Here is a 57,671-nt window from a genome sequence, read left to right as displayed (position 1 = left end):
AATGGACAATTGCGAACCGATAAACCGCCCTTACATTACTTTTTCATGGTGCTGGGCTATAAAATCTTTGGAGTAAACGCGTTTGGTGCACGGTTTTTTTCAGGATGCTTTGGTGCGCTTACCCTGCTTATGACCTATTGGAGTGTGAAAAGATGGTTCCACCCACTGGTAGCCAAGATTACGGTAGCGGTTTTAATGTCGTCCTTATTCTTTGTACAGGAATTTCATTTGGCGGTACCCGATCCCTATCTCATCTTTTTTGTTACCCTATCCCTTTTTTCCTTTTATGGTTTCTACAAAACACAAAGAATAAGTTGGTTGCTTCCATTTTATGGAGGAATGGCCTTGGGTATATTGACCAAGGGTCCCATTGCGATCGTACTACCAGGGCTGGTCATACCTATTTTTCTGTGGATGCAAAAGGAATTCAATCTTAGGAACGTTCTGAAATTAAAACCATTCCTTGGCCTGTTGCTCATCATCTTGATTGCTGGTCCTTGGTATTATCTCGTGCATCTTAACACTGAAGGGGCGTGGACCAAAGGCTTTTTCTTGGACCATAACCTATCCAGATTTGGTTCGGAAAAGGAAGGACATGGAGGTCTTTTCCTCATAACACCATTGTATGTACTGTTGGGAATGCTGCCCTTCTCAGTGTTCCTTGTTCAAGGGTTTGTAAGGGCATGGAAGGTGAGAAAAACAAACGATTTTGTACTGTTCTCTTTTTTGGTCTCGGCCATTACCATAGTTTTTTTTAGTATTTCCAGCACCAAGCTTCCCAATTACCCGATGCCCAGCTATCCGTTCGTAGCCATCTTGATCGCCTTTTATCTTTACCAGACCTATCTGGAGGGCAAAAGAACACTGGCGCTCGGGTTAAGTCTATTGTTTTTGATGTTGATAGGTATTTTATTGCCCATTGGAGGATGGATTGGCCTGTCCATGGAAAAATCATTGTTCAACTTGAGATATGTCAGCTTATTTTTGATTTTGGCCAGTATCACTAGTTTGGCATCTTCCTACTTTTATCTATCGGGAAGGTTTAAAACTACTTTCAGGTTGATTGCGGGAGGATGGATTATGATGGGATTGTTCCTTTTTGGGTTTATTTATCCTTCATTGACCCAGCACAGTCCGGTTTCCAAAGCTTTGGAACAATTGCCTTCAAATGCTGATATGGTTGCCTTTAAAAGATTCGATAGTGCATTTCCTATCAATTTTCAAAGAACCTTTCCTGTGCTGGATTCTTTGGAAGAAATCCATGCTTATTTGAAAGAGCATCCAGATGCTTTCATCATAACCAATACCAGAAAGAGGGAAGACCTACAACAATTGGAAAGCTTGCACCTTGTTATGGAGCAAAAGGCCCTTTTTGAGAACCATATCACCAGGATCTATACCAAATAGGCAATCCCCACACCTAAAATGATGACCAGTAGCTTTCTCAGGTTGAAGGCATGTCCCTGGGAACTTTCAAATAGAATAATGGTAGAAATGTGGAAAAACACCCCAATGGCCAAGGCAGTCAAAAATTGGCCATAATTGGCAATCAAAGGTGAAGTGGACAGATAACTTCCCAAAGGTGTCATCAAGGAAAAAGCGGCTACGAACAACAATATGGAACCCAATTTCATCTTGGAGTTGACAAAAAAGATACTCAGGATGATGGCAATAGGAATTTTGTGGATGACGATTCCGTACAAAATGGAATTGTTTCCGTGAATGGGAACACCCTCCACCAATGCATGTATGGAAAGGCTTAGGAACAACAAGGTCGGAAATTTATTCTCCTTTAAATGGATGTGCATGTGTCCGTGCTCCGCTCCCTTGGAAAAGAATTCCAAAAAAATCTGCAATAAAATCCCACCCAGAATGAATAGGGCAATGGTCTTTGGGTCGTTGCCTTCATAAACTTCCGGCAATAGCTCAAAAAAGGTCAGGGACAACAAAAAGGCACCACTAAAGGCCAATAAAAGTTTAATGTTGCCTGTATTTTCTGGCTTAATGAACCATACAAAGGCAAACCCGGTCCAAACGGCCAAAATGGGAATCAGGTAAACGAGAATTGAAGGAAAATCCATAGGCAGACTTGAAGGAGTAAAAATAGCCTATTTTTGCCGAAAGATGTATTGACGGTATGGCAGGAAATTTTAAAATGATGGCGAAGACCCTTTATGGTTTCGAACCTATTTTGGCAAAGGAACTTAGGGATCTAGGTGCCGGACATGTTGAAGAGGGGGTAAGGAACGTAACTTTTGAAGGAGATACGGGATTTATGTACAAGGCCAATTTGTGTTTGCGCACGGCGTTAAAAGTGTACAAGCCACTCAAAACATTCAAGGTTTTTAATGAAAAAGACCTTTATAACCATATCTACAGTTTGGATTGGCCGGCTCTGTTCGATGCGGAAAAGACCTTTGCCATTGATTCCACGGTAACGTCGGATGTGTTCAACAATTCCATGTTCGTGTCCTTAAAGGCCAAAGATGCCATTGTGGACAAGTTCCGAGCGGTGGTGAGGCAACGTCCCAATGTCAGCACACAAGATCCGGATGTCCGGATCAATATCCATATTTTTAAGAATATCTGTACCGTTTCCTTGGACAGTTCTGGGAATTCCCTGCATCAACGGGGATACCGTATTTTGACCAATATTGCCCCGATCAATGAAGTCTTGGCCGCTGGATTGCTTCTGAAGAGTAGTTGGGATGGCCAGACCGATTTTTTGGATCCTATGTGCGGTAGCGGTACTTTTTTGATCGAAGCGGCCATGATAGCGTGCAATGTTCCGGCCAACATCAACAGGGAATCCTATGCCTTTATGCATTGGAAGGATTATGATTCGGAATTACACCAAAAAATTGTAGAGGCCAGTTTAAAAAAGACCAGAGAATTCCATCATAAAATCTTGGGGTATGACAAGGCACCTTCAGCAGTGAGAAAATCTCAAGAAAATGTGGAAAATGCCAATTTATCCGATTATATCACCGTGGAACGCAAGGATTTCTTTTATACGGAAAAGCCTGTGGAAGGAAAACTCCAAATGGTGTTCAATCCGCCATACGGGGAGCGTTTACCCATTGAGGTGGAGGAGTTTTACGCCAAAATAGGGGATACCTTAAAGCAGAGTTATCCGGGAACAAACGCATGGATGATTACTTCCAACCTTGAGGCCCTTAAATTTGTAGGGTTGAAACCATCCCAAAAAATCAAGGCTTTCAATGGTAAACTGGAAGCCAAATTTGTACAGTACGAAATCTACGAGGGAAGCCGTAAAGCCAAACATCATAACAATCCAAGTTAAGAATGTAACAATGGGTTAAAAAATTTGGTCAAGTGAATTATTTCATTAGCTTTGGTAAGTTTTTAAAAGCAAAAACTAACTAACTCAATCTAACTACAAAGAAAAAGAGCCTGATCGATCAGGCTCTTTTTTATTTATCCGACCAAATGGCAAGTTCGTTGCCCGAAGGGTCCGTAAAATGGAACCTTCTTCCGCCTGGAAACGAAAAGATTTCCTTGACAATGGTCCCTCCCGATTTCAATACTTTTTCTTGAATCGCCTCCAAGTTTTCATGGTATAGGACAACGAGTACCCCATTGGAGATTTCCTTCTCTGTATGCTCAAAACCACCATCCAGTCCGCTATCGGAAAAAGCAATATAATCAGGCCCATAATAGGTAAAGGTCCATCCAAAGGCTTGACCATAGAACTCCTTGATCTTGGCAAGATTAGTTGCCCTAAATTCGATGTAGTTAATGTGGCTGTTTTCCATGCTTACTGTTGATTGGGTTCTTTCTTCTTTTTGGATTTTTTGTAGAAGGGAATCAAGTAGCTGATGGAATAATTGTAGTTCACCCCAAAATTGCTGCCATCGGTAACCTTGTTGAATCCAGGGATCCAAAGATTGGGAAAGTTGTCGTCCTCTTTATTGGTGACCAAAAAGCCCAGTCGTGCACTCATACCCACGTAGATATTTGCAAAAAGCTCTGCTTTAATACCAACAATAAACTCCAGCCAGGAAGCCGTCAGTCCAGTGAACTCGCGACCTGGTTCGGCACCGGCCAAAAATTCTTGGTTGTAGTATTGATTGCTATCGTAAATAGTGTAATCGTTCAAGGTTTGGCTAAAGCTCGCCACTGCATACCGTCCCCCAAGAATGATGGAATTGTTCATCCCAAACCAATTTTCATAGGTGTTCATATCTACTCCCGCCTTTATGTAACTTCCCGATGTTTCAAAATTGTACAAAAGGGTCTGTGCCAAGTTTTCGGATTGTGTTTTGGTTTCATTGCCTATTTCGGCGGCCAAATACAACTTGTGGGTAAGACGGTAGTCCCCGACCAGCTCAAGGCCAGTATAATCCTCATCAACAAAAGAAAGGACCAATTTGCTGATATCCGCACCCACTCGAAGACCATACTGCTCCTTGTACTCCACGGTATCCTTTTTTTGAAGGTCGATGGGTTCGCTTTGCCCCAATAGCATCAAGGGCATTAAGGCTAAGGTGAGGCTAATAATATATCTTGACATGGACATTGTTGGAGTTTTCTATGGATTCTTGGACCACTTTAATGTCCTGGATCCAGTTATTGGCACTTGCGGGCAAGGTTACGCTCAGGTTGTCAAAATTCATCACGAAACCGCAGGCCCTTGATAAAAAAGCTTCCCTTGTGGTATATGAAAATGTGAGGGTATCAATGTTTCCCGTTTCCTCGCCGGTATCCGCATCATCAGCAGAATTGGTGATGAACGCAAAGGAAGTGGCCGTGGCATCCGAACGAAGTGGAATCCCTATGGAATCCAAACTGCTAGAACGGTCGGTAATGGTATTGATGGTACTGTCCAAGATTATCTCTTTGATCCGTAATGATGGTACATCCTTGCTGGCCGTAGTATCGTCAATATCATAAAAACCGATTACCAGCAACGGGGTATCCCCGTCTACGCAGATATCATCCTTTTCACAGGATGAAACATAAATGACCAATGAGAGAATAAGTAGGATGGGGATAATTTTCTTCATTCCGGTTTCTTGTCCTTATTAATTAAAGTGTAGCCCGTTTTTCCAAAAGTACAACATTTTCAACGTGATGGGTCTGTGGAAACATATCCACGGGCTGCACCTTGGTGACTTCATAAAATTCTTTCATAAGAGCCAAATCCCTGGCCTGGGTTGCGCTGTTACAACTCACGTAAACGATTTTCGGTGGGGCCACTTGCAATAATTGCTCCACCACATTTTTGTGCATGCCATCCCTTGGGGGGTCGGTAATGATCACATCGGGTTGCCCATGTTGTGCAATAAATTGCTCGTTGAAGACACTTTTCATATCCCCAACAAAGAATTCAACGTTGCTAATGTTATTGTGTTGGGCATTCGCCTTGGCATCTTCAATGGCTTCAGGCACGGATTCTACCCCAATCACTTTTTTGGCTTTTTTTGACACGAACTGCGCAATGGTTCCGGTTCCGGTATATAGGTCATAAACCAGTTCATCGCCAGTTAGACCTGCAAAGTCACGGGTCACTTTGTAGAGTTCAAAGGCCTGCTCCGAATTGGTTTGGTAGAACGACTTGGCGTTGATCTTGAACTGCAGTCCCTCCATTTGTTCAAAAATATGGTCCCGTCCCAAAAAGCAAATTACTTCCTGATCGTAAATGGTGTCATTTTGTTTGGAATTGATGACGTACAGTAAGGATGTGATTTCTGGAAAGGTTTGGGCTAAATGGTTCAATAGCAGCTCCCGTTGTTCCTTTTTATCTTCAAAAAATTGAATGAGCAACATGATTTCCCCTGTGGAAGCGGTGCGTATCATCATGGTGCGCAAAAGCCCCTCTTGTTTTCGTGGGTCAAAGAAGGACAATCCATTTTCGGAGGCAAAGCGTTTGGTTTCCAATCGGATGGCATTGGAAGGGTCTTGTTGTAAGTGACATTTTTTAATGTCCAAAATCTTGTCCCACATTCCCGGGATATGGAATCCCAATGCCTTGCGGTCATCAATATCCTTCTCAGAGTTGATTTCCGATTCGGTCAACCACCGACTATTGGAAAAAGAAAATTCCATTTTGTTCCGATAAAAATATTGCTTCTTGGAACCCAATATGGGATTGATTTCCGGAAGCTCCAGATGACCGATGCGTTTTAAATTGTTCACGACCTCGTTTTGTTTGAAATGAAGTTGGTGCTCGTAGGCCATGTTTTGCCATTTACAACCTCCACAAACGCCAAAATGTTGACATTCGGGCTGGGTCCTTTTATCCGAAAGGACATGGAAATGGGTCGCGACGCCTTCAAAATAGGCACTTCTTTTTTTGGTGGTCATAACATCCACTATATCACCCGGGACGGCATTGGACAGAAAAATGACCCTACCATCTGGTGCTTTACCTACTGATTTTCCCTTGGCCCCGGCATCAACAACCGTTACATTTTCAAAAGTCTGTCGCTTGTTCTTTCTACGCATGGCGCAAAAGTAATTTCTTTTTGGTATTTGGTGGCCCCCAGCTTCTTAAATTGAACCTAAACTTTACGCGTATCACGTTCTAGAATCAAGCACCACAAAGCCATGCTTTTGAACAATAATTTGTAATTTGCGGGCACTTCTAGGGATGATTTCTCTCCCACGCTGCTTTTTCGAGTCCTCGAAAGAATAAAGGTATTGTAGGAATGGTTATTTTATGAATTTTAAAAATTATTGAAATGGCTGTTTTAGAGCATTTAACATCGCAGCAAGCGATTGATTTGGAAAACAAGTACGGAGCCCATAACTATCACCCATTGCCTGTGGTTTTGAGCAAAGGCGAAGGTGTTTATGTGTGGGATGTGGAAGGCAAGAGATATTATGATTTTCTCTCCGCTTATTCCGCAGTGAACCAAGGGCATTGCCACCCAAAGATTGTGGGTGCCATGGTGGAGCAGGCCCAAACCTTGACCTTGACTTCGCGGGCTTTTTACAATGATATGTTGGGGCAGTACGAACAGTATGCTACGTCTACCTTTGGATTCGACAAATTATTGCCCATGAATACGGGGGCAGAAGCTGTGGAAACCGCTTTGAAGATTTGTAGACGATGGGCCTACCAGAAAAAGGGAATTCCTGAAAATCAGGCACAGGTGATTGTTTGTGAAAATAATTTTCATGGGAGGACCACGACCATCATTTCGTTCTCCAATGATCCAGTAGCAAGAACTGACTATGGACCTTTTACGGAAGGGTTCATCAAAATAGCATATGATAATTTGAGGGCTCTTGAAAAGGCTTTACAGAACAATCCCAATGTGGCCGGTTTCTTGGTGGAACCCATCCAAGGTGAAGCTGGAGTGTATGTCCCATCTGAGGGATATTTGTCTGCGGCCAAGGCCCTATGCGAAAAATACAACGTGCTATTTATTGCTGATGAAGTACAAACGGGAATCGCCAGAACGGGTAAAATGCTTGCGGTGGACCATGAAAACGTAAAACCAGATATTTTGATCTTGGGGAAGGCCCTTTCAGGAGGAGTTTACCCTGTTTCAGCAGTTTTGGCCAATAATGAAATCATGGACGTGATAACACCGGGTAGTCATGGCAGCACGTTTGGTGGAAACCCAGTGGCGGCGGCAGTGGCCATTGCGGCACTCGAAGTAATCAAGGAGGAACAATTGGCGGAAAATGCCATGGAGTTGGGAGAAGTGTTCCGAGAAGAATTGAACAAGTTCATCCCATCTTGCGATTTGGTGATCCAGGTTAGGGGAAAGGGATTGTTGAATGCCATTGTGATCAACGATACCGAGGATAGCTCCACGGCTTGGGATATTTGTATGGCACTGAAGGAAAATGGTCTCCTGGCCAAACCTACGCATGGAAACATTATCCGTTTTGCCCCACCTTTGGTGATGAATCACGAACAGTTATTGGATTGTGTGGATATTATCATCAAGACCCTGAAAGAGTTTGATAAATAAAAAGTTCATCAGGATACAGCCGCTTCTAAGAGTTCCAAACTCATTTCATCGGCATTGAAAGCTGCTTGGACTCCCACTGGAAGTGTAAAATTATTGGGAACATGCCCAAAGCTCATACCATAGGCTGCGGGCATGCCCAAAGAAGCTATCCGGTCTATGATGACTTCTTTCAGAGTGAAATTATCCTCTTTTTTTCCGCGATTACATCCTTTACATACACCGAATACCACACCCCTCGCATTTTTGAAAGTTGGACCTTCAATCAATTGGGTGAGCATTCGGTCAATGCGGTAGGGTGCTTCTTCCACATCTTCCAAAAAAACAAGCTTGTCCGTAAAATCGATTTCATGTGGCGTACCGATCAAAGCGTTGACCAAGGTTAAACTACCACCTGCCAATTCTCCTTCACAGGAGCCTGGGGTGATGGTGTATCTATCATATTCGGGATTCTCCAAAAACTCAGGGTCAGTCAGCTTTGCGTTTTTAATCTTTTGTGAATCTTTGCCCTTCATCAACACTTTTTTAAAGTATTTCTGGCTGTAGGCATCATCTATTGTACTGCCTACGGGACCATGGAAACACACAAGTCCTGTTTCTTTATATACGGCTTGGATCAAAGCGGTGATATCACTAAAACCGATCAAAACTTTTGGATTCTTCTTGATACTCTTATAATCCAATTGATCTAAAATCCGAGTACAGCCATATCCACCACGGGCACATAGGATACCATCGATATGGGGGTTGGCAAACATTTCGTTTACATCTTTGGCCCGCTCCTTGTCAGTATTGCTGAAATAGCCATAATTCCCGATCAAGCGTTCGGTATGATAGGTCTTGAACCCCATTTCCTTTAAAGTTGCCAGTGCCTTTTCCAATACCTCTGGTTTTATGGCGTAACCTGGCGCCACCAAACCGATGGTATCTCCCTTTTTCAACTTTTTGGGTTTTATTCTTGAAAGGGTGGATGGTGTAAGCTCGTTTCCCCATCCGGTATTAGGAAATAATGTGGCCGCTCCGAGCACCGTGGCGGATTTAAGAAAAGTTCTTCGCTTGGACATGTACTTTTGATTGCTTTAGATTATACGCTGGCAACTAGGCCAAGGTAAATATCCATAAAATATGTAGAACGGCCCAATCAGTCACTATTACGTTCGGCCCTACGCAATTGGCGTTGGATTTTCTTGATGGCGGACTCGATGGATTTCTCTGGTTCAATGATATTATATTCTCCCCAAAAGTCAGGGTCGGAAAAACCGGTGGCCTCATCACTCATGATAATGGATTTTTTGATGCGCTCCCTATTTCGGGGTAGCTCTCCTGTGCTGTTGTTTTCCCAATCAGTGATAGCCATTTCAGCGTTCATACTGTACACGGAATTGAACCATTTGTCTTCCCAGTCCACTTTGAACTCCATGGTAACGCTGCTGTACCCATAATACCATTTGCCGTTCTTTTCCCGATAGTCTACCCGATAGGAAACTTCTGTGGGCCACACATCAACCCTGGCGGGTTTTCTGCGGACAAATAGCTCTGCTGCTTTTTTCCGATCGGTAATGTTCAATGAAAAGATGGCGCCGGTCAGGATCTTGTTTTCCACATCAATGTAAAGTTCCCCTTGGTATAAGGGTTCCAAGATATTTTCGTGCTGGTTAAACTTGACTACATAAATCAATTTGTCATTGATTCGCGTGGAGCGGTCGAACCAAAATCTATAGTTGGCCATGGCTTCCTTGGAGAAGATATATTCGGGATATTTCATGATATCCACATATAGCGTATTGTATGGCCCTCCTTGCAGTTTTAGGGCCACCGTATCCAATTTGCTATAATCGGTACTTTTACGGGATTTGTACAACTCTACGGCATCATCCCGATTGGAATCATAAGGTGATTTGTAAATATTGACCACTGCTTCTGACAAGGATACATTCTTTCTTCTTTTTTTGATGGTTTCCCGATAAAAGGCCGTCATCAAGGTAGAATTGTCGAAATAATTCTCATCCCTGTGGGCCATGGTTTCCCTCACCAATGCCATGGCATCCTTTGGGGCATTGATGTTGATTTCCGATAATTGAGTGACGGAAATCTCCAATGAAATTTTGTTTTTCTCCTCCTTAAGTTCGGACAAGGGTACCGTTTTTGTTTTATAGCCCAAAAAGGACACAACCACATTTTCACTGGTTATGTCCTTGGGAATTTTCAATAGAAAATTTCCCTCAGTGTTGGATATGGTACTGATGTTGGTTCCTTCCACAGTCAATGTGGCAAAAACCAAGGGCTTGTTGGTGGATGCATCAACAACTTCACCACTGTATTGGTTGTAATCGTTTGTCTCTTCTTGAAAGGCAAAAGTTTGGGCAGGGCCCATTAATAAAACGACTATTATTGCCCAAAGCAACGATGTCGATACACTTCCCAAATTAGGAAGCAATTTGTTTAGTTGTGAATCCATAATCTTTACCCAAAATCCTACTTAAAGATACAAAATTTTGGATATCGAATACCATCAAAAGACCTTAGTAAATAGTTAAAAATCAGTCAAAAGGATTTTATTCCACCATAAATAGGGCATTGGCGAAGAACAGCTTGCCGTTTTCCCAAAAACCTCTGAACAAAGGATTGTCCACCATATAGATCACTTGACCTCTGCCAACGCCTTCGGTACCAAAGACCAAGGACCCTGAAATTTGTTTTTGGGCCTCACTGCCTGCAAATCCAGAAAACGGTTTAGCATCTTTTTCTAGATAAACTGCACTGCCCCCTTGTAAATAATCATAACTGGAGCTTCCCAATTTTAAGGTGAAATAGTCCTTTCCATAACCATAGGCCAATGGGTTGGTATTGTCCACCTTTGTTTTGAAAATGGCCCCAGTGATAGCACTTTTGATACCTTCTCGTTCCCAATCTTCATAGGGCTTAGGTTGGGTTTCCCCTGAATCCTTCTCCATTTCCTTTTTCTTGATACCGAAGCCTTTGTCCCCGTCAATGGCATCGATAGCGCCGCCCATTGCAATGATTTTGCCTCCCTGGCGTACCCAATCCTTTAAATCGGCAAGTTGGCTTTCGTTGAAATAGCTCCCGTATCTGCCATCGGGAAGGATCAGAATATTGTATTCCCCAAGGTCTACTCTTTTGGCGTAATCACCATCCAAAACCGTAATGGGATAATGGAGTTGCTGTTCAAAAAAGTGCCAGATTTCTCCAAAACGTAGGGTAGAGGTCGGTTCACCTGATAAGACAGCAATCTTAGGTTTGGTAATCATCTGCACATAGGAAGAACCAAAGTCTTTTCCAGCATCTACAAAACCTGTGCTTACTGGGGTCAGGTTCTTTTGGAATTTTTGAGCGGTTGTATGAAGAATTTCAACATAATCCGCTTTATGCTCATTGTCCGATTTAGTGATGATGAGGGTTCCTCTGTCAAAGGATTTTCCTTCCATCTTGAAGGGGAGATTGGCCTTACGCACGCGAACCCCTTCTTTGATCAGAGTGGCCAAGAACTTGGCGTCCTCTATACTGTTCCAGTCTGTTAAATAGGCATAGGTTCCCTTTTCCACCGATGTTGAAACCATATTTTCCTTGGCACTTTGTGGTGCAACCAATGTAGATGAGGCTATTGCATCAAGACCATAGGCATAGGGTAGGGACCAAGCTGTGATATCATAGGTCAAGGAATCCGAGAGTTTGGCATTGGGTTCGAACAAAACTGTAACCAAAGTTCCCTTGGGTTGATTGGTGGAAACCACCATACCATTGCCATTAACGGACATACTTCCGCTTTTTCCCGTGGCATACTCATGGCCTTTGTAGGAACCGCTCGCTAGATCTCCGTATTGGATCTGGTGTTTTTCCAAAAGGGATTTCAAGGATTTCAATTTGTCCTCATCTCCCTTCAACACATAGCTTTTGTATTTGAAATTTTGGTTTTTGTAGAACTTTTTGAATTCTTCGTTCAATTTTTCCGCGTTCTTGGATGATACCTCCACTGTGGAAATGCCAGTGGTATAGTGGTGCGCAATCCTATCCTTAAGAGTCAGGGTATCCCCATTTGCAGTGATGATGCCCAGACCGGCCCTTCCGCCACCCCCTTGTTCATACGTCATCCCAATGGCGCCATTGTAAATGGGGTAGGTGTCCCCATAACTTGGGTATAACAAGTCAAAGACTTCTTTGGTAAAATAAAACCACCCATTGGCATCAAAATATTTGGCATGGTTGCGGCCCAAGGTCACTTGAAAGTCACGCTGGAAATCGGTAATAACCTCATGATAAGGCTCTGCTGCTGGGGCAAAGTAGTAGGGATTGTTCACCCCTTGCTCATGGAAATCAACATGTACGTGGGGCATCCATTGGTTGTACATTTTTAACCGTTGTTGACTTTCCACCTGTGTCAACCACGCCCAATCACGGTTCAGGTCGAACATGTAGTGGTTGCTTCGGCCACCCCACCAGCCCTCATGGTGTTCCTTACTATTGGGATCCACTTGGTTGGGTGTGTTCTTGTATTGATTGTACCAGTTGCTGTACCGGTCTCGTCCATCAGGATTGATACAGGGATCCATGATAACCACGGTATTTTCAAGATAGGAACTTTTGCTGGTCAACAATTCATAGATTGTCTTCATGGAAGCTTCGGTGCTCACACTTTCGTTCCCGTGCACATTATAGCTCAACCAAACTATAGCTTTATCGGAAGTTCCTTCTCCTTTAGTCTCCTTTAAATGTTCCAACCGAATGCCTTCCAAATTGGAAATGTTTTCCGCGGAGCTTACATAAGCCAGGATCAAAGGCCTACGTTCGTTGGTCTGTCCGTAAACGGTAAGCTTAACCCGATCAGGAGCGGCTTTGGCCAAATACTCGTAATAGTCTACCACTTCGTGGTGACGGGTAAATTCGGTTCCCAACTCATACCCCAAAAATTCGGAAGGGGATTTTAACTGTTGTGCGGAAAGGGTAAGGGAAAAAAGAAGAATGAGGGAAAATAAAAAACGGGTCATGTTTGGTTGAATTAGTTGAATTCCAAATCTACTAATAAATTGGTCGTGACACCTAATTTTTATATGGGGGGAACGGTAGAAATGCAAAAAATGCAATTAACGTATTTTTAGGACGACTAAAAGAGAAGTACGTTATCTTTGAACACCTCATTACAGTTTGAATGGATATAGATTGTATACCCTTTAAGGAAACAGGTTATTTTTCCAAACTTATTTGCGATTATCTAGACCAACACGAAGACCTAAGACCATTCTTCAACAGGTATCCGAAATTGGAGAATTTTGCGGGACAGATTCAAGAAAAACAGGCAAGTTTCCCCAAAAACCATAGGAAAGTTTTGGTTGATGCCCTGCAGAAACAATATCAGGACACCATAATTTCCGAAGCTACTTCTGAACATATTACCCGTCTGGCTGATAGTAAAACCTTTACAGTGGTCACGGGCCACCAGTTGAACCTGTTCACCGGACCTCTATATTTTCTGTACAAGATTGTTTCCACCATCAATTTGGCCCAAAAGCTGAAAGAGGCGTACCCGGAATACCATTTTGTTCCCGTGTATTGGATGGCCACCGAGGACCATGATTTTGATGAGATCAATTATTTCAACCTGCATGGCAAGAAAATCCAATGGAACAAAAAGGCCAAGGGTGCGGTGGGGCGTTTGTCCACAGACGGGTTAGATCAGGTGTTTGACACCTTTGCTGCCGAAATTGGCCAGTTTGGGCAATCGGAAGTATTGAAAAAACTGTTTCAACAAGCCTATTTGCAGCATAATACCCTTGCCGAGGCTACTCGGTTTTTGGCCAATGTCCTTTTTGGGGAACAAGGTTTGGTCATCGTGGACGGTGATGATGCCCAATTGAAAAAATTATTGGTGCCCTATGCCAAGAAAGATATTTTTGAGCAGATTCCTTTTACCAAAGTATCGGAAAGCATAGCCGAACTGAGTAAAATATCCTCAGATTATACCATACAGGTGAACCCGCGGGAAATCAATTATTTCTACCTGAAAGATAACCTTCGCGAGCGTATTGTGGAGAAACAGGGCAAGTACCACGTCATCAACACGCATATCGATTTTACCCCTGAAGCTTTGGAGGAGGAATTGGAAAGCCACCCCGAACGCTTTTCTCCCAACGTGGTGGCAAGGCCCTTGTACCAAGAAGTGATATTGCCCAACCTCTGCTATATTGGTGGGGGAGGTGAGTTGGCCTATTGGTTGGAACTTAAATCCTATTTTGAGGCACTTGGGGTACCCTATCCCATGTTGATGCTCAGAAACTCGGCATTGGTCATCACGGAAAAGCAGTCCCAAAAAGTGGAGAAACTTGGTCTGAAGATTTCCCATTTGTTTTTGAAACAGCATTCCCTGATCAACAAAAAAATCCGGGACATTTCCAACATCGATATTGATTTCTCTCCCCAGAAAAAGCTGTTGGAGGAGCAATTCAAGCATTTGTATGAATTGGCCGAGCAGACCGATGAAAGTTTTTTGGGAGCGGTGAAAGCGCAGGAAGTCAAGCAGAAAAAAGGTTTGGATGCCTTGGAGAAGCGATTGTTGAAAGCCCAAAAAAGGAAATTGAAGGACCATGTGGTACGGTTGACCGAACTTCAGAATGAGTTGTTCCCCAACAAATCCCTTCAAGAACGTCAATGGAACTTTTCCGAATTCTATCTTGAAATGGGAGACAGCTTTATCCCCATATTGTTTGAAACACTAGATCCTTTCTGTGAGAAATTCATTATTTTGAAACACTAGTTAATTCCTTTAAAAACAGGTTCTTAGGAATAAAATCAAAATAATTTGAAAATTTTTGAAAAACTAGGTAGGGTATTTCCCTACTTGGTTGTTCCATTAATGAAAATTGCTATGAAAAAGTAAATATTTTGAGTTGGTTAACTCATATGTTTAGGTTGGTTTTGATTTTATTTAAAAGCCCCGGAGTGGTTCCCGGGGCTTTTTTTATGCTAACTCAATCTTTGTGCTATCTAATGACCCAGGGTCCTTCAAAGCGGTCCTCACCTGTCGTTGCCGATGAGAACCATTCCATGATTTCATCCCCTTCTTTGTTCACAAAAAGGAACCTAACACTGGAACCACCAATATTGAACTGGGTGGCTGCACCTACCTCATCAAACAGGGCGCCATGGTTTTCAATGCTCAAGGGGTCTCCGAACCATTCATTGGAGGCTTTGGAGGAGCCCCAACTGCCACCGCTAGCGGAACTGTAGACTTGGTATTCATCCCCATCCTGTCCAAAAAAGGCCATGGAGGAAACCCCAACTTTTACCGCTGCACCAATTCCCTGGGTAGCGAGGTTGAAATTTCCACTATCACCAAAAGTTTCGTTTACCAAGATAGGATTGTCCGCCGTTCCAATCGGTTCCGTTGGTAATTGGTTGTTGGCCGTATAATTGGTCAATCTGAATATTTGTAATTGGAACCCATCACCGCTGAAGACGTATAATCGCGGGGCAAGGTTGTCTGCAAATAGGACTGCAGCCCCAACCGTGGAAAGTTGAAGTGCTCCCAAGGGTGCATCGGGGTCTGTGATGTCAAAAATTCTTCTGCCCCCATCACTCAGGATACCAGGTGTGTTCCCATTGAACCAAGCATATTGTGTCCCCGCTTTGTTGAAAATGAGCACATCACTGTTTCCCAATTGTGCCATGGCACCGATGCCATCCTCAAAAAGATCTAAAAGGCTACTGTAGAGTCCTGGTGGCAAAACACCCTTCAATTCACAATTCTTTACGGTGTATTTGGTAGCCAAATTAGTACTCACCACTACGCTGGGATCTTCCAGGCTATTCACTACATAGGAGAGGGGCAATCCCCCAGAAATGTCACTGGAGGCGGCAAGACGGTCCACGATGTCCTTTAAATTGTCCACAGCATCTTCCCCACCAAAGGTGGCACCCACGGCGTTCAAGGTGCCTTCGGAATCCCCACCGTAGGCAATCACTTTAACGGATAAGTTGTTGAACTCCCTCAGCGATTCAATATCCACACTTCCACTAACTTTTCCAGCTACGGCATTGTAAGAGCCTTTCAGGGCAAACTCCATATCTTCTGCCGATGCGGTCGACTCATAAAGCATGTAAAAAATACGTCCGTAGGTCACTGATGAAACAAAGGTTGCCGGATTATCCGATTGAATATATTTGGCGAGTTGTTCCCCCGTTACACTTGCATCGAAGACTTCATCCAAACTGGTGGGCTTTACGTAACTCATGGTGTAATAGGCCTGGGTCAATTTTACCAAAACACTGCTATATTCGGAACTGGTGTTGTATGAAAAACTGGAACTTACTTTGGTGGTCAAGGTAGATGCCTTCAAGCCCATTTCCAAGGCCAATTGCTCTTTCGAGTTGATGGCCACAACGTCCAAGGTGAAATTAGCTGGGGTGATGTCCCCATTCTGTGCAATGACATCGTTCATGGCCTGTTGTACGGTACCTTGATCCACAACATCCACGGTGACCGTAGCTTTTGGGTTGCCGGTCACCAAATTATAGGTGATTTTTCCGCCAGCACGTTTCACAACAATGTCCGATGGTGTTGCGTTGTCCAAGGTTTTGCCCTGTAAAAGATTCCCGGGCCATATAACAGATGCGTTGGTATTGTAGAGGGGAAAGGTATAGGTACCACCTGTAATGTCCACTTCCTTTTCGGTGCACACCCAGCGTTGTTCCACATTTTCACCGCTCTCCTTTTTATCATAATCCTCGTTCGTTGATTGCTCTGTGCCCTCAACTTCCGTTTCTGTGGTAGTGGGTGGAAATTCTTCGAACCCATCACCACTGGCCACCACCTCGGCAACGGTCATCGGTTTATCTGGATCAGGGTTCGGGTCGGTAGCACCATCACTCTCCTTGCTGCATCCCAGAAAGAGGATGATTAAGGTCAGGGTCAAAAATCTGCTGTACAATTTCATGGTTGTTTTCATGATTCTGATGTTTTGTGGTTAAACTTGATTGTTGTTTTGTGCGACTCGCCCGGTAACGGTCTGCAGCCCTTAGCCGAGCAAGACCACAAAACTGTTGTGTCAAAATCAATGACGGAACAAACATAAAATGCTGATTTTGAGGAAGGAAATAATGATGGTGGACAAAAGGTGGACACCCCTATTTTAGCAAAGGGACATCAAGTGGACACCCAGAAGAGTTATTAGAGGCTTAAAACCAGGTCTTGGAGAGAATCTTCGGTGGCGATGTTCAATTTTTTGCGAAGTCTGTATCGTGCCTTTTTGATGCCTTCTTGTGAAATGTTCAGGATATTGGCAATCTCTTTGGAAGAAAGGTTCATCTTGAGCAGTGCCAACAAGCGCAGTTCATTGGCCGTGATATCCGGAAACTTGGCCTTTACATTGCTATTAAAATCTTTGTGGACCTCTTCAAAATATCGGGAAAAGTTTTTCCAATTGTTGTCGTCCTGTAGGTCAAAATCAATGGTGCGGATAAGTTGTTGGTAGCCGTTTTTGGAAGCATCGGTTTGCTTCAATGCTTCGGCTTTCTGTTTTAAATCTTCCAAAACCTCGTTCTTTTTGGCCAAATGCAAAGCATGTGTGGTGAGTTCCTTCTTTTTAAAAGCCAGCTCAGCATCTACCTTTTCCTTTTCCAATTTGTTCCGTTTTAATTTCTGGCGAATACCATAAAAACCGAACCCAAAGACCAATACTGATAATCCAAGTCCAACGCCCAAGAGTAGTTTTTGTAAATTGCTGACTTTGGCTTCTTGCTCCAATAATGCGATCTGCTGTTCCTTCTTCTCGGTCTCGTAAATGGTTTTGAGCTCTTCCGTGGCCTTGGTGCGCTTCAAGGTAAAAATGGAATCACTGATGGATTTGTTCAACTTGAAATTGGTCAAGGCTGCATCATAATCTTTCAAACTTTCAAGGGTTTCGGCTTTGGTCAAATACACCTTGGCCAAAATTTCGGGATCTTGTAGCTGTTTTCCAATCTCCAAGCTTTTGTCAATGTTGGCCAGGGCCTTTTTTAATTCCCCCTGTTTATGGTAAGTCCTACCCAAATATAACAGCGATGTGGCCTCATTGTAAGGGGAACCTATGTCTTTCCAAGTGGTCAGACTTGATTCAAAATCCACAATGGCGTCAGGATAGGCTTCCCGGGTAAATTCCAACAGACCTTTATTGAAATAGGCCCTTGCAATGTTGGAGTTATATTCCAGTTTCCGGGAAAGCTCCAAAGCAAGGTCCAGATCTTTTTCCGCAGAGTCCAATTGATGTAATTTGATTTTTGAGTCCGCCAAATAATTTAGGACTTGTGCCCGGCTTTGATCGTTTTCCACTTTTTGGTAGTGGGCTATGCTTTCTTCAAAAATGGCAATGGCCTTTTCGTGATCTTCTGTGGTCTGGTATATGGTTCCAATTTGAAACAGATCTTCCGCCATTCTAAAATCGTCGTGCAAAGCCTCATGGATTTTCAAAGCCTTTTGGGTTTCCAAAAGCGCGATATTAAAAAAACCGTTGGTCATGCCTATTTTTCCTTTTAGTAGGTAGGCATTGCCCAAATGAAGGGAGTCGTTGAATTTTTTAAAAACGGGAATGTTCTGGTCCATAATGGTATTTGCACTCTCCGTATTGCCTTGGTAATGGTCCAGAATCCCAATGTTGTGCCGAATCACCGAAGCCCGCAATGTATCGCCGAGTTCTAGAGATTGGTCTACCGAATAGTTGAGGTATTGTCGGGCAGAGTCAATTTTACCGAGTCGGTAATAGTAATTAGCCTTTTGGGCGTATAATTTGGCCACACCCTTGTCATTTTTATTTTTCTGGTACAGCGCTTGGGCCTTTTCCAAGTATTCTAGAGTTTTGTTGGGATCGTTGTACATGGTAAGGTCGGACAGTTCCAGAAAATTTCGCGCCGCAACGGTGTCGATCTTCGTCTGTCTGATGACCTGGAGGATGCTATCGATTTTTTTTTGATTTTCCTGACCCCAAACATTGGCAAATAGACCAATAAAAAAGAGCCAAGCTAGACTGGTGCGGGGTTTCATGGAGGTTGAATTATCCTCCTAAAATAGCAATTTACTACAACTTTTTGAACAAGAAGCGATTACACTTGACAGGATATGCTTTTTAGAAAAACTCCGAAAAGAACGACTTGACCTCGAAAAAAGTGGCCTCTTTCATGGAATCGAACCTGACCTCCGCGTGGCCCACTCTTTCTGCCGGACCGATGCCCACACTATGAAAACCACCTGCTATGGCTGCATCGATGCCTTTTTCGGCATCCTCGAATACCACACAGTTATTAGGCTGCAATTTCAATTTTTCGGAAGCATACAAAAAGATATCAGGTGCGGGTTTGCTCTTGGCAACACTATTGCCATCGCCAATGACATCAAAAAAATGGGTGGCATTGAGTTGTTGGAGCACTTTGGCGGCATTTTTACTGGCACTACCCAAGGCTACCAAAAATCCTTCTTGGCGTAAATGCGTCAATAGTTCCTTGGCACCCGGTAGGTAATCGTTTGGAGTCATGGTGTCCAAACTGGCCACATAGATATCGTTTTTCTTTGTGGAGAGGGCAACTACGGCATCATCGGTAAGGGAAACACGGTTGTGGTCCATGATTACTTTTATGGAATCCATTCGGGAAATCCCTCTAAGTTTTTCATTGAGCTCGCGGTCAAAATGCCAGCCCATTTCGTCCGACAGTTTTTTCCATGCTTCATAATGGAGCTCCGCCGTATCGGTGATCACTCCATCCAAATCAAAAATGAATCCCTTGATCATGGTCTGTTTATTTCAGTTTGCAAAGAAATGACGAAAAATGTTAAGAAAAAAACTACATTAGGTTATGTTCTTTAAAGTTTATACCGATACGCTCCAAAAGAAGTATCGCTTTAAGGTGTTCCCCCTTTCTTACGTTGAAAAAGTTGTCATAAATATCCATTAAAAGATACTTTTCCAACTAAACCAAATTGCTATTTTTGCCCATGCATAACAACGTACTTATTCTAGACTTTGGTTCCCAGTACACCCAATTGATCGCCAGACGCGTGAGGGAACTCAACATTTACTCTGAAATAAAACCCTTTAACAAACTACCCAAAGACCTGTCCGATTACAAGGCCGTGATTTTATCAGGGTCACCTTCATCGGTGCGGTCGGAGCAAGCTCCGCACCCAGATCTTTCGGAAATAAAAGGCAAGAAACCCTTGTTGGGCATTTGCTATGGAGCACAATATCTGTCCCATTTCAACGGGGGTAATGTGGCACCATCCGCTACCCGCGAGTATGGTAGGGCCAATTTATCCTTCGTGAAAAATGATGAAGAATTTTTAAAAGGGTTGAACCAAGGAAGCCAAGTTTGGATGAGCCATAGCGATACCATCAAGGAACTTCCCAAGGGCGGTGTTCGCTTGGCCAGTACACATGATGTGGAAAATGCAGCTTTCAAGATCGATGGCGAAACTACTTATGGGATACAGTTTCACCCCGAGGTGTACCACACCACCGACGGGAAAAAATTATTGGAAAACTTTTTGGTGAACATTGCCGGATTAAAGCAGGACTGGACACCTGATGCCTTCGTGGAAACCACGGTAGAGGAATTGAAAAAGGAAATCGGGGACGATAAAGTGATTCTTGGTCTATCCGGCGGTGTGGATTCCAGTGTGGCGGCCATGTTATTGCACAAGGCCATAGGGGACCACCTCCATTGTATTTTTGTGAACAACGGTCTTTTACGCAAGAATGAGTTTGAAAGTGTTCTGGATCAGTACAAGCATATGGGGCTCAATGTAAAGGGCGTGGATGCTTCGGCACGTTTTTTGGATGCACTGAAGGGTGAATCGGATCCTGAAGGGAAAAGAAAGATCATTGGAAGGGTGTTTATAGAAGTTTTTGATGATGAGGCACATAAAGTGGAAAATGCCAAATGGCTGGCCCAAGGAACCATTTATCCCGATAGGATCGAATCCGTCTCGGCAAGTGGAGGACCTTCAGCAGTGATCAAAAGCCATCATAATGTGGGTGGGTTGCCAGATTATATGAAATTGAAAGTGGTGGAGCCCTTAAAAATGTTGTTCAAGGATGAGGTGAGAAGAGTGGGAGCCAGTATGGGGATGTCCCCAGAAATTTTGGGCCGACACCCATTTCCAGGCCCTGGTTTGGGAATCCGTATCTTGGGCGATATTACTGCCGAAAAAGTGGCTATTTTGCAAGAAGTGGATGCTATTTTTATTGAAGGTTTAAAAAAATGGGGACTTTATGACAAGGTTTGGCAGGCCGGAGCCATGCTTTTACCCGTAGATAGTGTAGGGGTCATGGGAGATGAGCGTACTTATGAGAAATGTGTGGCGCTCCGAGCCGTGGAAAGTACCGATGGTATGACGGCCGATTGGGTAAATTTACCCTACGAGTTCCTGCAAAAGACCTCGAATGATATAATAAACAAGGTTAAGGGCGTTAATAGAGTAGTGTACGACATTAGCTCAAAACCACCTGCAACTATAGAATGGGAATGAAAAAAACAATTTTACGACTGGTTTTGGCGGTTCTTTTTTTGGCCGCAATTCCAGTTTCCGCACAAAACTATACCACGCATGCCGTAAAGGAAGGGGAGACGCTACAGAGCATCTCGCAGAAATATAGGGTTACCCCATATTCCATCCTTCAGGCCAACAAAGAGATCAAGAGTGCCTCAGATGTTAAGGTGAACACCATCTTGGTCATTCCAATCAATGGCAATGCCACCATTGAGAAAAAGGAGGAGAAGGTTGAGCAGGAAGAAATAAAACCTATCGGCTTTACCCGGCACAGGGTGCGCAAAAAAGAAACTCTTTTTGGGCTGACCCAGAAGTACAAAATCACGGAGGAACAGTTGAAGCGCTACAACCGCGAATTGTACTCCGAATCCCTTAAAAAGGGTATGGTACTTCAAATCCCCAAATTTCCTGAAGTGGATCCGAACGAAGATAAGGAACTGGATTTTGAAACCTATGTGGTGCAACCCAAAGAAACCCGATGGAGTATTGCCCACAAATACGGGATTACAGTGGATAGCCTTCTACTTTTGAATCCGGAGTTGGTCAAGAACACGGATTATTTGGCGGCCGGTCAAGAACTGAAATTGCCAAGACCCAAGGGTGATAGCCTTAAGGAACAGAAAGTGGAATTGTTCACTTCTTATACCGTTCCTTCAAAAATGACATTATATAGTTTAGGTAGGGAATATGGCATTCCTTCTGATTCCATCGTGAAGCTGAACCCTGAGATTATGAAAGAGGGTGGGCTTAAGGAAGGAATGGTCATCCGTCTGCCCAAAAAACGAAGCGATGCAGGAGTGGTCAACACAGAAAACTACATCTTTTACGAAGTCAAGCCCAAGCAGAATATATTTAGGATTACCCAGAACCTGAAAATATCCAGGGAAGAATTGTTTCGTCTGAACCCTGATTTGGAAAATGGCCTTAAAGCTGGGATGGTACTTAAACTTCCCAAAGAAAAGGCTGCGGGACTGGAGGTGAAAAATGCCTTGGTGCTGGACAAGGTAAACCTTGTGGACAGTATTGATGTGGCTAACAGGCCCAAGCTGGTGTTTATGCTTCCTTTTAGATTGGACAAAGTAGACCTGAACGATAGGGAAAAAACAGAAGGCCTGATAAAGACGCGTAGAGATATTAACCTAAGTCTTGGTTTTTATACAGGTGCTCTAATGGCCTTGGATTCCATCAAAAAGTTGGGTGTTTCGGTCGATGTGAAAACCTATGATACAGAATTGAGTCAAACCAAGGTCAAAGAAATCTTGTTTAGGGACAACCTTGCAGGTGTAAGTGCCATTATTGGTCCGTTTGCCTCGGGTGCATTGGATGAAGTGGCCGTCCATGCAGCTACCAAAAACATTCCGGTAATCGCACCGATTACTTCCGATAGTCAATTGAGCCATGGTAATGTGTTCTTTTCGGTGCCAAGGGATGCGATTTTGCGCGATAAGATGCTTTCTTATATGAAGAAGATATATAAGAATGAAAATGTGATTATCATTGCAGACTCCACACATCAGGTATCGCATGATTCCATTTTAGGCAAGTTTCCAGCAGCACAAATAGCCAAAATAATCGATAACAGATCTCTACACTTGGATGAGTTTCTGATTAAACTATCGGAAGACAGGGAGAATTGGGTTTTCTTGGAAACGGACCAACCCAATATGGTCTCCAGTGTTACCTCTATTCTCAACTCTGCCAATACAGGCGATATAAAAGTACGCATGTTCACCACAAGTTATAGCGGCGCTTTTGAGGACGAAGCGGTATCCAAGACACATTTGTCTAATTTAAGATTTACTTATCCTTCCCTTTATAGGGAAGTGGGTTCGGATAGCTTTACCAAAGCCTATGCAAAACGGTTCAATGGGAATCAGCCAGATCGCTATGCCATCCGAGGTTTTGACGTTACGTTCGATGTGTTGTTAAAATTGGCGCACAAGAACAACCTTTTTGAAACTTCCAAGATTATAGGGCTTACCGAGTATACAGGCAATAGTTTTGATTATTTCAATGACTGGACCTCGGGTTATTTTAATAAGGCCTGTTACATCATGGAGTATGAGGATTTGCAAATCAAAGAAGTAAAGTTGGATGACCTCAAAAGTAACCTATAACGGAAACCTGAGAACTACATGTGTACACGTGAGGTCTGGAAATGAATATATTACGGATGCTCCCATTGACAACAACGGCAAGGGAGAAGCCTTTTCCCCAACCGATACGGTGGCCACCGGCCTTGCCAATTGTATGATGACCATGATGGGGATCAAGGCCCGTGACCTTGGAGTGGACCTTACCGGTTCCACTGCAGAAGTGACCAAACATATGGCCGCCAATCCAAGGCGGATTTCCAAAATTGAAGTCAAATTGGAGATGCCTGCCGATGTTTCTGAAAAGAACAGGAAAATATTGTTGCACACCGCCCAAACCTGCCCTGTCCATTATAGTTTGCATCCAGATATAGAAAGAGTAATCGAATTCCATTGGGTAAAATAATTTCCATAGGATGTATTTTGTTCCTCGGCTTTTTGGGATTTGCACAAGAAATTGAGGAAGGAATCCTTTGGGATGAAAACAAGCGACTCAGTTGGTCGGATTTTAAGGGCAAAGTGCCTCCTGCGGCCGTTCCTGCTGCCACAACGGCAAGCGGTATCAGCTATACCTACACTGCCAATTTACTGCATCACGAGGTAAAGCTGGACTTTAAGGTAAATGCCTATTTTTATTCCAATGAATCGTGGTACAAACCTTCGGTATGCACCGATAATACCCTGGCGCACGAGCAACTCCATTTCGACATCGCTGAACTCTTCGCCCGTAAAATGCGTAATCGGTTACGCCGTACCTCTTTTTCAGATGATGTTAAGGAAGAAGTGCGAAAAATCTATAAGGATATCTTAAGAGCTTTAAAGGATTACCAAGATCAATATGATTGGGAAACCAATTTTTCCAGAAACCCGGAAAAACAGGTGGAATGGAACCAAAAAATTGAAGAAGCATTACAAGAAGAAAGCTAAATTCTAGTCTCTGGAAATCCTGAATTCTACTTCGTTAAATCGTCCTCAAAAAGTCAATACTTTTCTTTAAGGCCAATCTAGGGTTGTCCACTAAATCTTGTTCCACAAAAAAGTGTTTTACACCAGACTGTTGTGCCTGATGAACGATGGCAGGAATATCCATGGCGCCATCGCCCACGGTGGTCATTAGGGGCCAGAGGTCGGTCCATTGATCTGCAGTACCCCCATCCCCTTTAAAATGGGTAATTTCCTTCATGTCCTTCAAGTGCAGGGCAATATATCGGCCGGGATTGGATTTTAGGAGTTCAACAGGGTCCATACCACCGGCAGTGGTCCAATAAATATCCATTTCAAAAACCACAAGGTCTGGATCTGTGTTCTCCAGTAGAAGGTTCAACGGAATTTGACCCTCCATTTCGTGTAACCCATAGCCGTGGTTGTGGTATAAAAATTTAAAACCTTCCTTTTTGGCATTTCCCCCAATTTTATTGAATCGGTCGGCCATGCGTTTATAGTCGTCCAAGGTTTGTCTCAAATCATTCGGAATAGCGGACATGCCCAAACATTCCATGCCCAAGGTGCGAACCGCTTCACCAACTTGGGGCATGTTGGTTTCCAGGGTCACGATATCAATATGGCCCGAGGTAGCCTTCAGCCTATATTCATCTAACAAGACCTTGAATTCCTTAGCGGTTTTTCCGAAGAACCCACTTCCACTGAAACCCAAACTAGGGGTTATCTGTTTCCACCGCTCCTGTGCTGCAGATGAGCTAAAAGGGTATGGCCCATAAATTTCGATTTCCTTGTATCCCATTTGATACAACATGGCCAAACTGCCTTCAAGATCTTGTTCTAGCATTTTGGGTAGGGAAAATAGTTGGATTCCAATGCTGTCCAATCCTTTTTCGGTAGGGGTGGCACAGGCACCAAGCCCCATAAACATTGTGGCACTGGAGGCCAGAGCGGTACGTTGGATGAATTGTCGCCGTTTCATAAATGTAGTTGTTTAGTTGGTTTTTGTGCAATTCCTCAATTGGGGCCATGGCCCCAACCATTTACTAATGTACTATTTCTATGGTAGCAATCCTATTTGGAAATGATCAGGATGTTGTGGAAGGTATTTGGTTGATGATTTTCGAAATCCACCTTTGCCTTTGTGTTTCGTTCAGGTATTTCATCCTTGAAATTCTTGTGACCTTCACAGGGGATATCCCACAGAATTGCATGGTGGCGCGTTTCACGGATTTTAGGTCGCTGTTTCCGTACATCCATCGAATCCAGTATTTTGGGGCGTCGCACGTAGTGATGATTTCCCCTGACCTACCTTTTAGAAGTTTGTCCCAAAGCGGGTCCTTTTCATGATATTTATAGGCAAAGCCAGAATATAATGTTCTATCAAAGAATCCTTTGAGAAGGGCGGGAACAGCACCCCACCAGATAGGGTAGACCACAACCCATTTGTTGCACCACACTATATTTTCCTGTGCCTTTTTTAGGTCGGGCTCCAAATCCTGTACAACTTTGTATCCTTTCCACAGTATAGAATCAAACTGCATTTCCCCCAGTTTTTGGATCCTTACTTCGTGACCTTTTTTCTGTGCATTGGTACTGTATGCGTCAACTATTTGACCATTAAAACTACTGGAATCTGGATGGCCCAACAAGACAAAGATTTTCATGGCACATTTTCTTTTCGAGTAAAATTATACTCAAATCAAATCCTGTGTCATGATAAATATCACAACATCAAAAGGATAGGATTAAATGGACCTTTGTTGATGGAAGAAGAAGCAAATTGAATCAGTTGGCTGAAAGTCAAACATCACACCTCATAAACCCATCCTTCAGGGCAGCAATGGGATCTTCCCAAGTAGTGATGTATTCTTGTGCCACATAACCTTTAAACCCAGTGGCCATAATAGCCTTGATAATGGCAGGATAATACAATTCCTGGGTTTCATCGATTTCATGGCGACCTGGAACACCTGCGGTATGATAGTGCCCAAAATAAGGATGATAATTTTGGATGCTTCGGATAATATCGCCTTCTTGGATCTGCATGTGGTAGATATCGAACAAGAGTTTGAAATTATCGCTGCCCAAATGTTTGCATAGCTCCACGCCCCACAGACTTTTATCGCACATATAATCGGGATGGTTTATTTGGTTGAAAAGTTCCATTTGGATTACAACCCCATGTTTTTCGGCCAAGGGAATGATCTGAGAAAGTCCGTCCACACAATTTTGAAGGCCCACATAATCATTCATCCCATTGCGGTTTCCGCTAAAGCAGATGAGGTTGGTGTATCCGTTTTCTGCCACTTGGGGAATGATTTCCGTATAATTTTTAATGAGTTGTTCATGGTATTTGGGGTTGTTCCATCCTTCGGTAAGACTGATCTCCGCCCCGTTGCACATGGAGCAATGGATGTCATATTTCTTCAACAAGGGCCAATCCTTCGGACCGATCAAGTCGATGGCCTTTATCCCCAGTTCGTTCAAGGTCTTTAAAAAATCCTCCAAGGGAATATCATCAAAACACCACTGGCAAACGCTATGGTTCACATTGTTCTTCAATTTGAATTCCTTGGCCTGCCCCTGGCCGGACGCCATGGCGGAAGTGGAAGCCAACCCTGCGGACCCGATGGCCGCAGTGGCTATAAAATTTCTACGTCTCATTATACGGATTTGTTATTCGAAAGATAGTACATTAGACATACAAATGGAAATCAAACCCGATTCAAAAGAGCTTTTGGAGCTTGCCCATTATAAGATGCCCTATGGAAAATACAAGGGGCGCTATTTGATAGATTTGCCTTTGCCGTATTTGGTCTGGTTCCAACAAAAAGGTTTCCCGGAAGGCAAGCTGGGAAAGTTCTTGAACATTATGCTCACTATTAAGGATAACAACCTGGAACCCATCATCAGAAAACTTCAAAAAGAATTTCCTAGGCAATCTTCCTGATTTCTGCGCGGCAATTTGTAACTTTACGCCCCGTAATAGAAAGATCAATATGTCACAGACCAAGTACATTTTCGTTACGGGAGGCGTTACTTCTTCTTTGGGTAAAGGAATCATCGCCGCATCCTTGGCCAAATTGCTACAGGCCAGGGGATACCGGACCACCATACAAAAGTTAGATCCCTACATCAATGTGGATCCAGGAACATTGAATCCGTACGAACACGGGGAATGCTATGTGACCGATGATGGTGCCGAAACCGATTTGGACCTTGGTCATTACGAACGTTTTTTGAACGTGCGCACTTCCCAAGCCAATAACGTGACCACGGGTAGAATTTACCAAAGTGTCATTGAAAAGGAACGAAGGGGAGAATTTTTGGGGAAAACCGTACAGGTAGTACCCCATATCACCAACGAGATCAAGGAGCGTATCCAGATTTTGGGCAAGAGCGGCGATTACGATATCGTCATCACTGAAATTGGGGGTACGGTGGGTGACATTGAGTCACTACCTTATATTGAAGCGGTTCGTCAATTGCTTTGGGAATTGGGAGAGCACAACGGTATTGTGGTGCATCTTACCTTGGTGCCTTTCTTGGCAGCTGCTGGGGAATTGAAGACCAAACCCACACAACACTCCGTAAAAACGTTGATGGAGAGCGGGATCAAAGCCGATATTTTGGTTTGCCGAACAGAGCACGAAATTTCTGATGATATCAAATCCAAGTTGGCTCTTTTCTGTAATGTGAGAAAAGAAGCTGTGATCCAATCCATAGATGCCTCTACCATTTATGATGTACCTGTTTTAATGCAGGAAGAAGGCTTGGACACCGTTACGTTGGAAAAGTTGGCATTGCCCAATACCAAAGAACCGGATCTGACCCAATGGAAGGAATTTTTGAAGCGACACAAAAACCCAAAGAACAAGGTCACCATTGGTTTGATAGGGAAATATGTGGAATTGCCCGATTCCTATAAATCCATACAAGAAGCATTTATACACGCCGGTGCTACCAATGAGGTAGAGGTAGAGGTACGTTCCATACATTCCGAACATCTGTCCGTGAAGAACGTCGATAAAAAATTGATGGGATTGGATGGTATTTTGGTCGCTCCCGGTTTTGGGGAACGCGGTATTGAAGGTAAGGTAAAGGCGGTACAGTATGCCCGTGAGAACGATATTCCGTTTTTGGGCATCTGTTTGGGCATGCAAATGGCGGTCATTGAATTTGCCCGAAATATTTTGGGCCTGGAAGGCGCCAATTCCACCGAAATGGACAAGGACACCCCATATCCTGTGATCAGTTTGATGGAGGAACAGAAAAACGTAAAGGATAAAGGAGGTACCATGCGTTTGGGAGCTTGGGACTGTCATTTGAAACCGGGTAGCCTAGCAGAGAAGGTGTATGGTGCTTCTGATATTTCCGAACGACACAGGCATCGATATGAATTCAACAACGAGTACAAGCAACAAATGGAAGACGCTGGATTGGTAGCTTCTGGATCCAACCCTAAAACTGGACTTGTGGAAGTGGTGGAAATACCATCGCACCCTTGGTTCATAGGAGTACAGTACCATCCAGAATACAAGAGTACCGTGGCAAACCCGCATCCTTTGTTCGTTGGCTTTGTAAAGGCAGTTTTGGCACAGAAACAAAAACAAAAGAATGCCAGTTTGGCATAAACTGCGGTTTTGGACATATATTTGCCACCGGAAATACCGATAAAGATTTCTACTAAATAATTTTCATGGAAGAAAAGAAGCTGGATATCAATTCCATTATTGGATTTGTACTGATTTTTGGGATACTCATTTTCATGTTTTACCAAAATCAGCCTACCCCAGAAGAGTTGGAGGCCCAGAAAGCGGAACAGGAGCAAGTTGAGGCAGAAGCGAAGAAAGTTGAGGAAGAGGCCCAAAAACCCACCATCAAGGAAACCCAAACCATCAATCTTAACGATTCCACGGCAGTTGCCGAATATAAGAGCGGTGTAGGGGCATTCGGCTTTAGTGCCGTTTCTGATGGAACCACCAAGTTGGAAAACGAGGTGTTGTATTTGGAGGTTTCCAACAAAGGAGGACAGATTGTGGAGGCCAGGATGAAGAACTTTGTCACCTACGATTCCGTTCCTGTGTATTTGGTGAAGGATGGCAATGCCAATTTTGCCTTGAATTTTACCACTTCGGACAATAGGGTACTTAATACCGCTGATCTGTATTTTGAACCAAGCCTTTCAAAAAGTGGGGATAACCACGTCCTTTCCATGAAAGCCAAAGTAGCGGACAATCAGTTCTTGGAGTATCGGTACGAAATGAAACCCAACGAATACCTCGTAAACTTTACGGTGCGTTCCCAAGGGTTGAACGGTGTGTTGAACAGCAGCAAGCCGGTCACTTTGGAATGGGAACTGAAAGGTATCCGCCATAGCAAAAGTGTACGTTACGAAAACCGTTATACCCGCTTGACGTACAACCACGAAGATGGAAAAATCAGTAAACTTTCCGAGAACAGTGATTTGGATGAGGAATCCGTGGAAGACGTAAAATGGCTGTCGTACCGTCAGCACTTTTTCAGTTCCATTTTGGCAACCGATGACCAATTTGAATCCGCACAGCTTACCTCCAAGAATTTGGTGGAAGAAGAGAGCAAGGAACTCCATTTCACCAAAGAGTATAGCACAAAGGCCCCTTTAAAATTGCAAGGTGGGGAACTGTCCCAGAACATGTATTGGTACTATGGCCCTACCGATGTAAAAGTATTGGATGATTACAAGGATTTAGGTTTGGTCGATACCATTCCCTTCGGATGGGGGATTTTTGGATGGATCAACCGTCATGTCTTTACACCTTTCTATGGGTTCTTGAGCTCGTTCCTACCCTTTGGGATAGCCATTATCGTCATGACCATATTGGTGCGTTTGGCCATGTCGCCCGTAACCTATAAGTCCTATCTCTCACAGGCCAAGATGAAAGTATTGAAGCCTGAAATCACTGAGATCAACGAGAAGTATAAGGACAATGCCATGAAAAAGCAGCAAGAGACCATGAAGGTCTATAACAAGGCAGGCGTGAGCCCCATGAGCGGATGTGTGCCGGCTGTGTTGCAGTTGCCTATTTTCTATGCACTGTTCATGTTCTTCCCCACTTCCTTTGCATTGCGTCAAAGGTCCTTTTTGTGGGCAGATGACTTGTCTTCCTACGATACCATTTTTGACTTGCCGTTTACCATTCCTTTCTATGGTGACCACGTAAGTCTGTTCCCTATATTGGCATCCATAGCCATTTTCTTCTACATGCAGATGACCACGGGTCAGAGCATGCAGATGCAGCAACAGCCAGGTATGCCCAATATGAAGTTCATCATGTACCTATCTCCGATCATGATGTTGTTCTTCTTCAACAATTATGCAAGTGGGTTGAGTTTGTACTATTTCATCTCCAACCTGATTACCATTTTTATCATGTTGGTGATCAAGAACTACATTTTGGACGAGGAGAAGATCCATGCACGAATCCAAGAGAACAAGAAGAAGCCGAAAAAGGAGAACAAGTTCCAGCGCAAGATGCGCGAAATGATGGAGCAGGCCGAACAACAAAAGAATTCAGGAAAAAGGTAATGTTTGTTGAATTAATGTCCTGTCCCGATTAAACCTTTGGTTTGGATTGGAGTCTTAGGCCTATAACCATTAATTCAACAATATGAAAAATCTAAAACTGATATTGTTTTTGTTTGCCCTCTTTTTTGTGGGTACTACTGAATATGCCGAGGCGCAGGTCGTGACCAGGCATGAAAAGAGAGTGGTACGCAGAAAGGTGCGTAGACATAACCGTAGGGTCGTCCGTAGGACATTACGGCGGTTGCCGGCCAACACCACCCCCATTGTTTACAGAAAGATTTCCTATTATCCCGTTGATGGTATGTATTATGTGTACCGCAAAGGCATTTATGTGAGAACTTTCCCCCCAAGGGGATTTCGATTGGCAGTGATGCCGACCACGGCAGTCATCATTACTGTTCGTGGCACTCGGTACCATTATGCCGATGGAGTTTTCTACCAACCGATTAATGGAGAATACGAAGTGGCCCCTCCACCCATAGGAGCTGTGGTAAAGGAGTTGCCCGAAGATGCTGAGGAAATCGATTTTGATGGGGTAACCATGCACGAACTCAATCAGGCCGTGTACAAGGAAGTAGAAAACGGATATGAAATCATTGAGGTGCTCGAAGACGATATGGACCAATAGCGTTTTCTCGGCAGTTTGATCAGGACATAAAAAAACTCCCTCAAGAACTTTGGGGGAGTTTTTCATTTCTGGTTTAGTTTGGAAAGATTTGGGACTCCAAAGATGCGGCAACTTCCCTGCTAAAAAAATTAATAGTTGTCAAAAGCATTGTTTTTGTAGTGAAAATATCCCTGTTTTGATGTGTCATCGATGAACGGTAATCCTACTTCGATGAATGGCCGGCAAATGCAAATATTGATGGGCTTCAAATTCCGTTTTCGATGGGATTGTAAGTAAATGGGAATGCACCGACCATATATCACAAATGAAGAGTGTTTTGTATTTTTGTACCCATAAAGCATTGAGATGAAAAAGGTTGTTGTAGGACTTTCGGGAGGAGTGGATTCCAGTGTGGCCGCATACCTGTTGAAAGAACAGGGATATGAGGTGATTGGCCTGTTCATGAAGAACTGGCATGATGATTCCGTGACCATTTCTGAGGAATGCCCGTGGTTAGAGGATAGCAATGATGCCCTTATCGTGGCCGAAAAACTTGGGATTCCTTTCCAAACGGTGGATTTGAGTGCCGAGTACAAGGAACGTATCGTGGATTATATGTTCAACGAATATGAAAGAGGGCGCACCCCCAATCCGGATGTGCTGTGTAACCGCGAGATCAAGTTCGATGTCTTTTTAAAGATTGCCCTGCAATTGGGAGCCGATTATGTGGCAACGGGTCACTATTGCCGAAAAGGAACCATCCAAAATGAAGATGGCACCGAAACCTATCAACTGTTAGCAGGCAAGGATCCCAACAAAGACCAATCCTATTTTCTGTGTCAATTGTCCCAAGAGCAATTGTCCAAAACCTTGTTCCCCATCGGGGAATTGCTAAAACCTGAGGTTCGCAAGATTGCCGCTGAAAACAATTTGATCACTGCCGATAAAAAAGATTCCCAAGGATTGTGTTTTGTGGGAAAGGTACACCTGCCCGACTTTTTGCAACAAAAACTAAAGCCAAAAAAAGGGATCATTGTAGAAGTGCCTAGTGATGCATCCCAATTTGCTTTAGTTGTTCCTGAGTTTCACAATGAAAAGGAGAAATTGGCCTTTCAGGCGGAAAAACCCATATTTTCCATGGAAGATGGCAAGGTAGTGGGAGAGCACCAAGGGGCCCATTATTTTACCATCGGGCAACGCAAGGGTCTGAACGTTGGGGGCACCAAAGAGCCTTTGTTCGTCATTGAAACCGATGTGAACAAGAACATCATTTATACAGGACAGGGCAAGACCCATCCGGGATTGTTCAGGAATACGCTTTTTGTGAAAGAGGATGAGCTGCATTGGGTACGTCCTGATTTGGCCTTGAAGGAAGACGAAACCATGGAGGTAATGGCACGCATCCGTTACCGTCAGCCGTTACAGCAAGCCACCCTTTACAAAGTAGGGAACGGACTGTACGTGGATTTCCAGGAAAAACAATCCGCTATTACCGAAGGCCAGTTTGTGGCTTGGTATGTGGGCGAGGAATTGGTGGGTTCTGGGGTGATATCATAATCCTTTTTCAAGTTTGTACTGCGTCTTCTGAATTTATTTTAGACTCCTTTAGAATATTATTTTTATTTTGATGGGAAACTGAAACAAGTTCAGTTTGGCAATTATTCAATATTACATGCAAAACAAAATCACCCAACTTTTCGGAATTCAATATCCTATCATACAGGCCGGGATGGTCTGGGCCAGTGGCTGGCGGTTGGCCTCGGCGGTTTCCAATGCAGGAGGCCTTGGTCTCTTGGGAGCTGGGAGTATGTATCCAGGAGTGTTGCAGGAGCATATCGAAAAATGTAAAAAGGCCACTGACAAACCTTTTGGGGTGAATGTGCCCATGCTATATCCGGACATCGATAAGTTGATAAAGATTATAGTGGACCAAGGAGTTAAAATTGTCTTTACTTCTGCAGGAAACCCAAAAACCTGGACGTCCTATTTGCAAGAAAGGGGAATTACCGTAGTACATGTGGTGAGCAGTGTCAAGTTTGCCCTAAAAGCCCAAGAAGCAGGGGTAGATGCCATCGTAGCCGAAGGTTTTGAGGCAGGAGGCCATAACGGTAGGGACGAGACCACCACTATGGTCCTTATTCCCTCGGTAAAGGAAAAAATAAGCATTCCTTTGATTGCTGCAGGAGGTATCGCTACAGGCAGGGCCATGTTAGCTGCCATGGTTTTGGGTGCCGATGCAGTTCAAGTGGGGAGCCGGTTTGTGGCAAGCCCCGAGGCATCATCCCATGACCTGTTCAAAAAATGGGTGGTGGATGCCCAAGAAGGCGATACCCAACTCACCTTAAAAGAGCTGGCTCCAGTACGCTTGCTTAAAAATAAGTTTTACCAAGATGTGCAAGCGGCGTATGCCAAGGGAGCATCTGTGGAGGATTTAAAAACCTTGTTGGGAAGGGCTCGGGCCAAGCGTGGCATGTTCGAAGGTGATATGGAAGAAGGGGAGCTGGAAATCGGTCAAGTTTCCGGGTTGATACACGATATTAAACCCGCTGCCCAAATTGTGGCAGACCTAATGGCCGAATTCAACCAGGCTAAGGCGGAAATTCAAGACTACTAGTATTTTACGGTCAAAGTTTCGGAAACTTTTAATACTTTTAGCGGGAGCAATGAGAACACTTATCCCCACACTAGTATTTTTTGTGCTCGCTTCCTATTGCCATGGGCAAGTGGAACGGGACAAAGCACTCCATTTTTTGGGTGGAAACCTTTTTGGACTGGCCGGAGCTGGAATCGCCAAACAAGCATCTGATGGTAATCGTATTTGGACCTTTGTAGGCTCCGTGGCCGGAAGTACCTTGATTGGATTGGCCAAGGAAACAGTCGATGCAGGCCAACGCGATAATGGTTGGGACAACGACGATTTGGCCGCTACTATCCTGGGAGGTGTTACCGTTGGGGTTACCATTGATCTTTTCGCCAAAAAAGATGATAACAAACGGTTACGGGGTAGATATTCCAGCCTGGAACGAAAGAAGAAAAAACGCAATGATTTTTCTTTAGAACCCCAATTTGTGGTGTTGGATGGAAAGTTGCCCAGTTTGAATACGCTTGGTCTTTCTTCAATGAGTTTGACTAAATAATCCCCCTCGCCTTTATTTCCAAGTATTTATTGATGGTATTGATGGTCAGGTCTTCGGGCTTTGTCAATATAGTTTGAATGCCGTGCTGTTGAAGTTCCCTTTGCATCAACTTTTTCTCCAAGTTGAATTTTTCTGCAATGGTCTTGTGGTAAATGGCCTGAAGGTCTTCGGCAGGGTTGGAGATCAATGATTCCAACTCCGTGTTTTCAAAGAAAATGACCACCAGTACATGTTTTTTTGCAATGGCCGATAGGTAGGGCAATTGTCGTTTTAAGGCCGAGATGTGCTCAAAATTACTGTAAAGCAACAATAAGCTCCTTTGGTTGATCTTCCTTTTGATGTGGGCGTACAGCAATCCAAAATCGGAATCACTGAATTCTGTGGTAATGTTGTACAACTTTTCCAAGATTACATTCAGGTGAGATATTTTCTGGACGGCCGGAACAAAGGTTTCGATGTTCTTGGAAAACGTGACCATCCCTGTTTTGTCGTTCCGTTTAAGGGCTACGTTGGAAAAAGCTAAGGTGGAGTTGATGGCATAATCCAACAGACTAAGTCCGTTAAAAGGCATTTTCATCACCCTTCCCGTATCGATAATGGAATAAATGGGCTGCGATCGTTCGTCTTGGTATTGGTTCACCATCAAATGGTTTTTCTTGGCCGTGGCTTTCCAGTTGAGGGTCCTTACATCATCCCCTTTGATGTATTCCTTGATCTGTTCAAACTCTTGCGTATGTCCGATCCGTCTGATTTTCTTCAACCCGAATTGGGTCAATTTGTTACTCATGGCCAAAAAGTCGTACTGCTGCATCTGGATGATGGACGGGTACACAGGAACCATTTGGTCTTTTTGGAAGACAAACCTCCTTTTCACAATCTGAAGGGGGGAGGAAGCATATAGATTCAAGTTTCCGAATACATATTCACCCCGTTCCACCGGTCTAACCGAATAGTTGTACAGAAAAGCATCTCCCCTTGAAAGCGTTGTCCTGTATTCAAAATCGCGCTTTTGGAATTGTACGGGCAGTTCATCAATAATGGATAAGGAAACCTTGAACGGATATCTGCTTTTCAGTTGAATTTCCAAGACATTCTGGTCGCTGTTGGATAATTTCTTGGGTAGGTTCCTTGATCCTTCTATAGCATTTGGGGTAGTATAGAGCAGATAGAGGTCCAACACAAAAAGGGCGACCAATAAATAGGTCAAGATCCAAGCAATTGGATAAATGACAGGTAGCCAAAAGGAAAGTACAAAGCAGGCTACCAAAAAGGCCAGGTACCAAAAGAGTTTGTTGTGTATGTAAAACGATTTCAAAAACCGCATGTTACCTTGGGATTTCTACAGATTCCATGATCATGTTCACCACATTTTCAGTGGTCATACCTTCCATTTCCCGCTCCGGGGTCAAAATTACCCTGTGATTGAGTACCGGTACCAAGGCCTTTTTCACATCTTCAGGAATCACAAAATCCCTTCCTGCCATGGCAGCGAATGCTTTGGCCGCTGTTAAGGTGGCAATGGATGCCCTTGGTGAAGCACCGAGGTACAAATGCGGATGGTTCCGGGTACTTGCAATGATGTTGGCGATGTAATCCATAATCTTTTTCTCCACGATCACTTCATGGATGTTCTTTTTGAACTCTACCAGTTTTTGGGGCGTGAGCACCGGTTTGATGGCATCCTGTGGTTTTTCCCCTTTCCGTTCGTGATGGGTTTGGATAATCTGGATTTCCTCTTCCACGGAGGGATAATTCACCTTGATCTTGAATAAGAAACGGTCCAATTGGGCTTCTGGTAGGGCATAGGTGCCTTCCTGTTCAATGGGGTTTTGGGTGGCAAGGACCATAAAAGGCTCGTCCATTTTGTAGGTAGTGCCATCAATGGTGGCCTGCCGTTCTTCCATAGTCTCAAAAAGGGCGGCCTGCGTTTTGGCGGGTGCCCTGTTGATTTCATCAATTAGGATGATATTGGAAAAGATGGGACCTTTTTTAAAATCGAATTCTGATGTTTTCATGTTGAAAACAGACGTTCCCAATATATCACTGGGCATAAGGTCCGGGGTAAATTGGATCCTACTGAAATTTGTTTTTAAGGTTTTGGCGAACAGTTTTGCCGTGATGGTCTTGGCGATTCCGGGAACACCCTCGATCAAGGCATGGCCATCTGCCAATATGGAAACGATGAGGAGTTCCACAAAATCCTTTTGCCCTACGATCACTTGGGCCAGTTCCGCTTTTATCTGTTCAACGGTGTTTCTAAGTTCTTCCAAGGGTACGCGGTTGTCAAAGTTTAGATCATTGTTTTCCATCTACGTGTGCTTTAAATGCTTCTATTTTTTTGTTGAGGTCCTGCAGTTCCATATCAGTGATTTGGGACTTGGACTGTAATTTTTCTATCAATCGGAACAAGGCTTCCACATCTTCCAAACTATTGTTGCTCCGCACTGCCAATGTCCTCAAAAAAGACGTGTCCAGCTTTTGGGTGGGCAAATGCAGTCTTGTTCTAATGTATTCCAAAAAATATGCAATCTTATGTTGGGTAATCTGTTGCTGTTCCTTGTTTTCGTAATACATGTTCGCAATGGTACGGGTAAAGGCCAAGGTCTGATTTTTTAAAGGTTTCACTACGGGTATGGCCCTTTGCTTGCGTTTCCCTTCAAAGATCACATAGATCAGGGCTCCGATCAACGCCAAATAATAGGCCCATTTAAATTCTTTGGTGTTCAGAAAGAGATACATGGGTGAGGTGTAGAACGACTTCCCGGATTTATGGAAGTTATCCATCAAAATGGGTCCTTCCGTACCTAAGTAAGACAATAATCCGGCGGTGTAGTTCCTGTTTTCATCCTTTAGGATGAAGTAATTGGTGAACGCCTTCGGAAAGGTGGACAAAATAATTTCACCTTCCCCAAAGGGTTGTTTGATCATATTAATGTGCTTTTCAATAACATCCGTACTGTCTGAATGCACATAAACTTCCCCAAGGACCACCGTGTTCAACGTATCAATCTTATCAAAGACCATGGTGTAATAATCTTTCTCAAATGTAATGGTCTTGCTCTTCAGATTTGGGTTCACCAGTTGATGATAAAAGTGTGGCTTGAGCTCACTTTCATTATAAAGGCTGGTTTGTTCCAGGTTTAAGGTATCTAACAAGCGTCCCTCAAAACTGCTCGATGCAATAAAAACCGAATTTCCTTTGGATGTCCAATCCAATAGGGTATTGAGTTCTGCTTCTTCAAAGGTGATGGACTCGTTCACAAAAAAATAGGTGCCCTGTACGGTGTCGTTTCGGGTAAGCAACTCAAAAGGTGGTTTGTGGATCTGAGAAAGTCGCGACGGAAAAAAATCTTCCATCAGTTCATTCAGAACATAGGTGCCATAAGGAATTTTGTGGTGGGACACATACGATGGAAACCAATTGATCTGTTTGGGTTTGTTGTACTCCAACAGAAATATGCCTCCAATGGCAATGATGGCAATCAGTAGGTATGTCCAACCCTTTTTAACCATGGGTGCCAATGGAATTTTTAAGTGACACAAATACTTCTTCCACCTTGGAATACCTTTCTTGATCAATCTGGAACTCCCCGTACCAAATATAATCGTAGAGTAACGTAGCCCGGTTGAATTGCTGTTTTAAAGGACCGCCCGAAAGTTCATTGCTATAATCGTCGTTCGTTTTTTGTCGTTGCCATGCAATCATTTCACGTTCCGACAACAACTTCAAGATAAAAAGGTAGTAGTACCTCACTGCCAAACGATAATTATTTTCGGCCAAGGCCTCCTTGATCAATTGTTGGATATCCTCGGTTTTGATGATGCGTTCCTCTTCGGAAAGGATCACCATATTCGGATTTTTTTCATTGTAGATCAAGGAACGTGTGTTTGCCTTGATGAAAAAACGTATCACCAAATACAAAAAAATGGCCAATAGGAGATACGGCAATATTTTTAGGAAGATGGCAAGGTAGCCACCTGCATTTTCCACGCCAAAAATCCATTCAAAAAAACTGCGGATGATGTTGTAGAACCAATTCGTCACAGCATCCCACCAGGTACTTTTCGGTTCCGCTACCTCATAGTTGAAAGCGTCATCGTTTAAAAATTGTTGAAGGTCGTCCTCTGAAATTTCCAGGGGTTGCATCTCAGTGCTATCGTACCGTACAATGGAATCGTTCTGGGCAAAAAGGATTGTCCAGTTTAACAGAACCAAGAGTATGGTCAATAGGTTTCGCATAAAACAGCTTAAGATTTACCGATGTTATCGATGCGCTCAAAGGCACCGGTAAAATTTTTCTTTTCGTTCAGGTTGAAGAAAATCATGGAAGTGGTCACCAAGAAAATGATGTTCATAAGGAACTGGACCAATGTGCTCAAAATATTCAACAGCAAATAGATAGGGTCATTGAAGACGTTCATATTCTCCACATCCATCTCCCCGGAAAAAATGCCCATCTTCACCCACATGTAGATCACGGCGGGCAGGCTAAATGCATACGAAGCGATGGCCACAATGATGTATACCACAAACAAAGTGGCAAAGGTGATCCACCAATTATCCTTGATCAAGGTAAAGCTGTAATTGTACGACTCGATGACATCTTTTTTGAGGAAAACCAAAATTCCAAAGGAAATGGACAATGGAACGGCCAAATAAATACCGGGCACAAAGCAGAACAAGGCACCTATCATCACCGAAAGCCCTACTAAAAATCCCAATCCGATGAAGGACCAAAAAGAACCATAAACTCCAGAGCGAATTTCATCATATACAATTTCACCTTTATGGTCTGTGTAGGATTTGATGTAATGTAAAACGGTTCCCTGTGCCATTACGTAGGCAGCCAAGGAGCTCAACATTAAAATACCGATCGCTACTACCATGATGAAAGGTGAAAAGCTGTTCCCAGAATAGGTATTTGTATTCGCGAAGTTGAAAATATCGCCAACAGTGTACATATAAAACCCCATGGAAATGAGCATGACCAAGATGTAGGGTCCCACAATTTTCAACAAGGTCCCAAAGAAAGGTTTGTATTGGTTACGGATAAAACCCAAAGAATCGGAGAGGATCTCGCCCAATTCCCTTTGCTTTTTAAATTCGATGTATTTCGGCGTTTGCATATTGGTTTTTCTTTTTGATTTGGATTGGATATATGATGTAATAAAAAATAATTAAGGTCAAGGATGCCAAAATGATGATGATGGCCAGCCAATCGGGCATTTCGGTATGGCGAGTAACAAACCCTTCCAAAAATCCCGCAACAATAAAAAAGGGAACCGTGCTGATCATGATCTTGAGTCCGTTCTTCACTCCACGTTTAAACGACTCCAATCTTGTAAAAGTGCCCGGGAAAAGCATTCCGTTGGCCAAGACCAGTCCGGCGCATCCCGCAATGATGATGACCGAAATTTCAATGGTGCCATGGATCCAAATGGTTCGTGCCGATTCCCACAACAATCCCTTTTCATAAAAGAAATATTGAAAACTCCCCAACATGATGCCGTTTTGAAGGAGTACCATTAAAGTGCCTATCCCTAAAAAAATACCATAGGCAAAGGCATATATGGCCACTTTAATGTTGTTGATGGTAATGCCCAAGAACATATTGAATTCCCCTTGCTGTTTGTAGACCGCCATGGGGTCTCCCTTTTCAATGTTCTCCAAAGTCATATTCACATAACCGTTACCTAAAATGGACCGCACAAAATCACCTTCGTTCGCTGCCGAAAAGGCTCCCACTACCGCAAAAAAAGTGAATACCAAAAAAGAGATGAGCAATTCCCGATGATGTTTGTGGAACATACTTGGAAATTCGGTTTTCCAAAAACTTACAATACGGTTCTTGGATTCCCGTTTGGTCTTATAGATTTTTTGATGCGCCTGCGAGGCAAGGGAATTTAGATAAAACTGGGTATTGCTATTGGGATAAAAGGTTTTGGCATAGCTAAGGTGGTCGGTGATTTCGATGTATAGATTGGAAAGCTTGTCAGGGTGAAGCCGGCCTTTATTGTTCAAGACATTTTCAAAAGCAGCCCATTTGTCCTTATTTTGCTTTACAAAAGCGGCCTCTCGCATTAAATCTTTAGGTTTATGAGTAAAGAAACTAAAATATGGAACAATTTCAAATAGAAACGGCCCAAAATATAACGATCGACCAAAACACCTCAAATTTGGGAGAACGCATGCTGGCTTATATCATTGACAGTTTTATTATAGGGGTCTACGTTATTCTGATGTTCATATTCCTACTTTCTTTGGACATAGAGCCGGCCGATCAATGGGCGTTCTATTTGATTATGGGACTACCTGCTTTTTTTTATTATCTGCTATTTGAGACCTTGTCCGATGGAAAAACGATTGGGAAAGGAATCATGTCACTCCGCGTGGTGATGTTGGATGGATCGAAACCCAGTTTTGCCAATTATTTTGTAAGATGGGTTTTGCGGATCATTGATGTGACCATGACCTCTGGAGGAGCCGCTGTTTTAACTATTCTGATTAGAGGCAAAGGACAACGGATAGGGGATATAGCAGCAGGTACCACGGTCATCAGTGAGAAAAAAAAGGTTACCCTGAACGATACCTTGTTACGGGAGCTTCCCTTGGACTATAAGCCGCAGTTTCCACAGGTGACCGTTTTTAAGGACAGTGAGATTCAAACGATTAAAGAACTTTATGACAGCGCCAAAAGAAATGGGGACCATAACATCATTGTTTCTTTGGATAGGAAAATAAAGGAAGTCACAGGTATTCAGACAACATTGCATCCTATTGATTTTGTGGATGTTGTGTTGAAAGATTATAATTTTTACACCCAAAAAATGTAAGCATGCTCTATCAGACTATTGATATTTTGGGTACGGTGGCCTTTGCGATTTCCGGGGTTTTAGTGGCCATGGAAAAACGCTTGGACCTTTTTGGGGTATTGATTATTGCCTTTGTCACCTCTATTGGTGGGGGGACTTTACGGGACTTACTTATTGGAAACACGCCAGTGGCTTGGATGCGGGATCTTACCTATGTGACCACTATTTTCATTACCGTGGTTTTTGCCATCATTTTTGTGAACCAACTCAAATATCTACGAAAATCGCTGTTTTTGTTCGATACCATCGGGATAGGGTTGTATACCATGCTGGGTGTAGAAAAAGGTCTTGAAGCTGAGTTGCTTCCTATCATGTGCATTTTTTTAGGTACCATGACCGCCTGTTTTGGAGGGGTTATCCGCGACATCCTTTGTAATGAAATCCCAGTGATTTTCAGAAAGGAGATTTATGCCACGGCCTGTATTTTGGGAGGTGCCAGCTACTTTTTATTCATGATGCTCTCCTTAAAGGAAAGTTATGCCTACATAGCCGCCATTTTGGTGGTTATCACCTTAAGGTTAATGGCCGTTCGGTTTGGGATCAGCTTGCCCAATATCTACAAATACCGAGACTGAAGCAGGCCAACGGTAATTTTTCAACAATAATGGTTAATTCTTGTTTAATCTGATTAACCCTTCGTTAAGCTTTATTACTTTTCCATTAGCCACACCCAACTGGGTATAATTCTACTTTGGCTCTCATACAGAGTAACTGAGGTGCAATGGGCACGATTTTCATCGTCCTAGTGCAGAGCAAACCAATCAACTAAACAACTCATGAGAGCAACACAAGCACTGACTATTTTATGTTTTATCGTGACCTCTTTTCTGGGGTCGCAATTGGCCCGGGCACACGATTGTGTGGCCATTAGGCATTTCTTTTCCCGTGTGGGTATCCCATTGGACAACAATTTGTTGGGAGCAGGGGATTTCCTATCGCTTTGGAACAAAAAAGTTAAAGTGACCCCAGAACTGATGAACGAGTTCAATAATTAAATCTGTTTCAGGATGAAAAGAATTGGAAAGAACAGTCTTTTGGCTTTTTCTCTGGGAATGGTATACCTGTGGTTCGGCGCACTAAAATTTTTTCCGGATTTAAGTCCAGCAGAGAGCTTGGCCAAAAGCACAATGCATGTACTTACTTTTGGCTTGGTTCCCGATACCATTTCCATTGTATTGTTGGCTATTTGGGAAACATGGGTAGGAGTATTTTTAATTCTTAACCTCTATCGAAGAACGGCTGCTTTTCTGGCCTTGGTCCATATACTTTTTACGTTCACACCTTTAGTGTTTTTTCCAGATGAGGTATTCAATGAAGGGCCTTTGGTCCTAACGCTTCTTGGACAGTATATCATAAAGAATCTTGTCATTGTTGCTGCGTTGCTTTCCATTTTGGATGTGGACGTAAGGGTATGGTTCAGGACCGTTTTATGGAAAAGAAGGATTCCAAAGTCATCCAACATACCAAGTTTCGGATTCATAGAAGAAAAACAAATCAAAAATAACTGACAACTAAAAAATGATGGTAAAACAAAAATTTCCGTACTCAACCTTAATTGTTCTGTTTGCACTATTCTCCAATTTTTTATCCTATTCGCAATCCAAGTTTACCGGTAAAGTAGTTGATGCTTCAGATAAGCAACCACTTTTGGGAGCCCAAGTTATAGTGGCACCTGGTGGAAAGGGAACCCTTACGGATGATTTTGGTAGGTTTGAGATACAGGCAGGCCGTGAAGACAATGCAATAGTAGTAAAGTACTTGGGTTATGAAGATGTGGAAATTGCAATTTCTTCGTCCAGTACGGATTTGGGTATTATTGAACTCACAAGGTCCAATACTACTTTGGATGAGGTCATTGTAAGCGCATCACCCAAAAATTTTAAAACAGACATTGTCGGAAGCAATTTTCGGATAAATCCGGTAACCCTCCAAAATATAAATCCGTTGAGTACCGAAGAGGTTTTGCGGACTATTCCGGGGGTGAACATTGTAGGGGATATGGGATTGTCCAACAGGCCCAATATCAGCATTAGGGGGTCTTGGGGAAGGCGTTCCAAGAAGGTACTGCTCATGGAAGATGGTACCCCGTCGGCACCGGCACCTTACATTGCGCCGGGAGCCTATTACAATCCTGTAAGTGACCGAATCACCTCCATTGAAGTGTACAAAGGCGCCGATTTATTGAAGTACGGTCCCAATAATATGTACGGTGCCGTGAACTATATTACGGCATTGCCTCCCCAGAAACCCACTTTGCGTTTAAAGTTGACGGGCGGTCAGCGAAACTATACTTCCGGACTTTTCTCTTATGGTGGTACCTGGAACCAAATAGGTGGTTTGGTGGAAGGAGTATATAAAAAATTTGATGGGTTTACCGATAATTCCTCCGTGGAAATTCTGAACCTGAACGCCAAAATATTTGCCCAGCTCTCCGAAGACCAATCCTTGTATTTTAAAGTGAGTGGACAGTTCGAGGACAACCAGGCCTCATTAAGTTCCCAAACACCATTTACGTTCGAGACGGATTATACCCAGAACCCTTTGGATGCCGATCAGTTTACCATGAGAAGGTATGGAGTGGACATCATACACAAATGGCTTTCCCATGAAAACCTAAGCTTTACCACAAAAGTATACGCCTCCGATTTTGAAAGGGACTGGTGGCGACAGGTGACGGCGAAAGTGAAGGCCTCCGAGGTTCAGGATTATGTGGGGGATGACATTTTTGCTGACCGATATGGTTATTTGGCAGGAAAAGCATTTGGGGACGAGGATTATGTGATCGTGGGTCGAGTTCAGAACGGACGCGAAAGCACTACGGATAGCCGATGGATATACAGGGTTTCCGGTATTAAGGAAACCATCAAGGCCAAATGGGAGGCGTTCAATGCTCCCAGCGAATTTGAGGCCAGCGTTAATTTGCACCGTGAAACTTTTAAGGATGTGTTCCTACAGGCCGATAGTTCCCGTTGGGCCAGAAATGGCAGGACCACAACAGATCTCTGGTACCGGCTTTGGTCCGCAAACGGATATGTGAGGAACGAGTTCCATTTTGGAAACCTGTCCGCAATTCCCATCCTACGGTTTGAGCATGTGGACATGTATCGCCAAAACTTGTTGGCCTTGGTCCAAGATCCAGATTTACAAAGTACTTCAGAAGGCAGGGAGCCCAATGTTTATAATCAATTCTTGCCTGGGTTGACCCTGAGCCATGCATACGGTAATGGGGAGTTCTACGGCAGTGTTTATGAAGGCATGATAGCCCCATCCAAGGTGTTTGGATTCTTGGTGGAGCAGAATGGCGTGGTCACCAATCCGTTGGCGGGTCAGAGTATCAACATCGATCCTGAACTGAGTTGGAACAAGGAAGTGGGATGGCGTGGCAGCTTGCTTAAAAATTGTATTCAGGGGCAGTTGACCTATTTTCATAATGCCAGCCGAAACTTTTATGCGGGTGGTCGAAATGAAGTGTTCAGCGAGCTGGGCAAGATCAATGTACAAGGTGTTGAAATGGCGATCAACGCGGAATTGTTCAAAAAGAATGATCATCAACTCCATTTTTTGGCCAACGTAACCTATTTACATTCCAAAGTAAAGGAAGGCAGATTGGAGGATAAAGATTTGTTCTCGCAAGTCATCCACAGTACGGCTACGCAAAACGAATACATCAACAAAGTCAACACAAACAGAAATGCGTTTGAAATTTATGTGGATGAAGGGGCAGGTGAGACCCTGTTGACCGATGCAACCATCGATGCCGCCGACTTTGCCAATATTACCAAAAGTGTCATCACTTTTGGTGATGGTGGACTATCCGATACTGAAGCACCCTACACGCCTAAAATAAACATGAGTCTTGGTCTGAACTACAATTGGAAGGGATTATCCAGTGGGTTCAACGTGCATCATGTAGGAAAACAGTACACGGAGTTCCACAATTTTATAAATGAGTCCGCGGATGGCGCCATCGGGGAGTTACCATCCTACACCACTGTGGATGCCTTTGTCAATTATGATTTTAACATTGGACAAAAGGTTGATGCCACCGTCTTTGTAAATGGAAAGAACATTACTGATGATGTGTATAGGGCTTCCAGGTTGAACCGGGCCACTTCGGGAATCTTTGCAGGTGGATTTCGCCAAATTATCTTCGGTGTCAATTTAAAGATTTGATGCCACATTGCACGCATGGAATAGTTGATTCAGAGTATTTTCATCTACAAAAACGTTTTCGTAGAAGTTTGAATTATTAATAATATGTAGGAATATTATTATCAAATTGTTATTATTTAAATAAAATAATTAGATTTATGTCAACTTCAACCAAACACCAATGCCAGAAAACGATCAAGAACTGCTCTCGCGGTTACAAAATGATGATGAAGTTGCCTATAAATGGATATATTCCAGGTATGCGGAAAAGCTGTTCCTGTATGCAATGAATATCTTGAAGCATCAGGAAATCTGCGAGGACATTATTCAAAATGTTTTTATCCAACTTTGGGAGAAGAGAAAGGAAAACAATATTACCCATTTAAAACCTTATCTCTATCAATCGGTCAAGTTTCAGGTATTTAAATCGTTCCGAAATCAACACTTTAAACAGGAAGACCTGACCAGATTGAATTTGGTGGACGCGTCCTTGAATGCCTCCCGCCAAATTGAATTTGATGAATTGGAGTCCTTGATCAACAGCCTGGTCGATAAGCTCACCCCAAAATGTCGGGAAATTTTTATCATGAGCCGGTTCGAGGAAAAATCAAACAAACAGATTGCCGAAGAGTTGGGCATGTCCATACAGACCGTTAAGAACCAAGTAAGCAAGGCCATCAAAAAATTGAGGGAACAAATGACACAGGAACAGATTGTCATTTATCCCATCATTATCTTCATGCTTACCCTATAAGCAGCGCTCGTACATTCATTTTCATTTTTTTTCTTCAAACAGATTAATATCTACTGTGTAAATTCAGAATAATTGACTGGTGTATTTGCGATTGATATGATTTTGTTTGAATAAAATTATCAAATCATCAAAAAAAAGTTAAAATTGAGTAGTACTCTTTAAGCTGTTTTGGTACTTAGGTATTAGAGGGGATAACTACCCGTAATGGCGAAAGCATGAAATACCTAAACAAAAAACAGGCCCAATCCTTATTTGAAAAGTATCTGAAGGGTGAATGTTCACCAGAGGAAGAAAGGCTTTTGGAAGCCTTTTTGGACTCCTACCAAGATGATTCAAAAATTTGGACCGATTGGGGTTTTGATGCCTCGAAGAAGCAAGAGATTTGGGATAAAATAAAGCAGCAGACCCTTAATGAGAAGAAATACGCTATCGGTAGGGTATACCATCAGGATTGGATAAAATATGCCGCTGTGGTGGTTGGAATAACATTGATTTCACTGTTCTATTTCAAAAACTCAAACGCTCAAGACTATCTTTTGCCTGTTGATGAAGAAATGGTGGTACTTCAAACAGGTGAAGGCAAAAATAATTTGAGTGAGAACTCGGCCGGAGATATTTTGGATCAGGACGGTAAGGTCATTGCCTCTCAAGAAGGGGGAGTGTTGAGCTACAAAAAGAATTCCTCATCAAAAGAATTGGTTTACAACGAAATAAATGTTCCCAAGGGAAAAACGTTCAAACTGGTACTTTCAGATGGTACCCAAGTGTATCTGAACGCAGGCACAAACCTGCGATTTCCTATCAGCTTTGTCCCCGGAAATCTAAGAGAAGTGTTTTTGGAAGGGGAAGCCTATTTTGAGGTAACAAGGGATGAAGCGAATCCTTTCGTGGTACAATCCGATGATATGCAAGTCAAGGTCTTGGGCACTCACTTTAACGTGAGTTCTTACAATGGATCTGAGCAGCATACCGTACTGGTAGAGGGTAGTGTTTCGGTAAGCCACCAAGGCGGGGCCAGAGAAATATCGGAGCCAAGAGTCATAAAACCTGGTCAGAAAGCTTCCGTGGTACCCGAGGGTTTGAATGTTGAGGAAGTTGATGTGGGGGACTATATAGCTTGGACCCAGGATATACTCATCTTCAATGATGAATCCTTCCCGGAAATCATAAAAAAAATAGAACGTAGGTATAATGTTGAGATACAGAACAATTATGCCGAACTGACCTCTGCGCGTTTCAATGGTAAGTTCAATGAAGAGTCCATTATAGACCTCATGAACACCTTTAAGGAAAGTGCCAATTTTGATTATCAGATCAACGACGGAAAAATTATTATAAACAAAAAGGAAAGCGGCCTATGATAAAATGCACATAAACAAAAATCGGGAAGTGCGGCAACACTTCCCGACAAGGATTGATTTTAAATAGAAATGTTACTAACTAATCAAAACCATTCAAAATTATGCAAAAAATAGATTGGTTTCCCTCAGTATTGGGAAATATTCTAAACAAGAACCGGACTATGAAACTCTCATTCGTTCTTTTGGTATTCGCTCTTTTAAATGTAAATGCAAATTCATTCTCGCAGAATACCAAAATAGATCTAGAAGTAGAAAATGAGACTGTACAACATGTACTTGAAAAGATTGAGTCCAAAAGCAGCTACAAATTTTTCTATAAAAGTGGAGAGATAAACGAGGATCGGAAGATCTCGTTAAAAGTGAAGAACAAGAAAGTTGCGGATATCCTCGAGATGATCTTCAATGGGGAACCCGTGATCTACTCCATGGTCAAGAACCAAATTGTTCTAAAAAGAACATCGGACAAACCCAAAAATAAGGATGCCGAGGAAAACAAGGAGAAGAGGAATATTCCCTTGGCCATACCTGTGCAATATACGGTAAGCGGAACCATTACAGATAACCAAGGGGTTCCCATTCCCGGCGCCAATGTTGTGGAAAAGGGGACCACCAACGGTGTGGCCGCGGATTTCGATGGCAACTATTCCCTTCAGGTTTCCGGCCCCGAATCCATTTTAGTTTTCAGTTCCATTGGATTTGCAGGTCAAGAAATAACGGTTGGCCAATCCACCACGATAGATGTTGTCATGTTGGAAGATTCCCAAGCGCTCGATGAGGTCGTGGTAGTGGGTTATGGTACACAAAAGCGAAGGGACATAACAGGTTCCGTTGCTTCGGTTGACACGGAAGATATAGCAGATATTCCCATGACATCCATTGAAGGTGGTATGGTTGGTCGGATCCCTGGATTGGATGTGGTGGCGTCCGGTACGGGTCCCGGGGCATCCGCCCAGTTGCAGTTAAGGGGACAACGTTCCTTTACGGCAACCAATGATCCATTGATCATTCTGGATGGTTCACCCTATTACGGGACATTGAACGATATCAACCCTTATGATATTGAAAGTGTGGATGTTTTAAAGGATGCCTCATCCACTGCCATTTATGGTGCAAGGGGAGCCAATGGTGTTATCATCATCACTACAAAGAGGGGAACCACGGGAGCCCCAAGGTTCATTTTTGAAAGTTATGCGGGCCCTATCATGGCCTATGGAACCATCCCCTATGCCAATGGACCACAATATGCGGAAATTGCCAGGGAGGCGTATAGGGCCATCGGGGGGTATCCTGAAGGAGGAACAAGCGACGAATACGATGAGATCATATTCGATGAGATTGAAATTGAGAGTCTCAGGGAAGGTGGCAATGGACTGAATTATCAGGACATGCTCTACCAACATGGTCTTCAACAGAAACACCAGCTTACGGTAAGCGGGGGATCGGATAAGGTGAAATATAATTTTTCCGGGAATTATTTTAAACAAGAAGGTATAATTCCAGGAGAGGTCTTTGACCGTTATAGCATCAGGACAAACTTGGATTTTACGTTTTCCCCTGTTTTTAGTGGAGGAGCATCCATATTGTTGAACCATTCATACAACAAGAGAAAATCAAGTGCTGCCCTGTTCCAGGCGTTTCAATCAAGCCCTTTGGGAAAATTGTACGAGGATGATGGCACTCCTAGGTTTACGGCAACTGCTGATGGTCTTTTGCTGAACCCGCTGGCAGATTTCATTTATGATTCTTACAGATGGGATAACAAAAGTTGGGGCGCTGTCCTGAACGTATTTGCAGAGGCCAAGGTAACTCCCGACTTGACCTACAGGTTGAATCTGGGAACCAATTTTAATCTGAGGACCATAAAAGAATCCGCAGGGTACTATTCTTTGGCAAGAAACCTGGGAACGCCAACTGCGGACATTAACAACTCAGTGGATAACCTTTTGTTGTACGAAAGTGTGCTCACCTATAACAAGCAGTTTAATGAAAAGCATCAACTAACCTTAACGGCAATTCAGGGATTCCAGTCTACAAGGGTGGAGACCAGCGGTGCAGGGGTCAGTGACCTTCCTTATGAAGAATCCAGATATCATAATCTGGGAAGTGCTACATTGGTTAATTCAGTAAGTTCCAACTTAATAGAAACCGATCTGTTGTCCTATGCGGGTAGGGTGTTTTATGGATATGACAGTAAATATCTGTTAACCTTGTCCATTAGGGCGGATGGTGCCTCCCAATTCTCACCGGACCACAAATGGGGATATTTCCCTTCTGCTGCCTTTGCCTATAGGGTTTCGAGTGAGAAGTTTATGAAAGGTACCCAGAATTGGTTGGATGACCTAAAGTTGAGATTGAGCTATGGGGTTACCGGTAACCAGGGTATCAGTCCGTACCAAACCCAGGGCGGTGTTACCAGAAGCGCTTATTCATGGAACGAGGAGCCAGGTTTTGGGTACTATCCAACAGAATTGGAGAACAGGGACCTTAAATGGGAAACCACTGCGGTTTACAATTTCGGTCTTGATTTCAGGCTGTTCAAGGGAAGGTTGTCAGGTACTGTTGACATATACAACACAAATACCTATGATCTTCTTATGTATCGAAAACTCCCTATTACATCTGGGTACGATCAAGTGTTGCAGAATGTAGGGAAGACCAAGAACAAAGGTTTGGAGCTTTCCTTGAATTCGGTAAACGTAGCAGGGGAAGACTTTAACTGGCAGACCAACCTTACCTTCTTTAAGAACAACACGGAGATTGAAGAACTGTATAACGGTAAAGTGGACGACGTTGGGAACAGATGGTTCATTGGAGAACCTATAGAAGTGTTCTATGATTACAAGAAAATTGGAATATGGCAGCAAAATGAAAGTGCTGAAGCCGCAAGCTATGGTGAGGAACCCGGCCAAATAAAAGTGTTGGATGTGGACAATGATGGAGCCATTACCGATGCCGATAGAATGGTATTGGGAAGCGCACAGCCAGATTTTGTGAGCAATATTACCAACACCTTCAAATACAAGAACTTTGATCTTTCTTTCCAGACCTATATCAGGTGGGGCGGTATGACCGCAATTGAAGCGTTCGCTCCCTTCGCCAAGAAGAGGTATAACAAGTTGGTGTTTGATTATTGGACCCCGACCAACCCTACAAATAATTACCCAAGACCAAATCAATTGTACGAGGGAAGTGGCCTATATGGCAGTACCCTCAGATATCGGGATGCCAGTTTGATCAGTCTACGACAGATATCGTTGGGATACCGATTCCCACAATCGCTGTTGGACAAGACGCCATTTACCGGTTTAAGACTTTACCTATCCGGTGAGAACCTGGCATATTGGACAAAATCTGAACTAAGGGATTTTAACATGAAACCAGACCTGAACGGATCTATAGGGGATGATGGTACCAGGACCATTTCCTCTTATCCTGCAACAAGGACTATGATTCTAGGTATTAATGTTCAATTTTAAAATTTTGGTTATGAAAATGCTTATCAATAAAATTACATTATGTGTTGTTGCCGCCATATTCTTATGTGGTTGCTCAACGGATATTCTGGATGAGGAGAAAATAGTGTCCCCACCGGTCAATTCCTACTTCAAGACAGAAAAGGGTTATAAGGATTTGGTGAACTCCAACTATACCTTTACCCGAAGTCTGTTTGCTGGGGGAAATAATTTTGCACCACTCGTTTTCTTCGGAACCGATCTTTGGACCAACGGATCCGATGGAACATTCATAGAGTTCAATGCCTATAATTCTGGAATACAGCCGGCCAATCCGGTTCTGTGGAATCTTTGGTCTCCCTTTTACCAAGGCATTGCGGCCTGCAATACCGCAATTTCAAGGGCAGGTGAAGTTGAGGAGATGACACAAAGTGAAGTGAACCAAAAAGTGGCTGAATCCTATTTTCTTCGGGCTTGGTACTATCATATTTTGGTGATGCACTTTGGGGGCTTACCACTTATCACAGAAGAGGTTACTGAAGTAGTCACTACGGCCACTAGGGCTTCGGAAGCTGAAGTGTATGCCCAGATTGTGTCCGATTTGGTTTTTGCTGAACAAAACCTTCCTGAAACACAGGAAGAATTTGGAAGGGTAACAAAAGCGGCGGCACAGGCTTTATTGGCAAGGGTGTATCTGACTCTTGGTCAAAATGACAAGGCTGCCGAATTTGCCGAAAAAGTGATCAACGACCATGGATTGGCCCTATTGGATGATTATTCGAGATTATGGGATGTGGACAATAGAGAGAATTCCGAGGTAATTTGGTCCATTCAATTCTCGCAAGACCAGCGTTTGAATGGAAGTGGAAACGCATACTTTCTATACTTTACTCCAAGATATGACCTGCAACCCGGGATGACCCGAGCACTCGAGAATGACCGTCCATGGCCAAGGTTTGTGGCAACCCGTTACTACTTTGATCTATTGGCTGCCAACCGGGAGAACGATTCCAGATTTGCAAAGTCGTGGAAAACAGCTTGGATTGCCAACAATGAGTCAACCCTACCGGCCAACATGCAGATTGGCGATACGGCATTTATCTATGTTCCATGGGACGTTCCGGATGATGAAGAAGCAGTGTTGGAACAAAAATATGGGGTTTTTGATATCAATGATTTGTATGATGGGGAAAATCCAACAGGTTCCAGGGAATTGTTTCCACACATGAGAAAGTACAAAGATCCATTAAGGCCATCCATCAACAGTGGGGTAGGCACAAAGAACGTCATCGAGATTCGTTTGGCCGAAATGTACTTGATTGCAGCAGAAGCCTACATGAAACTTGGGAATTTACCAGAGGCTGTGGAACATATCAATACCATCAGGCATCGGGCTGCTTGGCCAGGAAAGGAAACGGCTATGGAAATCACAGAGGATCAACTGGACATAGACTTCATCTTGGATGAAAGGGCATTGGAACTGGGAGCTGAAAGACTTAGATGGGCCGATTTGAAAAGGACAGGTAAGTTGATAGAAAGGGTGCAGTTGTACAATACTTTGGGTAGGGGCAACATCGAACAAAAACATTTGCTCCGCCCTATTCCCAGCAACATGATAGACCGTCTTACCAATCGGGACGATTTTGAACAAAACCCAGGATATTAATCAGTAAAGACAAGATCATGGGAATTTTACATAAACTCTTGGTAAAAAGGGCAGGTCTGCTATTGCTGTTAGTATGCTGTGCCATAGGTGCATGTGCACAAAATACGGAGACACCGTGCAACAAGGAGAGCATTGCTAAATGGTATAAAAGCAAGGCTTGGTTGAACGGGGTAAAACTGAAGCCCCACAAATCCATAAACATGGAGGAACTGGCACGCCAATATTGCAGTAATCCAGATTGGTGGAACAAGGCATTTGAATTTCTGGCATCACACGATCTTGAAACATTGGAGCCCGGAAGGTATGTCATTGATGAAGGTAATGTAACCGCATTTGTTTCCGAGGGCCCTACCAAGGACATTTCGGAAATAAACTGGGAAACCCATCAAAATTTCAACGATTTGCAGTATGTGGCCAAAGGGAAGGCCGGTATGGGGGTCGCTTCATTGAAGAATTCCAAATACACTTCAACAGCGGCCTACGACCCCAAACGGGATGTGGAGAACTACAATGTGGAAAATGGGAAGTTCTATGTGGGTAAGCCCGGAACATTCTTCATTTTCTCTCCAAAGGAGATTCACCGCCCGGCATTTAGGGAAAAGGGTCATGATACTATCAAGAAGGTTTTGATCAAGGTTAGGGTCCCATAAATCCTAGAAAAACAAAATTTGAAAAATGAATCTAATAAGGCATTAATTAAAATGAAACATTATGAAAAAAGCATTTATGTCATGTATAGCCATTGTATGTACCGTTATGGGTCTACAATCGCAAAATGTAGTCTGGCAACCAGAAACGATCAAAGCGTTGACTTCTGAATGGACAGGGGAGAGAACTTCGGACGGAAGACCCAAAGTGTCGGATGAGCTACTGGAGCGCCTAAAGGCACTCTCTATGGAGGAAGTATGGGGTAATCTAAGAAGAAATGGCTACAACAACCAATTTGAGAATTTTGCCAGTACTTACGAGAATGGATGGGAAATTCTGCATCCTGACCAGATCATGACCGGTCGTGTGGTAACGGCCCAATTCATGCCATTCCGTAAAGACTTTGATACCTACATCCAGAAGCAGGCGGAAAAGGAGGGCACCAAAACCCCTGTGACCAATTATGCGCCCATTATCAAGTTAATGGATGGGGATGTCTATGTGGCGGATAGCTATGGTAAAATGATCGATGGAACATTGATCGGTGACAACTTGGGCAATGCCATCTATAAAGCAGGAAAACGCGGTGTCATTTTCAATGGATCTGTTCGTGATGTGGAAGGACTTTCACAAATTGAAGGGTTCAACGCGTGGATTCGGGGTTCTGATCCATCGGCCATTAAAGAAATGATGATAGAATCGGTAAATGGACCTATTCGAATAGGAAGGGTTACCGTATTGCCTGGCGATGTGGTCTTGGCCAAGTCTACGGGGGTAAGTTTCATCCCTGCCCATTTGGTTCAACAAGTGGTCATTTCAGGAGAATATACCGCCCTTCGCGATGAGTTCAATAGGTTCTGTATGCGTACGAATAAATATGAGTATATCAATGAAAGATTTGTGGTGGACGATGCGGTTTTTGAAAAAGATTTCAAGGAGTGGTTGAACAAATATCCAAACCTACCAATGCCTAAAAAGGAATTGGATGCCTTCTTGAAAGAGCGGGAAGAAAAAAGAAGTGGCAATTGACCCTTGGAAAACCTTTAATCAAAAGTGAAAACTAACGTTGCTGCCTTGGAGAAGCAAGTTGGTAACCTAAAAACTATATTTTGAAAAATTGGAACATATATAAATCCAGTTTGGTGCTGGCGGCAATATCACTTTTACTTTTTGTGATAATGGTGTTTATGGGCAACCTTTCGTCGGCAGGCCTTCCCTTGGTAGTTTTCTTTCTTTTGCTGGGTATAGGCTTCAATGGTTTTGCCTCTCTTAAAGGCTATACCTTTGCGGCCCTTATCTTTGGCGGGGTAACACTGTCTTTATACTGGCCCCAATATTTTGTACGGATAGGGGACTTTAAGCTGACGGGGTTGATCATCCCGTTGATCCAGATCATCATGTTCGGGATGGGGACCTCCATGAGCATCAAGGATTTCGCTGGGATCATCAAGTCCCCAAAAGGGGTATTGGTGGGCGTGACCGCACAGTTGGCCATCATGCCGATCATCGGTTACGTACTGGCCAACATCAGCGGTTTTTCTCCTGAGATAGCGGCGGGAATCGTTCTGATCGGTTGCTCCCCGAGCGGGGTGGCCTCCAACGTGATGGCCTACCTGGCCAAGGCCAACCTGGCACTGTCCATTACCATCACCTCCATAGCCACTTTGTTGGCGCCCTTTGTCACCCCCTTGTTGATGAAACTGTTGGCCGGACAGTTCGTGGAGATCGATGTGCTGACCATGATGTGGAGCATCACCAAGATGATCATCCTGCCCATCGGTGCCGGGTTGCTGTTCAACTATTTGTTGCACGGCAAGACCAAATGGTTGGATGACATCATGCCGATGCTTTCCATGTTGGCCATAGGCCTGATCATCATCGTGATCACCGCAGCGGGCAGGGACAGTCTGCTGGATATCGGGGGCATGTTGCTCCTCTTGGTACTCGCACACAACCTTTTCGGCTATTTCTTGGGGTATTGGTTCGCACGGGTGGTGGGGATGGACGAGCGGGATGCCCGTACCATATCCATAGAAGTGGGCATGCAGAACGGGGGATTGGCCTCGGGGATCGCCAATACGTTGGGCAAGATCGCCACCATGGGGCTTGCGCCTGCCGTTTTCGGTCCGCTGATGAACATTACCGGGTCCATACTGGCATCCTATTGGCACAAAAGCGCCCCAGAAAAAGTAGTGTCCGAAATAAAAAGTTAATCAAAAGAATAGAAGAATTGATTGTTTGAGTTAGTTTAGTTTTTCAAGAAGAGCGTACCGCTTTCCCAAGTACGTTCTTCTTTTTCTCAAACAAAATGATATTTTAAGAACCAACTAACATAACAGCATATGAAAGGGACAAAAAAAGTGATCACGTTCGGGGAGATCATGTTACGATTGGCCCCTCCGGGGTTTTTAAGGTTTTCGCAGGCGAACCGTTTCGATGTGGTCTACGGCGGGGGGGAGTCCAATGTGGCGGTATCCCTGGCCAATTATGGCATTCCCGTGGACTTTGTCACCCGGTTGCCCAAGAACGACCTGGGCGAATGTGCCCTGATGGAGATGCGCAAGCGCGGGGTAGGCACGGACAGGATCATCTTCGGTGGGGACCGATTGGGCATCTACTTTTTGGAAACGGGAGCCGTTTCCAGGGGGAGCAAGGTGGTGTACGACCGGGCCCATTCGGCCATGGCGGAGATCCAGAAGGGCATGGTGGACTGGGACAGCGTTTTTGAAGGGGCGGGATGGTTCCACTGGACGGGGATCACCCCGGCCATTTCCCAGGGAGCGGCCGATGCCTGCATCGAGGCGGTAAAGGCGGCGAAAAAGCACGGACTTACCGTTTCCACCGATCTGAACTACAGGGCCAAGCTCTGGAAATACGGAGGGGACCGGGAGGCCATCATGACGGAACTGACCTCATACTGTGACATTATTCTGGGGAACGAGGAAGATGCGGAGAAACATTTCGGGATAAAGCCCGAGGGACTGGACATCACCACACAGGGAGAGCACGTAAAGGCCGAGGCCTTTTTGTCCGTGTGCCAGCAGATGATGAAAAAGTTCCCCAACGCCAAAAAGGTGATCACTACCTTGAGGGGTTCCCTATCGGCCTCGCACAACACCTGGGCCGGGGTATTGTATGACGGAAAAAACATGTTCACTTCCCCGGAATACCAGATCACGCATATCGTGGACCGCGTAGGGGGAGGGGATTCGTTCATGGGCGGATTGATCTACGGATTGCTCACATGGCCCAACAATGACCAGAAAGCGCTTAACTTTGCGGTGGCAGCTTCGTGCTTGAAGCATACGATCGTGGGCGACGCCAATCTGGTGACCGTGGATGAGGTCGAAAAGCTGATGGGAGGCGATGCTTCCGGAAGGGTGGCCAGATAGGACAAAAGTAAAAAAGGTAAAAGTAAAAGGACAAGGGTAAAAGAACGATATGGCAAGATATTCACGGATCGAGGTGGCACGGAAAATGGAGGAAACGGGCATGGTGCCCCTGTTCTACCATCCGGATGTGGAATTGGGAAAGCAGGTGTTGAAGGCCTGTTACGATGGTGGGGCAAGGTTGATGGAATTCACGGCGAGAGGGGATTTTGCCCATGAGGTGTTCACCGAACTGAACAAATATGCGCTCCAAGAACTACCGGGCATGATCATGGGGGTGGGGAGCATCACCGATGCCGCGGCCGCTTCGTTCTACATGCAATTAGGGGCCAACTTTATCGTGACGCCTTCCTTGCGGGAAGACATTGCCGTGGCCTGCAACCGGAGAAAGGTCATGTACAGCCCGGGATGTGGCAGTCTTACGGAGATCGACCGAGCCGAGGAACTGGGGGTGGAGGTGATCAAACTGTTCCCTGGTTCCACGTACGGCCCCGGGTTCGTAAAGGCCATAAAAGGGCCACAGCCATGGACGAGCATCATGCCCACGGGCGGGGTGGA

At 43.8% G+C, this 57,671-nt stretch carries 49 protein-coding genes (1 of these 49 running past the window's edge); 29 read left to right on the top strand and 20 right to left on the bottom strand.

Annotated elements, in window-relative coordinates; genetic code table 11:
* On the top strand, positions 1-1,407 hold the 3' portion of the coding sequence (locus tag D2V05_RS14000; protein ID WP_119648254.1) for an ArnT family glycosyltransferase. Its footprint begins 156 nt before the window's first position; 1,407 of the gene's 1,563 nt are visible here — the last part of the coding sequence; the start codon falls outside the window, past its left edge; it ends in the stop codon at positions 1,405-1,407.
* Here the strand turns inward: D2V05_RS14000 and D2V05_RS13995 are convergent.
* Positions 1,395-2,081 carry a ZIP family metal transporter gene (locus tag D2V05_RS13995; protein ID WP_119648253.1) on the bottom strand — a complete coding sequence of 229 codons (687 nt, stop codon included), beginning with the start codon at positions 2,079-2,081 and terminating at the stop codon, positions 1,395-1,397. The two genes, D2V05_RS14000 and D2V05_RS13995, sit on opposite strands and share 13 nt — an antisense overlap.
* 56 nt (positions 2,082-2,137) lie before the next feature.
* On the opposite strand from D2V05_RS13995, the gene D2V05_RS13990 reads away from it, so the two are divergent.
* Positions 2,138-3,304 carry a THUMP domain-containing class I SAM-dependent RNA methyltransferase gene (locus D2V05_RS13990; RefSeq protein ID WP_119648252.1) on the top strand — a complete coding sequence of 389 codons (1,167 nt, stop codon included), beginning with the start codon at positions 2,138-2,140 and terminating at the stop codon, positions 3,302-3,304.
* Positions 3,305-3,434: 130 nt separating this feature from the next.
* Here D2V05_RS13990 and D2V05_RS13985 read toward each other — a convergent pair whose 3' ends face one another.
* Genes D2V05_RS13985 through rlmD form a run of 4 tightly spaced genes read right to left on the bottom strand, consistent with a single transcriptional unit; the run spans position 3,435 to position 6,468 of the window.
* The gene (locus D2V05_RS13985; RefSeq protein WP_119648251.1) at positions 3,435-3,776 is read right to left on the bottom strand and encodes a VOC family protein; all 342 of its coding nucleotides are present in this window, start codon (positions 3,774-3,776) and stop codon (positions 3,435-3,437) included.
* Positions 3,777-3,778: 2 nt separating this feature from the next.
* The gene (locus D2V05_RS13980; RefSeq protein ID WP_119648260.1) at positions 3,779-4,534 is read right to left on the bottom strand and encodes a DUF6048 family protein; all 756 of its coding nucleotides are present in this window, start codon (positions 4,532-4,534) and stop codon (positions 3,779-3,781) included.
* Positions 4,515-5,027, bottom strand: a complete 513-nt coding sequence (locus tag D2V05_RS13975; RefSeq protein WP_119648250.1) for a DUF6452 family protein — start codon at positions 5,025-5,027, stop codon at positions 4,515-4,517. The genes D2V05_RS13980 and D2V05_RS13975 overlap by 20 nt, the downstream gene beginning before the upstream one ends.
* A 22-nt stretch (positions 5,028-5,049) precedes the next feature.
* Positions 5,050-6,468 (bottom strand): 23S rRNA (uracil(1939)-C(5))-methyltransferase RlmD, encoded by a 1,419-nt coding sequence (gene rlmD / locus D2V05_RS13970; RefSeq protein WP_119648249.1) that lies wholly within the window; start codon positions 6,466-6,468, stop codon positions 5,050-5,052.
* Positions 6,469-6,704: 236 nt separating this feature from the next.
* On the opposite strand from rlmD, the gene rocD reads away from it, so the two are divergent.
* Positions 6,705-7,949: an ornithine--oxo-acid transaminase gene (rocD, locus tag D2V05_RS13965; protein WP_119648248.1), complete on the top strand. Its 1,245-nt coding sequence runs from the start codon at positions 6,705-6,707 to the stop codon at positions 7,947-7,949.
* A gap of 8 nt (positions 7,950-7,957) precedes the next feature.
* Here the strand turns inward: rocD and D2V05_RS13960 are convergent, their stop codons facing one another.
* The 3 genes from D2V05_RS13960 to D2V05_RS13950 all read right to left on the bottom strand — a co-directional run bounded on the left by D2V05_RS13960 (position 7,958) and on the right by D2V05_RS13950 (position 12,949).
* Positions 7,958-9,010 carry a S66 peptidase family protein gene (locus D2V05_RS13960; RefSeq protein ID WP_119648247.1) on the bottom strand — a complete coding sequence of 351 codons (1,053 nt, stop codon included), beginning with the start codon at positions 9,008-9,010 and terminating at the stop codon, positions 7,958-7,960.
* A 77-nt stretch (positions 9,011-9,087) separates the two neighbouring features.
* A complete protein-coding gene (locus D2V05_RS13955) occupies positions 9,088-10,404 on the bottom strand; it encodes a carboxypeptidase-like regulatory domain-containing protein (protein WP_119648246.1) in 1,317 nt (438 codons plus the stop codon).
* A 97-nt stretch (positions 10,405-10,501) separates the two neighbouring features.
* Positions 10,502-12,949, bottom strand: coding sequence for a M14 family metallopeptidase (locus D2V05_RS13950; protein ID WP_119648245.1), 2,448 nt, complete (start codon positions 12,947-12,949; stop codon positions 10,502-10,504).
* 161 nt (positions 12,950-13,110) lie between these two features.
* Between D2V05_RS13950 and bshC the strand changes: the two genes are divergently transcribed.
* Positions 13,111-14,712 (top strand): bacillithiol biosynthesis cysteine-adding enzyme BshC, encoded by a 1,602-nt coding sequence (bshC, locus tag D2V05_RS13945; RefSeq protein ID WP_119648244.1) that lies wholly within the window; start codon positions 13,111-13,113, stop codon positions 14,710-14,712.
* A gap of 226 nt (positions 14,713-14,938) precedes the next feature.
* Here bshC and D2V05_RS13940 read toward each other — a convergent pair whose 3' ends face one another.
* The 3 genes from D2V05_RS13940 to pgmB all read right to left on the bottom strand — a co-directional run bounded on the left by D2V05_RS13940 (position 14,939) and on the right by pgmB (position 19,714).
* Complete coding sequence (locus tag D2V05_RS13940) at positions 14,939-16,903, bottom strand: thiol-activated cytolysin family protein (protein WP_119648243.1); 1,965 nt, start codon at positions 16,901-16,903, stop codon at positions 14,939-14,941.
* Between the two features lie 221 nt (positions 16,904-17,124).
* On the bottom strand, positions 17,125-18,972 hold the full coding sequence (locus D2V05_RS13935; protein ID WP_119648242.1) for a tetratricopeptide repeat protein: 1,848 nt from the start codon (positions 18,970-18,972) through the stop codon (positions 17,125-17,127).
* Positions 18,973-19,054: 82 nt separating this feature from the next.
* A complete protein-coding gene (pgmB, locus tag D2V05_RS13930) occupies positions 19,055-19,714 on the bottom strand; it encodes a beta-phosphoglucomutase (protein ID WP_119648241.1) in 660 nt (219 codons plus the stop codon).
* A 203-nt stretch (positions 19,715-19,917) separates the two neighbouring features.
* Here pgmB and guaA point away from each other — a divergent pair, with 203 nt between their 5' ends.
* The 4 genes from guaA to D2V05_RS13910 are packed head-to-tail and all read left to right on the top strand — an operon-like array spanning position 19,918 to position 24,491.
* Positions 19,918-21,450, top strand: coding sequence for a glutamine-hydrolyzing GMP synthase (gene guaA / locus D2V05_RS13925; RefSeq protein ID WP_119648240.1), 1,533 nt, complete (start codon positions 19,918-19,920; stop codon positions 21,448-21,450).
* A complete protein-coding gene (locus tag D2V05_RS13920) occupies positions 21,447-23,588 on the top strand; it encodes a LysM peptidoglycan-binding domain-containing protein (protein WP_119648259.1) in 2,142 nt (713 codons plus the stop codon). The genes guaA and D2V05_RS13920 overlap by 4 nt, the downstream gene beginning before the upstream one ends.
* Positions 23,566-23,970, top strand: a complete 405-nt coding sequence (locus tag D2V05_RS13915) for an OsmC family protein (protein WP_119648239.1) — start codon at positions 23,566-23,568, stop codon at positions 23,968-23,970. Before D2V05_RS13920 ends, D2V05_RS13915 begins: the two co-directional genes overlap by 23 nt.
* Positions 23,958-24,491 (top strand): DUF922 domain-containing protein, encoded by a 534-nt coding sequence (locus D2V05_RS13910; protein WP_119648238.1) that lies wholly within the window; start codon positions 23,958-23,960, stop codon positions 24,489-24,491. The genes D2V05_RS13915 and D2V05_RS13910 overlap by 13 nt, the downstream gene beginning before the upstream one ends.
* 34 nt (positions 24,492-24,525) lie before the next feature.
* Here the strand turns inward: D2V05_RS13910 and D2V05_RS13905 are convergent, their stop codons facing one another.
* The 3 genes from D2V05_RS13905 to D2V05_RS13895 form a co-directional block, all read right to left on the bottom strand.
* On the bottom strand, positions 24,526-25,485 hold the full coding sequence (locus D2V05_RS13905) for a sugar phosphate isomerase/epimerase family protein (protein WP_119648237.1): 960 nt from the start codon (positions 25,483-25,485) through the stop codon (positions 24,526-24,528).
* Between the two features lie 106 nt (positions 25,486-25,591).
* Entirely contained in the window at positions 25,592-26,170 is a 579-nt protein-coding gene (locus D2V05_RS13900) for an NAD(P)H-dependent oxidoreductase (RefSeq protein WP_119648236.1), read from the bottom strand.
* A gap of 136 nt (positions 26,171-26,306) precedes the next feature.
* Positions 26,307-27,170, bottom strand: coding sequence for a hydroxypyruvate isomerase family protein (locus D2V05_RS13895; protein WP_119648235.1), 864 nt, complete (start codon positions 27,168-27,170; stop codon positions 26,307-26,309).
* Between the two features lie 43 nt (positions 27,171-27,213).
* On the opposite strand from D2V05_RS13895, the gene D2V05_RS13890 reads away from it, so the two are divergent.
* From D2V05_RS13890 to D2V05_RS13860, 7 genes are all read left to right on the top strand, one after another.
* On the top strand, positions 27,214-27,456 hold the full coding sequence (locus tag D2V05_RS13890; RefSeq protein ID WP_119648234.1) for a DUF3820 family protein: 243 nt from the start codon (positions 27,214-27,216) through the stop codon (positions 27,454-27,456).
* Between the two features lie 49 nt (positions 27,457-27,505).
* Positions 27,506-29,140 (top strand): CTP synthase, encoded by a 1,635-nt coding sequence (locus D2V05_RS13885; RefSeq protein WP_119648233.1) that lies wholly within the window; start codon positions 27,506-27,508, stop codon positions 29,138-29,140.
* A gap of 65 nt (positions 29,141-29,205) precedes the next feature.
* The gene (gene yidC, locus D2V05_RS13880; protein WP_119648232.1) at positions 29,206-31,074 is read left to right on the top strand and encodes a membrane protein insertase YidC; all 1,869 of its coding nucleotides are present in this window, start codon (positions 29,206-29,208) and stop codon (positions 31,072-31,074) included.
* 82 nt (positions 31,075-31,156) lie between these two features.
* Positions 31,157-31,702, top strand: a complete 546-nt coding sequence (locus D2V05_RS13875; protein ID WP_119648231.1) for a DUF6515 family protein — start codon at positions 31,157-31,159, stop codon at positions 31,700-31,702.
* A gap of 345 nt (positions 31,703-32,047) precedes the next feature.
* The gene (gene mnmA / locus D2V05_RS13870; RefSeq protein ID WP_119648230.1) at positions 32,048-33,238 is read left to right on the top strand and encodes a tRNA 2-thiouridine(34) synthase MnmA; all 1,191 of its coding nucleotides are present in this window, start codon (positions 32,048-32,050) and stop codon (positions 33,236-33,238) included.
* A 115-nt stretch (positions 33,239-33,353) separates the two neighbouring features.
* On the top strand, positions 33,354-34,295 hold the full coding sequence (locus D2V05_RS13865; protein ID WP_119648229.1) for an NAD(P)H-dependent flavin oxidoreductase: 942 nt from the start codon (positions 33,354-33,356) through the stop codon (positions 34,293-34,295).
* 49 nt (positions 34,296-34,344) lie between these two features.
* Positions 34,345-34,818 carry a YfiM family lipoprotein gene (locus D2V05_RS13860; RefSeq protein ID WP_182859108.1) on the top strand — a complete coding sequence of 158 codons (474 nt, stop codon included), beginning with the start codon at positions 34,345-34,347 and terminating at the stop codon, positions 34,816-34,818.
* Here D2V05_RS13860 and D2V05_RS13855 read toward each other — a convergent pair.
* The 6 genes from D2V05_RS13855 to D2V05_RS13830 are packed head-to-tail and all read right to left on the bottom strand — an operon-like array spanning position 34,811 to position 40,900.
* Entirely contained in the window at positions 34,811-36,142 is a 1,332-nt protein-coding gene (locus D2V05_RS13855) for a DUF58 domain-containing protein (protein WP_119648228.1), read from the bottom strand. The two genes, D2V05_RS13860 and D2V05_RS13855, sit on opposite strands and share 8 nt — an antisense overlap.
* A 1-nt stretch (position 36,143) precedes the next feature.
* Positions 36,144-37,127, bottom strand: coding sequence for an AAA family ATPase (locus D2V05_RS13850; protein ID WP_119648227.1), 984 nt, complete (start codon positions 37,125-37,127; stop codon positions 36,144-36,146).
* Positions 37,114-38,331, bottom strand: a complete 1,218-nt coding sequence (locus tag D2V05_RS13845; RefSeq protein ID WP_119648226.1) for a DUF4350 domain-containing protein — start codon at positions 38,329-38,331, stop codon at positions 37,114-37,116. The genes D2V05_RS13850 and D2V05_RS13845 overlap by 14 nt, the downstream gene beginning before the upstream one ends.
* Positions 38,324-39,058 carry a DUF4129 domain-containing protein gene (locus tag D2V05_RS13840; protein WP_119648225.1) on the bottom strand — a complete coding sequence of 245 codons (735 nt, stop codon included), beginning with the start codon at positions 39,056-39,058 and terminating at the stop codon, positions 38,324-38,326. Before D2V05_RS13840 ends, D2V05_RS13845 begins: the two co-directional genes overlap by 8 nt.
* Before the next feature lie 8 nt (positions 39,059-39,066).
* Positions 39,067-39,945 (bottom strand): hypothetical protein, encoded by an 879-nt coding sequence (locus D2V05_RS13835; RefSeq protein WP_119648224.1) that lies wholly within the window; start codon positions 39,943-39,945, stop codon positions 39,067-39,069.
* Positions 39,917-40,900 (bottom strand): stage II sporulation protein M, encoded by a 984-nt coding sequence (locus D2V05_RS13830; RefSeq protein WP_119648223.1) that lies wholly within the window; start codon positions 40,898-40,900, stop codon positions 39,917-39,919. Before D2V05_RS13830 ends, D2V05_RS13835 begins: the two co-directional genes overlap by 29 nt.
* Positions 40,901-40,935: 35 nt before the next feature.
* On the opposite strand from D2V05_RS13830, the gene D2V05_RS13825 reads away from it, so the two are divergent.
* From D2V05_RS13825 to D2V05_RS13760, 14 genes are all read left to right on the top strand, one after another.
* Positions 40,936-41,652, top strand: a complete 717-nt coding sequence (locus D2V05_RS13825) for an RDD family protein (RefSeq protein WP_119648222.1) — start codon at positions 40,936-40,938, stop codon at positions 41,650-41,652.
* A gap of 2 nt (positions 41,653-41,654) precedes the next feature.
* On the top strand, positions 41,655-42,266 hold the full coding sequence (locus D2V05_RS13820) for a trimeric intracellular cation channel family protein (protein ID WP_119648221.1): 612 nt from the start codon (positions 41,655-41,657) through the stop codon (positions 42,264-42,266).
* Between the two features lie 201 nt (positions 42,267-42,467).
* Positions 42,468-42,686: a hypothetical protein gene (locus tag D2V05_RS13815; RefSeq protein WP_147378284.1), complete on the top strand. Its 219-nt coding sequence runs from the start codon at positions 42,468-42,470 to the stop codon at positions 42,684-42,686.
* Between the two features lie 12 nt (positions 42,687-42,698).
* Complete coding sequence (locus D2V05_RS13810) at positions 42,699-43,199, top strand: hypothetical protein (RefSeq protein WP_183114847.1); 501 nt, start codon at positions 42,699-42,701, stop codon at positions 43,197-43,199.
* 10 nt (positions 43,200-43,209) lie between these two features.
* Positions 43,210-45,864, top strand: coding sequence for a TonB-dependent receptor (locus D2V05_RS13805; RefSeq protein ID WP_119648219.1), 2,655 nt, complete (start codon positions 43,210-43,212; stop codon positions 45,862-45,864).
* Between the two features lie 160 nt (positions 45,865-46,024).
* Positions 46,025-46,597: an RNA polymerase sigma factor gene (locus D2V05_RS13800; protein ID WP_119639313.1), complete on the top strand. Its 573-nt coding sequence runs from the start codon at positions 46,025-46,027 to the stop codon at positions 46,595-46,597.
* A gap of 215 nt (positions 46,598-46,812) precedes the next feature.
* Positions 46,813-47,958, top strand: coding sequence for a FecR family protein (locus D2V05_RS13795; protein WP_119648218.1), 1,146 nt, complete (start codon positions 46,813-46,815; stop codon positions 47,956-47,958).
* 161 nt (positions 47,959-48,119) lie between these two features.
* A complete protein-coding gene (locus D2V05_RS13790) occupies positions 48,120-51,434 on the top strand; it encodes a TonB-dependent receptor (RefSeq protein WP_183114846.1) in 3,315 nt (1,104 codons plus the stop codon).
* A 10-nt stretch (positions 51,435-51,444) separates the two neighbouring features.
* On the top strand, positions 51,445-53,076 hold the full coding sequence (locus tag D2V05_RS13785) for a RagB/SusD family nutrient uptake outer membrane protein (protein ID WP_183114845.1): 1,632 nt from the start codon (positions 51,445-51,447) through the stop codon (positions 53,074-53,076).
* Between the two features lie 17 nt (positions 53,077-53,093).
* A complete protein-coding gene (locus D2V05_RS13780; protein WP_119648215.1) occupies positions 53,094-53,726 on the top strand; it encodes a NanQ anomerase/TabA/YiaL family protein in 633 nt (210 codons plus the stop codon).
* A gap of 61 nt (positions 53,727-53,787) precedes the next feature.
* Positions 53,788-54,753, top strand: a complete 966-nt coding sequence (locus D2V05_RS13775; protein WP_119648214.1) for an RraA family protein — start codon at positions 53,788-53,790, stop codon at positions 54,751-54,753.
* A gap of 158 nt (positions 54,754-54,911) precedes the next feature.
* Positions 54,912-55,937, top strand: a complete 1,026-nt coding sequence (locus D2V05_RS13770) for a bile acid:sodium symporter family protein (RefSeq protein ID WP_235855465.1) — start codon at positions 54,912-54,914, stop codon at positions 55,935-55,937.
* A gap of 129 nt (positions 55,938-56,066) precedes the next feature.
* Positions 56,067-57,116, top strand: a complete 1,050-nt coding sequence (locus D2V05_RS13765) for a sugar kinase (RefSeq protein ID WP_119646817.1) — start codon at positions 56,067-56,069, stop codon at positions 57,114-57,116.
* Between the two features lie 49 nt (positions 57,117-57,165).
* A partial coding sequence (locus D2V05_RS13760; RefSeq protein WP_119648204.1) for a bifunctional 4-hydroxy-2-oxoglutarate aldolase/2-dehydro-3-deoxy-phosphogluconate aldolase occupies positions 57,166-57,671 on the top strand: 506 nt, incomplete at its 3' end.

It is taken from the genome of Flagellimonas pelagia (genome assembly GCF_003584135.1).
In the GTDB taxonomy this organism is placed as follows: Bacteria; Bacteroidota; Bacteroidia; order Flavobacteriales; family Flavobacteriaceae; genus Flagellimonas; species Flagellimonas pelagia.
The sequence above is the reverse complement of the archived record's forward strand: the minus strand, read 5'-3'. Positions and strand labels throughout refer to the sequence as shown.

Coding starts and splice junctions, on each gene's coding strand:
- D2V05_RS13780 (WP_119648215.1), top strand. CDS start 53,094: ATGGGAATTTTACATAAACTCTTGGTAAAAAGGGCAGGTCTGCTATTG.
- D2V05_RS13775 (WP_119648214.1), top strand. CDS start 53,788: ATGAAAAAAGCATTTATGTCATGTATAGCCATTGTATGTACCGTTATG.
- D2V05_RS13950 (WP_119648245.1), bottom strand. CDS start 12,949: ATGACCCGTTTTTTATTTTCCCTCATTCTTCTTTTTTCCCTTACCCTT.
- D2V05_RS13985 (WP_119648251.1), bottom strand. CDS start 3,776: ATGGAAAACAGCCACATTAACTACATCGAATTTAGGGCAACTAATCTT.
- D2V05_RS13850 (WP_119648227.1), bottom strand. CDS start 37,127: ATGGAAAACAATGATCTAAACTTTGACAACCGCGTACCCTTGGAAGAA.
- D2V05_RS13785 (WP_183114845.1), top strand. CDS start 51,445: ATGAAAATGCTTATCAATAAAATTACATTATGTGTTGTTGCCGCCATA.
- D2V05_RS13960 (WP_119648247.1), bottom strand. CDS start 9,010: ATGTCCAAGCGAAGAACTTTTCTTAAATCCGCCACGGTGCTCGGAGCG.
- D2V05_RS13975 (WP_119648250.1), bottom strand. CDS start 5,027: ATGAAGAAAATTATCCCCATCCTACTTATTCTCTCATTGGTCATTTAT.
- mnmA (WP_119648230.1), top strand. CDS start 32,048: ATGAAAAAGGTTGTTGTAGGACTTTCGGGAGGAGTGGATTCCAGTGTG.
- D2V05_RS13820 (WP_119648221.1), top strand. CDS start 41,655: ATGCTCTATCAGACTATTGATATTTTGGGTACGGTGGCCTTTGCGATT.
- D2V05_RS13855 (WP_119648228.1), bottom strand. CDS start 36,142: ATGCGGTTTTTGAAATCGTTTTACATACACAACAAACTCTTTTGGTAC.
- D2V05_RS13980 (WP_119648260.1), bottom strand. CDS start 4,534: ATGTCAAGATATATTATTAGCCTCACCTTAGCCTTAATGCCCTTGATG.
- D2V05_RS13835 (WP_119648224.1), bottom strand. CDS start 39,945: ATGCAAACGCCGAAATACATCGAATTTAAAAAGCAAAGGGAATTGGGC.
- bshC (WP_119648244.1), top strand. CDS start 13,111: ATGGATATAGATTGTATACCCTTTAAGGAAACAGGTTATTTTTCCAAA.
- D2V05_RS13765 (WP_119646817.1), top strand. CDS start 56,067: ATGAAAGGGACAAAAAAAGTGATCACGTTCGGGGAGATCATGTTACGA.
- D2V05_RS13990 (WP_119648252.1), top strand. CDS start 2,138: ATGGCAGGAAATTTTAAAATGATGGCGAAGACCCTTTATGGTTTCGAA.
- D2V05_RS13840 (WP_119648225.1), bottom strand. CDS start 39,058: ATGCGAAACCTATTGACCATACTCTTGGTTCTGTTAAACTGGACAATC.
- D2V05_RS13900 (WP_119648236.1), bottom strand. CDS start 26,170: ATGAAAATCTTTGTCTTGTTGGGCCATCCAGATTCCAGTAGTTTTAAT.
- D2V05_RS13895 (WP_119648235.1), bottom strand. CDS start 27,170: ATGAGACGTAGAAATTTTATAGCCACTGCGGCCATCGGGTCCGCAGGG.
- rocD (WP_119648248.1), top strand. CDS start 6,705: ATGGCTGTTTTAGAGCATTTAACATCGCAGCAAGCGATTGATTTGGAA.
- guaA (WP_119648240.1), top strand. CDS start 19,918: ATGCATAACAACGTACTTATTCTAGACTTTGGTTCCCAGTACACCCAA.
- D2V05_RS13860 (WP_182859108.1), top strand. CDS start 34,345: ATGAGAACACTTATCCCCACACTAGTATTTTTTGTGCTCGCTTCCTAT.
- D2V05_RS13770 (WP_235855465.1), top strand. CDS start 54,912: ATGGGCAACCTTTCGTCGGCAGGCCTTCCCTTGGTAGTTTTCTTTCTT.
- D2V05_RS13790 (WP_183114846.1), top strand. CDS start 48,120: ATGAAACTCTCATTCGTTCTTTTGGTATTCGCTCTTTTAAATGTAAAT.
- D2V05_RS13795 (WP_119648218.1), top strand. CDS start 46,813: ATGAAATACCTAAACAAAAAACAGGCCCAATCCTTATTTGAAAAGTAT.
- D2V05_RS13805 (WP_119648219.1), top strand. CDS start 43,210: ATGATGGTAAAACAAAAATTTCCGTACTCAACCTTAATTGTTCTGTTT.
- D2V05_RS13940 (WP_119648243.1), bottom strand. CDS start 16,903: ATGAAAACAACCATGAAATTGTACAGCAGATTTTTGACCCTGACCTTA.
- D2V05_RS13955 (WP_119648246.1), bottom strand. CDS start 10,404: ATGGATTCACAACTAAACAAATTGCTTCCTAATTTGGGAAGTGTATCG.
- D2V05_RS13825 (WP_119648222.1), top strand. CDS start 40,936: ATGGAACAATTTCAAATAGAAACGGCCCAAAATATAACGATCGACCAA.
- D2V05_RS13810 (WP_183114847.1), top strand. CDS start 42,699: ATGAAAAGAATTGGAAAGAACAGTCTTTTGGCTTTTTCTCTGGGAATG.
- D2V05_RS13815 (WP_147378284.1), top strand. CDS start 42,468: ATGAGAGCAACACAAGCACTGACTATTTTATGTTTTATCGTGACCTCT.
- yidC (WP_119648232.1), top strand. CDS start 29,206: ATGGAAGAAAAGAAGCTGGATATCAATTCCATTATTGGATTTGTACTG.
- pgmB (WP_119648241.1), bottom strand. CDS start 19,714: ATGATCAAGGGATTCATTTTTGATTTGGATGGAGTGATCACCGATACG.
- D2V05_RS13885 (WP_119648233.1), top strand. CDS start 27,506: ATGTCACAGACCAAGTACATTTTCGTTACGGGAGGCGTTACTTCTTCT.
- D2V05_RS13915 (WP_119648239.1), top strand. CDS start 23,566: ATGACCTCAAAAGTAACCTATAACGGAAACCTGAGAACTACATGTGTA.
- D2V05_RS13905 (WP_119648237.1), bottom strand. CDS start 25,485: ATGAAACGGCGACAATTCATCCAACGTACCGCTCTGGCCTCCAGTGCC.
- rlmD (WP_119648249.1), bottom strand. CDS start 6,468: ATGCGTAGAAAGAACAAGCGACAGACTTTTGAAAATGTAACGGTTGTT.
- D2V05_RS13845 (WP_119648226.1), bottom strand. CDS start 38,331: ATGGTTAAAAAGGGTTGGACATACCTACTGATTGCCATCATTGCCATT.
- D2V05_RS13995 (WP_119648253.1), bottom strand. CDS start 2,081: ATGGATTTTCCTTCAATTCTCGTTTACCTGATTCCCATTTTGGCCGTT.
- D2V05_RS13830 (WP_119648223.1), bottom strand. CDS start 40,900: ATGCGAGAGGCCGCTTTTGTAAAGCAAAATAAGGACAAATGGGCTGCT.
- D2V05_RS13875 (WP_119648231.1), top strand. CDS start 31,157: ATGAAAAATCTAAAACTGATATTGTTTTTGTTTGCCCTCTTTTTTGTG.
- D2V05_RS13935 (WP_119648242.1), bottom strand. CDS start 18,972: ATGAAACCCCGCACCAGTCTAGCTTGGCTCTTTTTTATTGGTCTATTT.
- D2V05_RS13920 (WP_119648259.1), top strand. CDS start 21,447: ATGAAAAAAACAATTTTACGACTGGTTTTGGCGGTTCTTTTTTTGGCC.
- D2V05_RS13800 (WP_119639313.1), top strand. CDS start 46,025: ATGCCAGAAAACGATCAAGAACTGCTCTCGCGGTTACAAAATGATGAT.
- D2V05_RS13865 (WP_119648229.1), top strand. CDS start 33,354: ATGCAAAACAAAATCACCCAACTTTTCGGAATTCAATATCCTATCATA.
- D2V05_RS13890 (WP_119648234.1), top strand. CDS start 27,214: ATGGAAATCAAACCCGATTCAAAAGAGCTTTTGGAGCTTGCCCATTAT.